This window comes from Pseudomonas sp. AP19, from assembly GCF_001728855.1.
Lineage (GTDB): Bacteria > Pseudomonadota > Gammaproteobacteria > Pseudomonadales > Pseudomonadaceae > Aquipseudomonas > Aquipseudomonas fluorescens.
This window is the reverse complement of the sequence record NZ_LXJP01000002.1, coordinates 169,198-226,441: the sequence shown is the minus strand read 5'-3', so window position 1 is coordinate 226,441 and position 57,244 is coordinate 169,198. Positions and strand designations below refer to the sequence as shown.

52 protein-coding genes and 3 pseudogenes (2 of these 55 running past the window's edge) are annotated in these 57,244 nt (G+C 60.7%); 23 read left to right on the top strand and 32 right to left on the bottom strand.

Annotated features, from left to right (window positions below):
* On the top strand, positions 1–3,153 hold the 3' end of the coding sequence (locus A7D21_RS02990; RefSeq protein ID WP_069551041.1) for a non-ribosomal peptide synthetase. 9,744 nt of this gene lie to the left of the window's left edge; 3,153 of the gene's 12,897 nt are visible here — the last part of the coding sequence; its start codon lies off the left edge, out of view; the stop codon is at positions 3,151–3,153.
* An 81-nt stretch (positions 3,154–3,234) separates the two neighbouring features.
* On the opposite strand, the pseudogene A7D21_RS36110 reads toward A7D21_RS02990, so the two are convergent.
* A pseudogene (locus A7D21_RS36110) lies at positions 3,235–3,387 on the bottom strand (IS5/IS1182 family transposase); the annotation flags it as partial.
* Between the two features lie 520 nt (positions 3,388–3,907).
* Between A7D21_RS36110 and A7D21_RS02985 the strand changes: the two are divergent.
* Positions 3,908–4,543, top strand: coding sequence for a lytic polysaccharide monooxygenase auxiliary activity family 9 protein (locus A7D21_RS02985; RefSeq protein WP_053257263.1), 636 nt, complete (start codon positions 3,908–3,910; stop codon positions 4,541–4,543).
* 40 nt (positions 4,544–4,583) lie between these two features.
* Positions 4,584–5,582, top strand: a pseudogene (locus A7D21_RS02980) (chitinase); the annotation flags it as partial.
* A gap of 266 nt (positions 5,583–5,848) precedes the next feature.
* Here the strand turns inward: A7D21_RS02980 and dsbG are convergent.
* From dsbG to dsbD, 3 genes are read right to left on the bottom strand one after another with little or no spacing between them, the layout of a single operon-like run.
* On the bottom strand, positions 5,849–6,610 hold the full coding sequence (gene dsbG / locus A7D21_RS02975) for a thiol:disulfide interchange protein DsbG (protein WP_053257261.1): 762 nt from the start codon (positions 6,608–6,610) through the stop codon (positions 5,849–5,851).
* Positions 6,586–7,437, bottom strand: a complete 852-nt coding sequence (locus tag A7D21_RS02970; protein ID WP_069551040.1) for a TlpA disulfide reductase family protein — start codon at positions 7,435–7,437, stop codon at positions 6,586–6,588. Before A7D21_RS02970 ends, dsbG begins: the two co-directional genes overlap by 25 nt.
* Positions 7,437–9,176, bottom strand: coding sequence for a protein-disulfide reductase DsbD (dsbD, locus tag A7D21_RS02965; protein ID WP_069551039.1), 1,740 nt, complete (start codon positions 9,174–9,176; stop codon positions 7,437–7,439). The genes A7D21_RS02970 and dsbD overlap by 1 nt, the downstream gene beginning before the upstream one ends.
* Positions 9,177–9,352: 176 nt before the next feature.
* Between dsbD and A7D21_RS02960 the strand changes: the two genes are divergently transcribed.
* The 5 genes from A7D21_RS02960 to A7D21_RS02940 all read left to right on the top strand — a co-directional run bounded on the left by A7D21_RS02960 (position 9,353) and on the right by A7D21_RS02940 (position 14,177).
* On the top strand, positions 9,353–10,048 hold the full coding sequence (locus tag A7D21_RS02960; RefSeq protein ID WP_069551038.1) for a response regulator transcription factor: 696 nt from the start codon (positions 9,353–9,355) through the stop codon (positions 10,046–10,048).
* Complete coding sequence (locus A7D21_RS02955; RefSeq protein WP_053257257.1) at positions 10,048–11,367, top strand: ATP-binding protein; 1,320 nt, start codon at positions 10,048–10,050, stop codon at positions 11,365–11,367. Before A7D21_RS02960 ends, A7D21_RS02955 begins: the two co-directional genes overlap by 1 nt.
* Before the next feature lie 126 nt (positions 11,368–11,493).
* Positions 11,494–12,261 (top strand): N-acetylmuramoyl-L-alanine amidase, encoded by a 768-nt coding sequence (locus A7D21_RS02950; protein WP_069551037.1) that lies wholly within the window; start codon positions 11,494–11,496, stop codon positions 12,259–12,261.
* Between the two features lie 195 nt (positions 12,262–12,456).
* Positions 12,457–13,869, top strand: a complete 1,413-nt coding sequence (locus A7D21_RS02945; protein WP_053257255.1) for an aspartate aminotransferase family protein — start codon at positions 12,457–12,459, stop codon at positions 13,867–13,869.
* Positions 13,870–13,952: 83 nt separating this feature from the next.
* Positions 13,953–14,177, top strand: a complete 225-nt coding sequence (locus A7D21_RS02940) for an MbtH family protein (protein WP_053257254.1) — start codon at positions 13,953–13,955, stop codon at positions 14,175–14,177.
* A 118-nt stretch (positions 14,178–14,295) separates the two neighbouring features.
* Here the strand turns inward: A7D21_RS02940 and A7D21_RS02935 are convergent, their stop codons facing one another.
* From A7D21_RS02935 to minC, 8 genes are all read right to left on the bottom strand, one after another.
* Positions 14,296–15,642, bottom strand: a complete 1,347-nt coding sequence (locus tag A7D21_RS02935; protein ID WP_053257253.1) for an amidohydrolase — start codon at positions 15,640–15,642, stop codon at positions 14,296–14,298.
* Between the two features lie 17 nt (positions 15,643–15,659).
* Positions 15,660–17,825, bottom strand: a complete 2,166-nt coding sequence (locus A7D21_RS02930; protein WP_053257252.1) for a mechanosensitive ion channel family protein — start codon at positions 17,823–17,825, stop codon at positions 15,660–15,662.
* 72 nt (positions 17,826–17,897) lie between these two features.
* A complete protein-coding gene (locus A7D21_RS35735) occupies positions 17,898–18,074 on the bottom strand; it encodes a hypothetical protein (protein WP_167353709.1) in 177 nt (58 codons plus the stop codon).
* Positions 18,075–18,294: 220 nt separating this feature from the next.
* Positions 18,295–19,584, bottom strand: a complete 1,290-nt coding sequence (locus A7D21_RS02925; RefSeq protein WP_053257251.1) for a M18 family aminopeptidase — start codon at positions 19,582–19,584, stop codon at positions 18,295–18,297.
* 170 nt (positions 19,585–19,754) lie between these two features.
* Positions 19,755–20,390 (bottom strand): RluA family pseudouridine synthase, encoded by a 636-nt coding sequence (locus A7D21_RS02920; RefSeq protein ID WP_053257250.1) that lies wholly within the window; start codon positions 20,388–20,390, stop codon positions 19,755–19,757.
* A gap of 96 nt (positions 20,391–20,486) precedes the next feature.
* A complete protein-coding gene (minE, locus tag A7D21_RS02915) occupies positions 20,487–20,741 on the bottom strand; it encodes a cell division topological specificity factor MinE (protein ID WP_003175252.1) in 255 nt (84 codons plus the stop codon).
* A gap of 3 nt (positions 20,742–20,744) precedes the next feature.
* Positions 20,745–21,557, bottom strand: a complete 813-nt coding sequence (minD, locus tag A7D21_RS02910; protein WP_003209098.1) for a septum site-determining protein MinD — start codon at positions 21,555–21,557, stop codon at positions 20,745–20,747.
* 200 nt (positions 21,558–21,757) lie between these two features.
* Positions 21,758–22,495, bottom strand: a complete 738-nt coding sequence (gene minC / locus A7D21_RS02905) for a septum site-determining protein MinC (protein ID WP_053257249.1) — start codon at positions 22,493–22,495, stop codon at positions 21,758–21,760.
* 119 nt (positions 22,496–22,614) lie between these two features.
* On the opposite strand from minC, the gene A7D21_RS02900 reads away from it, so the two are divergent.
* Both A7D21_RS02900 and A7D21_RS02895 read left to right on the top strand, forming a co-directional pair.
* Entirely contained in the window at positions 22,615–23,550 is a 936-nt protein-coding gene (locus A7D21_RS02900) for a lipid A biosynthesis lauroyl acyltransferase (RefSeq protein ID WP_053257248.1), read from the top strand.
* Between the two features lie 30 nt (positions 23,551–23,580).
* A complete protein-coding gene (locus A7D21_RS02895; protein WP_053257247.1) occupies positions 23,581–24,711 on the top strand; it encodes a patatin-like phospholipase family protein in 1,131 nt (376 codons plus the stop codon).
* Between the two features lie 47 nt (positions 24,712–24,758).
* Here the strand turns inward: A7D21_RS02895 and A7D21_RS02890 are convergent, their stop codons facing one another.
* From A7D21_RS02890 to puuE, 8 genes are all read right to left on the bottom strand, one after another.
* Positions 24,759–25,544 carry an outer membrane protein OmpK gene (locus A7D21_RS02890; RefSeq protein ID WP_053257246.1) on the bottom strand — a complete coding sequence of 262 codons (786 nt, stop codon included), beginning with the start codon at positions 25,542–25,544 and terminating at the stop codon, positions 24,759–24,761.
* A gap of 15 nt (positions 25,545–25,559) precedes the next feature.
* Positions 25,560–25,937, bottom strand: a complete 378-nt coding sequence (locus tag A7D21_RS35115) for a hypothetical protein (RefSeq protein WP_141718195.1) — start codon at positions 25,935–25,937, stop codon at positions 25,560–25,562.
* 55 nt (positions 25,938–25,992) lie between these two features.
* A complete protein-coding gene (locus tag A7D21_RS02885) occupies positions 25,993–27,339 on the bottom strand; it encodes a nucleobase:cation symporter-2 family protein (RefSeq protein WP_069551036.1) in 1,347 nt (448 codons plus the stop codon).
* Positions 27,340–27,471: 132 nt separating this feature from the next.
* The gene (locus A7D21_RS02880; RefSeq protein ID WP_069551035.1) at positions 27,472–28,773 is read right to left on the bottom strand and encodes a urate hydroxylase PuuD; all 1,302 of its coding nucleotides are present in this window, start codon (positions 28,771–28,773) and stop codon (positions 27,472–27,474) included.
* Positions 28,774–28,823: 50 nt separating this feature from the next.
* Positions 28,824–29,327, bottom strand: a complete 504-nt coding sequence (locus A7D21_RS02875; RefSeq protein WP_017479983.1) for an ureidoglycolate lyase — start codon at positions 29,325–29,327, stop codon at positions 28,824–28,826.
* Positions 29,328–29,447: 120 nt separating this feature from the next.
* On the bottom strand, positions 29,448–30,443 hold the full coding sequence (alc, locus tag A7D21_RS02870; RefSeq protein WP_053257243.1) for an allantoicase: 996 nt from the start codon (positions 30,441–30,443) through the stop codon (positions 29,448–29,450).
* Positions 30,444–30,521: 78 nt separating this feature from the next.
* The gene (uraD, locus tag A7D21_RS02865; RefSeq protein ID WP_053257242.1) at positions 30,522–31,037 is read right to left on the bottom strand and encodes a 2-oxo-4-hydroxy-4-carboxy-5-ureidoimidazoline decarboxylase; all 516 of its coding nucleotides are present in this window, start codon (positions 31,035–31,037) and stop codon (positions 30,522–30,524) included.
* Complete coding sequence (gene puuE / locus A7D21_RS02860; RefSeq protein WP_053257241.1) at positions 31,034–31,960, bottom strand: allantoinase PuuE; 927 nt, start codon at positions 31,958–31,960, stop codon at positions 31,034–31,036. Before puuE ends, uraD begins: the two co-directional genes overlap by 4 nt.
* A 389-nt stretch (positions 31,961–32,349) precedes the next feature.
* Between puuE and uraH the strand changes: the two genes are divergently transcribed.
* Entirely contained in the window at positions 32,350–32,703 is a 354-nt protein-coding gene (gene uraH / locus A7D21_RS02855) for a hydroxyisourate hydrolase (protein ID WP_069551034.1), read from the top strand.
* Between the two features lie 155 nt (positions 32,704–32,858).
* Positions 32,859–38,141, top strand: coding sequence for a dermonecrotic toxin domain-containing protein (locus A7D21_RS02850; protein WP_069551033.1), 5,283 nt, complete (start codon positions 32,859–32,861; stop codon positions 38,139–38,141).
* Here A7D21_RS02850 and A7D21_RS02845 read toward each other — a convergent pair.
* The 3 genes from A7D21_RS02845 to A7D21_RS02835 form a co-directional block, all read right to left on the bottom strand.
* A complete protein-coding gene (locus A7D21_RS02845; protein ID WP_053257238.1) occupies positions 38,121–38,753 on the bottom strand; it encodes a LysE family translocator in 633 nt (210 codons plus the stop codon). The genes A7D21_RS02850 and A7D21_RS02845 overlap by 21 nt on opposite strands.
* 64 nt (positions 38,754–38,817) lie before the next feature.
* Entirely contained in the window at positions 38,818–40,164 is a 1,347-nt protein-coding gene (locus A7D21_RS02840; RefSeq protein WP_069551032.1) for an NCS2 family permease, read from the bottom strand.
* A gap of 187 nt (positions 40,165–40,351) precedes the next feature.
* The gene (locus tag A7D21_RS02835; protein WP_053257236.1) at positions 40,352–40,786 is read right to left on the bottom strand and encodes a MarR family winged helix-turn-helix transcriptional regulator; all 435 of its coding nucleotides are present in this window, start codon (positions 40,784–40,786) and stop codon (positions 40,352–40,354) included.
* 81 nt (positions 40,787–40,867) lie between these two features.
* Here A7D21_RS02835 and A7D21_RS02830 point away from each other — a divergent pair, with 81 nt between their 5' ends.
* Together A7D21_RS02830 and A7D21_RS02825 are read left to right on the top strand one after the other, a co-directional pair.
* Entirely contained in the window at positions 40,868–42,034 is a 1,167-nt protein-coding gene (locus A7D21_RS02830; RefSeq protein ID WP_069551031.1) for a PLP-dependent aminotransferase family protein, read from the top strand.
* Between the two features lie 10 nt (positions 42,035–42,044).
* Positions 42,045–42,647: a glutathione S-transferase family protein gene (locus tag A7D21_RS02825; RefSeq protein WP_053257234.1), complete on the top strand. Its 603-nt coding sequence runs from the start codon at positions 42,045–42,047 to the stop codon at positions 42,645–42,647.
* A gap of 82 nt (positions 42,648–42,729) precedes the next feature.
* On the opposite strand, the gene A7D21_RS02820 is transcribed toward A7D21_RS02825, so the two are convergent.
* Positions 42,730–43,626, bottom strand: coding sequence for a LysR family transcriptional regulator (locus tag A7D21_RS02820; protein ID WP_069551030.1), 897 nt, complete (start codon positions 43,624–43,626; stop codon positions 42,730–42,732).
* Positions 43,627–43,753: 127 nt separating this feature from the next.
* On the opposite strand from A7D21_RS02820, the gene A7D21_RS02815 reads away from it, so the two are divergent.
* The 3 genes and pseudogenes from A7D21_RS02815 to A7D21_RS02805 form a co-directional block, all read left to right on the top strand.
* The gene (locus A7D21_RS02815) at positions 43,754–45,046 is read left to right on the top strand and encodes a CitMHS family transporter (protein WP_069551029.1); all 1,293 of its coding nucleotides are present in this window, start codon (positions 43,754–43,756) and stop codon (positions 45,044–45,046) included.
* Position 45,047: 1 nt separating this feature from the next.
* Entirely contained in the window at positions 45,048–46,373 is a 1,326-nt protein-coding gene (locus A7D21_RS02810) for an acyclic terpene utilization AtuA family protein (protein ID WP_069551028.1), read from the top strand.
* A pseudogene (locus A7D21_RS02805) lies at positions 46,370–46,678 on the top strand (hypothetical protein); the annotation flags it as partial. The gene A7D21_RS02810 and the pseudogene A7D21_RS02805, both read left to right, overlap by 4 nt.
* Before the next feature lie 120 nt (positions 46,679–46,798).
* Here A7D21_RS02805 and A7D21_RS02800 read toward each other — a convergent pair.
* The 5 genes from A7D21_RS02800 to A7D21_RS02780 form a co-directional block, all read right to left on the bottom strand.
* Positions 46,799–47,170 (bottom strand): glutathione S-transferase N-terminal domain-containing protein, encoded by a 372-nt coding sequence (locus tag A7D21_RS02800; RefSeq protein ID WP_069551027.1) that lies wholly within the window; start codon positions 47,168–47,170, stop codon positions 46,799–46,801.
* A 102-nt stretch (positions 47,171–47,272) separates the two neighbouring features.
* Positions 47,273–47,818: a GTP cyclohydrolase I FolE gene (gene folE / locus A7D21_RS02795; protein WP_003204506.1), complete on the bottom strand. Its 546-nt coding sequence runs from the start codon at positions 47,816–47,818 to the stop codon at positions 47,273–47,275.
* A gap of 78 nt (positions 47,819–47,896) precedes the next feature.
* Complete coding sequence (locus A7D21_RS02790) at positions 47,897–48,454, bottom strand: Smr/MutS family protein (RefSeq protein ID WP_053257228.1); 558 nt, start codon at positions 48,452–48,454, stop codon at positions 47,897–47,899.
* A 75-nt stretch (positions 48,455–48,529) separates the two neighbouring features.
* Entirely contained in the window at positions 48,530–48,850 is a 321-nt protein-coding gene (locus tag A7D21_RS02785; protein WP_053257227.1) for a hypothetical protein, read from the bottom strand.
* A 141-nt stretch (positions 48,851–48,991) separates the two neighbouring features.
* Positions 48,992–49,582 (bottom strand): cysteine hydrolase family protein, encoded by a 591-nt coding sequence (locus A7D21_RS02780; protein ID WP_053257226.1) that lies wholly within the window; start codon positions 49,580–49,582, stop codon positions 48,992–48,994.
* A gap of 239 nt (positions 49,583–49,821) precedes the next feature.
* Between A7D21_RS02780 and prmB the strand changes: the two genes are divergently transcribed.
* The gene (gene prmB / locus A7D21_RS02775) at positions 49,822–50,730 is read left to right on the top strand and encodes a 50S ribosomal protein L3 N(5)-glutamine methyltransferase (RefSeq protein WP_053257225.1); all 909 of its coding nucleotides are present in this window, start codon (positions 49,822–49,824) and stop codon (positions 50,728–50,730) included.
* A gap of 144 nt (positions 50,731–50,874) precedes the next feature.
* Here prmB and A7D21_RS02770 read toward each other — a convergent pair whose 3' ends face one another.
* Together A7D21_RS02770 and A7D21_RS02765 are read right to left on the bottom strand one after the other, a co-directional pair.
* Complete coding sequence (locus A7D21_RS02770; protein WP_069551026.1) at positions 50,875–51,681, bottom strand: hypothetical protein; 807 nt, start codon at positions 51,679–51,681, stop codon at positions 50,875–50,877.
* A 99-nt stretch (positions 51,682–51,780) separates the two neighbouring features.
* Positions 51,781–52,743: an alpha/beta hydrolase gene (locus A7D21_RS02765; protein ID WP_053257223.1), complete on the bottom strand. Its 963-nt coding sequence runs from the start codon at positions 52,741–52,743 to the stop codon at positions 51,781–51,783.
* A 143-nt stretch (positions 52,744–52,886) separates the two neighbouring features.
* On the opposite strand from A7D21_RS02765, the gene aroC reads away from it, so the two are divergent.
* The 4 genes from aroC to A7D21_RS02745 all read left to right on the top strand — a co-directional run bounded on the left by aroC (position 52,887) and on the right by A7D21_RS02745 (position 56,154).
* Positions 52,887–53,978, top strand: coding sequence for a chorismate synthase (gene aroC, locus A7D21_RS02760; protein ID WP_053257222.1), 1,092 nt, complete (start codon positions 52,887–52,889; stop codon positions 53,976–53,978).
* A gap of 10 nt (positions 53,979–53,988) precedes the next feature.
* On the top strand, positions 53,989–55,149 hold the full coding sequence (locus tag A7D21_RS02755) for an MFS transporter (protein ID WP_069551110.1): 1,161 nt from the start codon (positions 53,989–53,991) through the stop codon (positions 55,147–55,149).
* On the top strand, positions 55,146–55,676 hold the full coding sequence (locus A7D21_RS02750; protein WP_069551025.1) for an acireductone dioxygenase: 531 nt from the start codon (positions 55,146–55,148) through the stop codon (positions 55,674–55,676). The genes A7D21_RS02755 and A7D21_RS02750 overlap by 4 nt, the downstream gene beginning before the upstream one ends.
* A 208-nt stretch (positions 55,677–55,884) precedes the next feature.
* A complete protein-coding gene (locus A7D21_RS02745; protein WP_069551024.1) occupies positions 55,885–56,154 on the top strand; it encodes a response regulator transcription factor in 270 nt (89 codons plus the stop codon).
* A 70-nt stretch (positions 56,155–56,224) separates the two neighbouring features.
* On the opposite strand, the gene A7D21_RS02740 is transcribed toward A7D21_RS02745, so the two are convergent.
* The gene (locus A7D21_RS02740; RefSeq protein ID WP_048721059.1) at positions 56,225–56,503 is read right to left on the bottom strand and encodes a DUF3509 domain-containing protein; all 279 of its coding nucleotides are present in this window, start codon (positions 56,501–56,503) and stop codon (positions 56,225–56,227) included.
* Between the two features lie 395 nt (positions 56,504–56,898).
* Here A7D21_RS02740 and A7D21_RS02735 point away from each other — a divergent pair, with 395 nt between their 5' ends.
* On the top strand, positions 56,899–57,244 hold the start of the coding sequence (locus tag A7D21_RS02735) for a long-chain-acyl-CoA synthetase (RefSeq protein WP_069551109.1). 1,481 nt of this gene lie beyond the right edge of the window; only the first 346 of its 1,827 coding nucleotides appear in the window; it begins with the start codon at positions 56,899–56,901; its stop codon lies beyond the right edge, outside the window.

The window sequence follows — 57,244 nt, the reverse complement described above, 5'->3', positions numbered from 1 at the left end:
GGCCTCTATTACATGCAGGACCGCTACCGCATCAACAGCGCGCTGGACCCCGCGCGTTTTGCGCAGGCCTGGCAGGCCGTGATCGCGCGGCATGAAGCCTTGCGTGCGTCGTTCTGCTGGAACGTCAGCGAAGACATGCTGCAAGTGATCCACAAGCCGGGCAGCACGCCGATTGAATACCTGGACTGGAGCGCTGACCCTCAACGCGAACAGGAACCGCGTCTGCAAGCGCTGCTCAAGCAGGAGCGCGAAGCCGGGTTTGATCTGCTCAACCAGGCGCCGTTCCACCTGCGGCTGATCCGCGTCGACGAAGCGCGCTACTGGTTCATGATGAGCAACCACCACATCCTGATCGATGCCTGGTGCCGTTCGCTGCTGATGAATGACTTCTTCGAGATCTACATGGCCCTCGGCGAAGGCCGCGATGCGCAATTGGCCACGCCGCCGCGCTACCGCGACTACATCGCCTGGCTGCAACGCCAGAACCTTGCCGAAGCGCGCCAGTGGTGGCAACGCAACCTGCAAGGCTTCGAGCGCACGACACCGATCCCCAGCGACCGGCCGTTCCTGCGTGAACATGCCGGTCATAGCGGTGGCATGGTGGTGGGCGACTGTTATACGCGCCTCGATGCCCGTGACGGTGCGCAACTGCGTGAATTGGCGCAGGCCCATCAACTGACCGTCAACACCTTCGCCCAGGCGGCATGGGCGCTGGTGCTGCGCCGCGTGAGCGGCGATCGTGACGTGCTGTTCGGTGTCACCGTGGCCGGGCGCCCGGTGGACATGCCGGAAATGCAACGCACTGTCGGCTTGTTTATCAACAGCGTTGCGCTGCGGGTGAAACTGCCCGAGGACGACCAGCCTTGCAGCGTGCGCCAGTGGTTGGGTGGCTTGCTCGACAGCAACATGCAGCTGCGCGAGTACGAATACCTGCCGTTGGTGACTATCCAGGAGCACAGTGAGCTGCCCAAGGGCCAGCCGCTGTTCGACAGCCTGTTTGTGTTTGAAAACGCACCGGTGGACGTCTCGGTACTGGACCGCGCGCAACACTTGAATGCCACCTCGGATTCGGGCCGCACCCACACCAACTTCCCGCTGACCGCCGTGTGCTACCCGGGCGATGACCTCGGTTTACATCTGTCCTACGACCAGCGCTACTTCGACGAAACCACCGTGCAAGGCCTGCTCGCTGAGTTCAAACGCCTGTTGCTGGCGCTGGTGCAGGGCTTCCACGGCGACATGGCCGAGCTGCCGTTGATCGGCGAACCGGAACGTGAATTCCTCGTGCAAGGCTGCAACCAGAGCGAGCATGACTATCCGCTGGAGCGCAGTTACATCGAGTTGTTCGAAGCCCAGGTGGCGCAGCATCCGCAACGCATCGCCGCCAGTTGCCTCGACCAGCAGTGGACCTATGACACGTTGAATCGCCGCAGTAACGGCCTGGGGCACGCGCTGATCGCTGCGGGCGTCGGGCTGGATCAACCGGTGGCGTTGCTGGCCGAACGTAACCTCGACTTGCTGGGCATGCTCGTCGGCAGCTTCAAGGCCGGTGCCGGTTACGTGCCGTTGGACCCGGGCCTGCCACGCTCGCGCCTGCGTCGCATCATTGACCTGAGCCGTACGCCGTTGCTGGTGTGCACCGAGGCTTGCCGCGAGCAGGCGATTGAATTGCTCGAGGGCACCGCCTGCCAGATGCTGGTGTGGGAAGACGTGCCCGGCCGGGGCGAAAACCCGGGCGTCTACAGCGGCCCGGACAACCTTGCCTACGTGATCTATACCTCGGGTTCGACCGGCTTGCCCAAAGGCGTAATGGTCGAGCAGCGCGGCATGCTCAACAACCAGTTGAGCAAGGTGCCGTATCTGCAACTGAGCGAGACCGATGTGATCGCTCAGACGGCCTCGCAAAGCTTCGACATTTCTGTGTGGCAGTTCCTGGCGGCGCCGCTGTTCGGTGCGCGGGTGGATATCGTGCCGAACACCATTGCCCATGATCCGCAAGGTTTGCTGGCGCATGTGCAGGCCCAGGGCATTACCGTGCTGGAAAGCGTGCCGTCACTGATCCAGGGCATGCTGGCCCAGGAGCGCATGCGCCTGGACGGCCTGCGCTGGATGCTGCCGACGGGGGAGGCGATGCCGCCGGAGCTGGCGCACCAATGGTTGCTGCGCTACCCAGCGATTGGTTTGGTGAATGCCTATGGGCCGGCGGAATGTTCGGATGACGTGGCATTCTTCCGCGTCGACCTGGCGTCGACCCGTGGCACCTACCTGCCAATTGGTACACCCACGGATAACAACCGGTTGTACGTGCTTGATGGTGCACTGGCGTTGGTGCCGCAGGGCGCGGTTGGCGAGTTGTGTGTGGCCGGCAGCGGTGTCGGCCGTGGTTATGTCAGTGACCCGCTGCGCACGGCGCAAGCCTTTGTGCCCAACCCGTTTGGCGCGCCGGGCGATCGGCTCTACCGCACCGGCGACCTCGCACGTCGGCGCAGCGATGGCGTGCTGGAGTACGTGGGGCGTATCGACCATCAGGTGAAGATTCGCGGTTATCGCATAGAGCTGGGTGAAATCGAAGCGCGCCTGCATGAACAACCGGAAGTACGCGATGCGGCCGTCGGCGTGCAGGAAGGCGTTAACGGCAAGCACTTGGTCGGCTATCTGGTGGCGGCTGATGAAGCGTTGAACCCAAGTGATCGCCTGGACCGCATCAAGCAACGCTTGCGTACCGAGCTGCCGGAATACATGGTGCCGCTGCATTGGCTATGGCTCGAACGCCTGCCGCTGAACGCCAACGGCAAGCTGGACCGCAAGGCCTTGCCGGAACTGGAGATCGGCCAGTTGCACAGCCAGGCTTACCAGGCACCGCGCAACGCGCTGGAAACCACACTGGCGGCTATTTGGGCCGAAGTGCTCAAGGTTGAGCAAGTGGGGGTACAGGACAACTTCTTCGAGTTGGGCGGGCACTCGTTATTGGCCACGCAGATTGCCTCCCGCGTGCAGAAAACCCTGCAACGCGATGTGCCGCTACGGGCGATGTTCGAGTGCAGCACGGTGGCGGAGCTGGCTGAGTACATTGAGGGGTTGGCGGCGAATGAGATCAGTGCCGAGAAGGTGGATCGGTTGAGTGATTTGATGGCGGAGTTGGAAGGGCTTTAAGGAACCCTGGAACAACTGGCGGTGAGCGCGCTGTTAGTCGAAACGAAAACGACTTTCAGCGTTGCTTAACGCACAACCCACATCGGTGCCGATAGTGGCCTTTATTCCACAGTGGCACGGGTTACCTTTTTGGGGTTGGTGCCTCTCAGGATCACGCTGACCTTCCTCGTTCTTGGTTGAGCTGGGAGCATGAGTAATCGTGGCATCGACGATGGTGCCCTGGCGCGGGGGCAGATCTTGTTCCTGTCAGTAACCGTTCCAAGTCGGAGAAGCTTATCTGGCTCATGCGTGCATAGGTATCTGCACAACTTTGAAAGGCCGCCACATCTCCGCGAAAGCGGTGGGTCAGTCAACGTCAATGTTTGCTGAGCCGACGCCTTCGCGGGCAAGCCCGCTCCCACATTTGATTGAGTTCAGCTTCAGAGATCAGGCCGGCTGTCAGGCCGCCTCAGCTTTGCTTTTGATCTTGATCTGAGGTGCCGAGTGGTGGGGCAAGAGCGTTTTGCTGACTTTTGCGCTGTTCAAAAGTGAGAGTAGCTGTGCTTATTTGCGCCTTGGATCGTAGGAAATTGACCTCTGGTGGTGTACGTGATTTCCAATTCACTGTTTTTATATACAGTGTTTTCGGGGTTGTCGTCTCCTGAAAAGAAAATGAGTGAAAAACGGGCCTGTGGAAAAAAAAAGCAACTCCGTTAGGTTGAGATTCTCTCCTTCAAGAAAGGAGAGTTCTTAATCAATAGCAATGGAGTAACCAATGAATAAACCACAAACCCAGACACCTCTTCGCCATGGTCGTGTCACATCCCCTTCCAGCCGTGGCGCAGTCGCCGTGGATCTCGGTCTGCTGGCAACCTGGCAGGTCAATGAAATGGAAGGCGGCAAGAACTTTCCGGCACTGATTGCCGGTCCGTTCCCGGCGCCTTATCAAACCGACAGTGACAGCGTCATCCCACCAGCCGACGGCTTCATCCTCAGCGGCGGCAAGACCGATGCCCGTGACTGCATCAACTTCACCAACGAGGAAATGGCCAAGAAACTCAACCGCGCCTTCACCTGGCCGCTGCTCAATGTCGACCCGGGTCAGACCTTCAAGGTCACCTGGGAATACACCGCGCCGCACACCACCCGTGGCTATCGTTGGCTGATCACCAAGGATGGCTGGGATCCGAAACAGCGCATCACCCGCGCACAACTGGAAACCCAGCCGTTCGCCGAAGACTTCTATACCCAGGTGCCGTACTTCAGTCATCCAGGTGAACTGAAGGCCAAGGTCAATCACGAAGTGAAACTGCCGGCCAACAAAAAGGGCAAGCATGTGATCGTGTTGATGTGGATCGTCGCCAACACCGGCAACGCCTTCTATCAAGCCTTCGACGTGGACTTCAAATAAGCCCGCGCTGTTAAACCCATACGTTCTGAAGGATTAGAACATGTCAAAGATTGACTTCACCTTACTGAAATCACCGCTGAACGATGTCGCTTCGCTGATGCCGAGCATTGCCGGCAAAAAGATCCTCATGGGCTTCTGGCACAACTGGCCTGCCGGCGCGAGCGACGGCTACCAGCGTGGCCAATTTGCCAACATGAACCTGGCGGACGTGCCGACGGATTACAACGTGGTGGCCGTGGCCTTCATGAAAGGCAACGGTATCCCAACGTTCAAGCCGTACAACCTTTCCGACGCCGAGTTCCGCCGCCAGGTGGGCGTGCTGAACAGCCAGGGCAGGGCGGTGCTGATTTCCCTTGGCGGCGCCGATGCGCACATCGAGTTGCATAAAGGCAACGAACAGCCATTGGCCAACGAGATTATCCGCCTGGTGGAAACCTATGGCTTTGATGGCCTGGACATCGATCTTGAGCAGAGCGCGATTGATTTCGCCGACAACAAGACTGTCCTGCCCGCCGCGTTGAAACTGGTCAAGGACCATTACGCCGGTGAAGGCAAACACTTCATTATCAGCATGGCGCCGGAGTTTCCTTACCTGACCACCGCCGGTAAATACGTCGGTTACATCCAGGCGCTGGAAGGCTATTACGACTTCATTGCCCCGCAGTATTACAACCAGGGGGGCGACGGGATCTGGGTGCAGGAGGTCAACAACGGCAACGGTGCCTGGATTGCCCAGAACAACGACGCAATGAAAGAGGATTTCCTGTTTTACCTGACCGAAAGTCTGGTGAGCGGAACGCGAGGGTTTACTAAAATCCCGGCGGACAAGTTCGTCATTGGCCTACCGGCTAACGTCGATGCAGCCGCCACCGGTTATGTGATCAACCCCGCAGCCGTGACCAATGCATTCAAGCGTTTGTACGACAAAGGGTTGTCGATCAAGGGCCTGATGACATGGTCGGTGAATTGGGACCGCGGGATCAGCAAAGACCACGTGCCCTATAACGGGGAATTCAGCCGCCGTTATGGGCCGTTGATCAAAGGCACTCACCTCTCTGGTCTCGGTGAGGATGAGGCGGATCTCGAAGTCGCCAATCGGCGGTAGCGCAAAGAGACATCTGGCAGACGTGCCTGATCTCAAACAGCTATGTTTATGATCTGATCGTTGGCTTCATGAAATAAAATCCGATGCCTGGTTGGGCATCGGATTTTCTGCGTCAAGCGCAAACCTTCATCCAGGTTTCTATGAATTGTTGTGCTCGCTTTCTGTTAGGCAAGCCTGAAACATGCTCAGGGAAACGCCGATTACTTCGGCCCCAGAATCTTCGCCAGCTTGTCCGGCGATGGCGCGCCTTGCTGTTGCTGCAAGCCGCCCTTGTCATCCAGATAGAAAATCGCTGGCGTTGCTGACAATTCCAGCTCCTCCATCAACTTCATGTTGGCATCGAGCTTGGCCTCGATCGGCGCCGGAATTTTTTCCAGCGCCTGCAATTTGCTGCCTTTGCCCGCGGCTTCATGGGCTTCCAGGGCTTTCTGCGGGTCTTTGGCGGCGAACAGGGCGGCCGACTTGCCTGGGCTGTCTTCGCGGATAATACCGACCATGATGTGGCGCAACTGTACCTTGCCGGCTTTTACCCACGGCCGTGCCTGTTCCCAGAACATGTTGCAGTACGGGCAGTTGGGGTCGCTGAACAGGTAGACGATACGTGGCGCGTTTTTATCGCCGTCCTGAATCCAGCTGCTGTTTTCCATTTTGCCCCAGACTTCCTTGGCCATCGGCGCGTACACCAGTTTTTCCAGGGGCGCGCTGCTCAGGTCTTTACCTTCGGCGTCGTACAGGTTACCGGCGATCACACTTTTGCCGTCGGCAGTCAGGTACAGGGCCATGCCACGGTTCTGGTATTGCGCGGCGTAGCCGGTGAGGCCGCTGGGCGCGTCGAACTTGCCGAGGATCTTGGCGCCCTTGGCTTCGATCTGCTTGATCGGCGCAGGCCAGTCCTCGGCCTGGGCCAGGGTAGCCGCGAGCGTCAGCGGCAGCAGGGTCAGCAGGTGGCGGAGTCGAGGCATGTCGGTGTCCTTGTGATGGCAGGGGCAGTGTCGAAGGGTTCCATGGCGCGGGCCAGGCTGGCTTGGGACAATTCGCCCAAGTGGCTGTTGATCAGGCGCCCATCGGCTTGGTAGAACAGGGTGGTCGGCAACGCCATGCTGCCCACGGCCTGCCCGAGCCGGCCGCTGGCATCAAACAGCACGTTGTCGAGGGTCAGGCCTTGGGTGGCGAGAAAGGTGCTGACGCTTTGCATGCTTTCAGCCTGGTTGACGAACAGGAAGGTCACGTCCGGCCGTTGATGCTGCGCGCGTTCCAGCACCGGCATTTCCCGGCGGCACGGTGGGCACCAGGTGGCCCAGAGGTTGATCACCAGTGGGCCGCCTTTGTAATCGGCCAGTTGCACCACGTCGCCATTGGCATTGCGCAGGGTGATATCCGGCAGTTGCGCGCCCTTGTCGTAAAGGCTCAGGGACACGCTGCTCAGCCCCCAGAACACCAGCCCTGTGATCACGCCGGCGCTTAACGGTTTGCGCAAGGCCGGGCGGCGCCAGCCGTACAACAGGGCACCCAGCACCAGCGCGATCACGCCGGGCCAGGCGAGAAAACCGCCGTCGCGCAGGTCAACCATCTGCAACGGGTCGCGGCTGTAGTCGCTCCAATACATCAGTACAAAACTGACGCGGGCGACCAGCATGCCCAGCAAAAACAGGCTGAACAGCACCGATTCCGGGTTTTCACCGCCACGCTTGGCCACGCGCCAACCCACCAGTGTGGCGAGAATCAGCGCGCTGATCAGCAGGATGTGATTCAGGGCGATGGCGAAGGTGCCGATGGTCAGGGTCAGCATCAGCGTGCGTCTCGGGTGTGCGTCCAGCGTTGCAGGAAGGCGGCGGCATCCACTTCGCCAGTGATGCGTTGGGCGCGGCGTTCTTCACCGTCCGGGCCGATCCACACGAAGCTCGGTGGCCCTGGCACTTTGTAGCGGCCGAGCAGTTCGCGGCTGGCGGCGTTGTCGGCGGTGACGTCCAGGCGCAGCAGGCGCACGTCTTTCAGGGCGGCCATGACTTCGGGTTTGCCGAATACTTGTTTTTCCATGATCTTGCACGACACGCACCAGTCGGCGTAGTAATCCACCAGCACCCACTGGCCCTGGGCTTTGGCGCTGTCGAGTTGGCTCTGCAGCACCGCCGGGTCGTTGAGGGTCATGAAGGCGTCGTGCGCACTCGGCGCAGCAGTCACGGTGGACCCGCCGTAGACCTTCAACGGTTGCCACGGGTCGTCGCTGCCACCGGCCGCACCCACCATCAGCACGGCGCCCCACAGGCCCAGCACCAGGGAGCCGGCGCCGAACACTTTGGCCGCCAGGCCGTACTCGCGGGCCAGTGTCCAGCCGCAGTAAGCCATCACCAGCGCCAAGGCGCCCCACAGGCCAATCCACAGGCTTTCGTCGACCACCGGGCGAATCATCAGCACCGCCGTACCGAGGAACAAGAAACCGAACACGCCTTTGAGCACGTCCATCCAACTGCCCGGTTTAGGCAGGAAGCGGTTGCCCACGGTGACCAGCAACAACAGCGGAACGCCGATGCCGATGCCCATGGCGAACAGGATCAAGCCTCCGTGCAGCGCATTGCCGCTCTGGGCGATATACAGCAGCGCGCCGGCCAGTGGCGCGGTCATGCACGGCCCCACCAGCAGACCGGAGAGTGCGCCAAGTATGCCGGCACCTACCAGGCTGCCACCGCTTTGCTGGCGGCTGACAGTGTCCAGGCGATCACGCACGAAGGCCGGCAGTTGCAGCTCAAAGACACCGAACATGGGCAGGGCGAGGAGCACAAACAGCGCGGCGAAACTGCCGAGAATCCACGGTGTTTGCAGGAGTGCGGCGAGGTTGCCGCCGAGCAACGCGGCCAAAACGCCAAGCGCCGCGTACACCAGGGCCATGCACACCACGTAGCTGCTGGCCAGGGCAAAACCGCGACGCGGGGTCGCGCCACTGCCCACCACCAGCCCTGCGAGGATCGGCAACATCGGCAACGAACAAGGGGCAAATGCCAACAGCAAGCCCAAGCCAAAGAACACCAGCAGGCTCCAACCCAGGCTGCGCTGTTGCAGGCCGCTGGCCAGGCTTTGATCCTGCGCTTGGGCCGGCTCTTGCGGGGTGCCCGCCACGGCCGGCGTGCCGCCCAGGTCCACGGTAATCGACTGTGGCGGGTAGCACAGGCCCGCATCGGCGCAACCCTGCCAGCCCAGCTTGACCTGGCCGGTGGCACCGGCGGGGATCTTCACTTCAAGGCCCTGGCGATACACTTGCTGTTCGCCGAAGAACTCATCGCTATGGGCTTCGCCCTGGGGCAATACCGGCTTTTCAGCCAGGCCGTCGAACTTCATGCGTTGCTGGTACAGGTAGTAACCGTCGGCAATCTGCCAATACAGCTGGGTCTCGCCGGATTCCAGGCGCTCGGAGGTAAAGGTGAAGGCCTTGCCCACCGGGAGGAAATCAGGTTTGGTCTCGAATGGATTGCCCGGCGCGGCCTGGGCGAACCCTGCAAACAACACCAGCAGAAAGGTAAACAGATACCGCATGGTCAAGCCTTAGTTCGATGCAAGTTAGGCACACAATGTGTGGTGTTGATTAACCGATGATTAACCGGGCGCTATTCTAAAGTGAAGGGCGGCGCTGAGCGCGCCTCTTTTCACGGCATAATCGGCACTTAATCCGCTGGATCTTTAATCCCCCCATCATTCATGAAGGGTTAACCATGCACGTACTGGTCTGTGAAGACGACGAACTGATCGCCAGCGGCATCGTGGCCGGGCTCGGCGCCCAGGGCTTTACCGTCGAGCGCGTGGCCACGGCCGCGGCCGCACGCGCGATGCTCAAGGCAGCCACGTTCGACATCATGGTGCTCGACCTCGGCTTGCCCGACGAAGACGGCCTCAAGCTGCTGCAGCAACAGCGCAGCCAGGGCCTGGAAATTCCGGTGCTGATCCTCACGGCGCGCGATTCGGTGACCAACCGTGTCGATGGCTTGCAGGCCGGTGCCGACGATTACCTGCTCAAACCCTTTGACCTGCGCGAACTGGCCGCACGCCTGCAAACCCTGTTGCGGCGGGTTGCCGGGCGCCGGGTCAACCTGATCGAACACGGCCATCTGGCCTACGACCCCAGCAGTCGCGAAACCTTCCTGGCCGGCCAGCCGGTAGACCTTTCCCGTCGGGAGCAAGCCCTGTTGCAGGCCCTGCTGCATAACAAAGGCCGGGTGCTCTCCAGCGAACAGCTCAAGGACAGTGTCTACGGGTTCAACGACGAACTGGAAAGTAACGCCCTCAACGTGCACATCCACCACCTGCGACGCAAATTGGGCAACGGCATCGTCGAGACCGTGCGTGGCCTGGGTTATCGCCTGGGTACGGCTGATGGTGGTGTGGCTGACGAAGGAGACCACGCTTCGTGATGAGCCTGCGCCTGCGCCTGACGTTCAAGCTGGGCGCTGCTTTTGTGCTGATCTGGGTGCTGGCGGCGGCCTGGATGCTCAACGATCTGCGCAACCAGATGATGTTTTCCCTCGACCAGCGTTTGGTGGCGTCGGCGCGCATGGTGGCAGGGTTGACCGAGCAAATGCCCGGCCTGGCCAGTGTGAGCGCGGGCACGCGTTTGCGCACCGAGCAACTGAACGTGCCGGGCGGCATGGCTTGCCAGGTCAGCTCCGTGCGCGGGGAAATCCTCGCACGCAGCCACATGACCCCGGATGAAGGCCTGGAGTCGCGCAGGAGTGGCTTTCGCGATCAGGTGATCGACGGCGTAAGCTGGCGCAGTTTCACCTTGTCTCGGGGCGACTTGCTGATCACCACCGCCGACCGCCAGGTGGAGCGCGAGGCGTTGAACCTGTCGATATTGCTGGCGGCTTCGGTGCCGGTGGGTGTCGCCCTGCTGGGCTGCCTGTGCTTGCTGTGGCTGGGCATCGGCCAGAGCCTGTTGCCGCTCAACCGCATGCGCGATGCATTGATGCGCCGCAGCGCGGACTCCCTCGAACCGCTGCAGATTCATCCGTTGCCCAGCGAGTTGAAACCGCTGCTCGATACCCAGAACCAACTGTTGCAGCGTATCGCCAAGACCATCGAACGTGAGCGCCGCCTCACCGGCGACGCCGCCCACGAACTGCGCAGCCCGCTGACGGCGATCAAGACCCACCTGCAAGTGGCGCGCATGACCGAAGGTGCGGCGCGCGACCAGTCCCTGGCGCATGCCGAAGAAGGCGCCGACCGCTTGCATCGTACATTGGAGCAATTGCTGCTGTTGGCGAGGGTGGAGGGCAGCCTGTCGTTCGACGACGGCCTGCAATCGAGTGCTGAGCAAGTCGCGCGGCTGGCGATCCAGGATGCGAACGCTGGCGACAACCGGCGCATCGATCTGCTCCTCGCGCAGAACCTCACGCAAACGCCGGTGGAAATGCCGGTGGCCCTGGCCGTCGCGGCCCTGCGCAATCTGTTGGATAACGCTTTGCGCCATACCCCGCACGACACCCGTGTGGAGTTGAATGTGTTCGCCACGGCCGACACGGTAGTGTTTCGCGTGCGTGACCATGGCAAGCAAATCTCCAGCGAAGACCTGCAATACCTGACCCAGCGCTTCTGGCGCAATGGCAGCAGCGAGGGCTGTGGCCTGGGGTTGGCGATTGTTCAGGCAATCGTGCAACGCTGCTCTTGCTCCTTGACGTTCGACAGCCAGCCGGATGGTTTGCGGGTCGATCTGGGCATGCCATTGCGGCGCTGATCAGTTCTTTTCAAGTAGCAAAAATAGTTACCGCCCCTGCTGGCATTCATCCCTTCAGGATGGCGGTAATGTTTTTGCGCTTGAACGGGCCGAATGACTCGGCCTGTACTGAAAAGGACGGTTCTTATGTTGGTGATCGACAGCAGTTTCCCAGCCAGGGATTTCAATCAACGCAACGGTGAACCCGTGCGCCAAGTGATCCTGCATTACACGGCGGCGCCCTTTGCCTCGTCCCTGCGTACCCTCACCCAGGATGGCGTCAGTGCTCACTACCTGGTGCCGGACGCGGATGACAGCGGCTACCGGGCGCTCGGCTATGACGAATTACGTGCGTTTCGCCTGGTGCCTGAGGACCAGCGCGCCTGGCATGCCGGAGTGAGCCATTGGGCTGGGCGGGGTAACCTCAATAGCCGCTCCATTGGCATCGAGATAGTCAACGTGGCGCGCGATAATGGCGGCGTATTTACCTTTCCTGCTTACGGTGAGGAGCAGGTTGACGTGTTGGTTGCGTTGATGCGCGACCTACTCGCGCGATACCCGCAGGTTGGGCCGACTGACGTACTTGGGCATTCGGATGTGGCGTATTGGCGCAAGAGTGATCCGGGGCCTCGGTTGCCTTGGCGGTGTTTGTTCGAGGCCGGGATCGGGGCCTGGTTTGATGAGTCGACGCGGGGGCTGTATCAACGGCGGTTTTCGTTGGGGCTGCCGCCGGAAGTAGAGGTGGAGCGGGCGTTTCAGCGGTATGGCTATAAGCCGGCTGAGAATCGCCGGGCCTTTGAGTTGAGAACGCGGGCGTTTCAGATGCACTTTCGAAGCCGCGATTATGGTGGGGTTCTGGATGGCGAAACGTGTGCGATTTTGTATGCGTTGAATGAGCGGTACCGGGCGGCGTGAGCTTGAGTGCTCGGCGCAGCCCATCGACCTGATGCACTGAGATCCAAGGGTGGCAGCGGGCTTGCTCGCGAATCCACTCAAAAACCATAACAAGCCTAAATCCACTCAGCGCTGGTGCGTCTCCAGAACATGAAGTCCGTGCGCATCACGGATCGGCAGTTTGGTCACCCCACCCGCGTATTGAGGGATCGAGAGATGTCAGTCGCTACCAGCCGTATCGAAGACGCCCCGGTGTATGCCAACCCGGCACCCGCGGAAACGCTCTACCAATTCGACGAAACCCCACTGTTGGCCCGCCAACGCCAGCAGGAATCCAACGCCCGCAGCTACCCACGGCGTATCCCCCTGGCCCTCAAGCGTGCCAAGGGGATCTACGTGGAAGACGTGGAAGGCCGCAGTTTCATCGACTGCCTGGCGGGTGCGGGCACCTTGGCGTTGGGCCATAACCACCCGGTGGTGATCGCAGCCATCCAGCAGGTCCTCAGCGACGAGCTCCCGCTGCACACCCTCGACCTGACGACGCCGGTCAAGGACCAGTTCGTGCAGGACCTGTTCGGCCTGTTGCCTGCAGCGCTTGCGCAAGAAGCGAAAATTCAGTTCTGCGGCCCCACCGGCACCGACGCAGTGGAAGCCGCGTTGAAGCTGGTGCGCACGGCCACCGGTCGTAGCACGGTGCTGTCATTCCAGGGCGGTTATCACGGCATGAGCCAGGGCGCACTCAGCCTGATGGGCAGCCTGGGGCCGAAAAAGCCGTTGGGCGCCTTGCTCGGTAATGGCGTGCAGTTTCTGCCTTTCCCCTATGACTACCGCTGCCCCTTCGGCCTGGGTGGCGCGGAAGGCGTGCGGGTCAATCTGCATTACCTGGAAAATCTGCTGAACGACCCGGAAGCCGGGGTGTTGTTGCCGGCGGCGGTGATTGTCGAGGTGGTGCAGGGTGAGGGCGGGGTGATTCCGGCCGATCTTGATTGGCTGCGGGGCTTGCGCCGCATCACCGAGCAGGCGGGCGTGGCGTTGATTGTTGATGAAATCCAGAGCGGTTTCGGCCGTACCGGCAAGATGTTTGCCTTCGAGCATGCCGGCATCATCCCGGATGTGGTGGTGATGTCCAAGGCCATCGGCGGTAGCTTGCCGCTGGCCGTGGTGGTGTATCGCGACTGGCTCGACACCTGGCTACCGGGCGCGCATGCCGGGACCTTCCGTGGCAATCAGATGGCGATGGCGGCGGGCTCGGCGGTGATGCGTTACCTCAAGACCCACGACGTGGCCGGTCATGCGGCCGCCATGGGTGAGCGCCTTGGCGAACACCTGCGCATCCTGCAGCGGGATTTCGCGTATCTGGGGGATATCCGTGGTCGCGGGTTGATGCTGGGCGTGGAACTGGTGGACCCGAACGGCAGCCTGGATATCCAGGGACACCCGCCGGTGCATCGCCAACTGGCCCCGCTGGTGCAGCGTGAATGCCTCAAGCGTGGCTTGATCCTGGAGTTGGGCGGTCGGCATGGCTGTGTGGTGCGCTTCCTGCCACCGCTGGTGATTACCGCCGCCGAGGTCGACCGGGTTGCCGAGATCTTCGGTCGCGCCTTGGCGGCAGCGGTCGCCAGCCTCTAATTTTTCGCAAGCCCGGTACGTTTCTACAGATATCAGTGCTGCGCATGGTGCGCAGCCAGCCTTGTTAGCGATGGAGAACAGCAATGACCTCAGTATTTGACCGCGACGACATCCTGTTTCAGGTAGTGGTCAACCACGAAGAACAGTATTCCATCTGGCCCGACTACAAGGTCGTACCGGAAGGCTGGCGCACCGTGGGCAAGAGCGGCATGAAGCAAGAGTGCCTGGCTTACATCGAAGAAGTCTGGACCGATATGCGCCCCCTGAGCCTGCGCCAGAAGATGGATGGCGCTGCGCTGGCTGGCTGACACACGGTCGGAGCGGGCTTGTGTGGGAGCGGGCTTGCTCGCGAATGCGGTGTATCAGTTAACGCAAGTATTGACTGATCCAACGCCTTCGCGAGCAAGCCCGCTCCCACATAAAGCATTACGGCTGCGTGTTGGTATACAGATAATCCGTGGCCAACGACGCCAGTGTCCGCACTCCCACCACCAACGCCGACTCGTCCACAAAGAACCCCGGATTATGGTTCGGTGGCGCTTTGCTCATGTCCTGGTCCCTCGGCGTCACGCCCAGAAACACAAACAGCCCCGGCGCTTCCTTGGCGTAAAACGAGAAGTCCTCGGCGCCGCCCACCAGCGGCCCTTGCACCACATCATCGTTGGCCGCCCAGCGCAGGCTTGGCAGCATTTTCTCGGTCAGCGCCGGGTTGTTGATGGTGGGGTCGTACTTCTCGATGATGGTGACTTCGGCCTTGGCGCCGCCACTCTCGGCGATTTTTTCCACGGTCTGACGCACATCCGCGTGCAGCTTCTGGCGAATGCCGTAATCGTAGGAGCGAATGGTGCCGCTCATGTCGAGCGACTCGGGGATGATGTTATAGCGCGTGCCGCCGTTGATGGTGCCAATGCTCACCACCGACGGAAATGACGAGATGTCGGTACGCCGGCTGACCACGGTTTGCAGGCCAACAATGGTCTGCGCGCCGACGGTGATCGGGTCGATGCCGTCCCAGGGGCGGCCGGCGTGGGTCTGTTTGCCGAGGATCTTGATGCGCAGGTCATCGGAACTGGCCAGGGTCGGGCCCGGGCGGTAAGCGATTTGTCCGGCCGGTACGCCGGCCCAGACATGCAGGCCGAACACCGCATCCGGCTTGGGTGCCTTCATCACGCCTTCCTGCACCATCATTTTCGCGCCCCAGGTGTTCTTGCCGTCGGGGATAAAGTCACTCGGGCCTTCTTCGGCCGGCTGGAAATAAAACACCACGGTGCCGGGCAGGCGGTCGCGCATGCCGGTCAGGATTTTCGCTGTGCTGAGCAGGATCGCGGTGTGGGCGTCGTGGCCGCAGGCGTGCATCACGTCGACCTCTTTGCCCAAGTAGGTGCCTTTGGCCTTGGAAGCGAAAGGCAGGTCGGCGACTTCCTTGACCGGCAGCGCATCCATGTCGGCGCGCAGGGCGACGGTGGGGCCGGGCAGGCCACCCTTCAAGATGGCGACGACACCGGTGCGGGCCACGCCGGTTTTCACCTCAAGGCCGAGGTCGCGAAGTTGTTTGGCAACCAACTCGGCGGTGCGTGTTTCGGTATTGCCCAATTCGGGGTGAGCGTGGATATCGCGGCGGGTTTCCAGCAGGCTCGGCTCCAGCGCCTTGGCCTGGCTGGCGATTTCCTCGCGGGCGCTGTCCTGGCCACTGGTGGCGGCAATGACCGCGCTGCTGGCGACCCCGCACAGTACGCCGAGAACCCATCGGTGTGTCAGACCATTCAAACGCATAACGACCTCTCCTGAGTTTATTGTTGTTGATCTTTCTCCTGCACGCTGCCGGCGGTCACCACCTGCACACTCAAGCGTGGCGTGGCCAGATCCAGCCCGGCCTCATCCAGATGGCGCTTGAGCGACAGGTTGAACGCCCGCGACACTTCCCACTGCTTGATCGGCGCGGTTTTAAAGCGCGCGCGCAGGATCGCACTGCCGGACTCAAAGCTTTCCACGCCCTGAATCTCCAGCGGCGACCAGATGTTGCGGCGTTGCAGTGGGTCGTTGCGCATTTTCTGGCCGACGTCGCGCATCAACTTGATGGCGTCATCGATTTCCATGTTGTAGGGGATCGCCACCCGGAAGATCGCGTAGCCGAACTCCCGCGAGTAGTTCTTGATGCTCTTGATTTCGCTGAACGGAATGGTGTGCACGATGCCGTCGATGTCCCGCAGGCGCACGGTACGAATGGTCAGGCCCTCGACGGTGCCGAGGTGGCCGCCGACGTCCACGTAGTCATCGATGGCCAGGGAGTCTTCGATGATGATGAACAGGCCGGTAATCAGGTCCGCCACCAGCGATTGCGCACCAAAACCGATGGCCAGGCCGATCACACCGGCACCGGCCAGCAGTGGCGTGACGTTCATGCCCATGTTCGCCAGGGCGACGATCGCGGCGATGATAAAGATGGTCACGAACAGCACGTTGCGGATCAGCGGCATCATGGTCTGCGCGCGCGCGTTGGCCAGGCCTTTGCGCGAACGCGTGAGGGCGTGGTGGATCGCGGTGTCGCTGAGGATCCAGATCAACCAGGCAAACAGCAGCGTGCCGCCGAGGCCGAACAGCTTGACGCTGATTTCATGGCCGTCACCTTCGGTAAAACGAATCAGCGACAGGCCCCAGACGCGCAAGCCCAGCTCGATAAACGCCAGCCACACGACCAAATGAGCCAGGGTGTACACGAAGCTTTTCAGGCGCTCGGAGTACAGCGCGTGACGCTTGTGCCCGCGTAGCGGCTTGAGCGCATGACGGCGCACCAGGCCGTTGATCACCATGCACAACACCAGCAACACCGTGCATAGCAACGATTGACGCAGGGCGGTGCTGGTGTCGCCAGCGGACAGGAAGGTGGCAAACAGCGAGATGCCCACCAGCAACAGCGCCGGTAAATACCAGAAGCTGCCGATAATCGAGAGCGTATCGGTGAGGGCGCGACGTGTGAGGCGCCGGGACAGCGGTTGGTTGCGGATCAGGTGGGCGATCGGCCGGCGGAAGCGCAGGATAAACACGCCGGTGGACAATGCCGCCATCACATTGGCGACGGTCGCGGCCGTGTGGGCCAGGTGCTGACCCAGGGCCTGCATCATTCGCGGGTCGCTCAGCGCTTCACCGAAGGCGGCGAAACTGCCGATCAGCCACAGCGGGCGGAAGGCCTGGCGACGCAGGATGTAGAGCGCACGGTGGCGGTGCGGGCCGTCGAGTACGGAGAAGGCAATCACGCAGATCGCCGAGAAACAGGTGCCGACCACCAACGCATAGGCCAATACCATCGCCAGGGATTTGCCCAGGGACGAGGGCAGCACATAGCTCAGGTAAACCGTGATGACCAGGGCGATCAGCCACGGCCCCAATTTGCGCAGGGCGAAGCGCAGCATGTCCCAGGTGCGTGGGTGTTGCGGCAGTTCCTCGGGCAGGCCGAAACGCTCGCGTACGCGATGGCTGAGCCAGATCAGGGCGGCGGCCAGCAGGCTCCAGACCGCCAGGATGACGGCAAAGCCGAAAATGATCGGCAGCCATTCACTGGCCGGCATCATCAGCGCGCTGAGTTCATCCTTGGCCAGTTCAACTTCGTCGGACCAGCGCCCCAGCGGGCTGTCGGCACCGGAAAACTGTGCCTCAAGGCCGGCCAGGGTGCCGCCGATCAAGCCGAGAACGCCTTGTTCGGCGGCGGGTTGGGCCTTTTGCGTGGCTTCGCGCAGCTTTTTTAAATCGCTCAGCAACTGAGTGCGTTGCCGGTCGTTTTCCAGGGTTTTGATGACCTCGTCCAACGACTGCCCCAGCGGCACGTCGGCCTGGGGCTGGGTCTTGTTGGTGCTGCCCAGCAAACCGGGCAAGCCCACGGCTTGGGCAGGCGTGAGCGGCAGCAGCATCAGCAGGGCGATCAGGAAACAGCAGGGCAGGGCACGAAGACGGGAAAACACGAGGCGGTCAACCTTGGAAACGACGAATTGACCGAGTGTACGAGGCCGTTATGCCCAATGCGAGTGCATTTGTCATTCCGCCAGTTTGGCGAGGATTTTGTAAACCACGGTTCCCAGGATCAGCAGCATACCGACCCACATGCCAAACACGCCGACGGGCTTGTCGCGAAAGTTGAAGCCGGTCGCGAGCAGGATCATGCCGATCAGGATGGGGATAAGCATGGCGTGGAAAGAGGACATGGAGATCATGGGGCGACGGCCTTGTCAGAGTGGGAATACTGACAAGTCTAGGCCGGATTATCAGAAGTGCAGATGATGCAGGTCAGTTTGCAGGCGAGCTGTACACAAAACCCAATGTGGGAGGGGGCTTGCTCCCGATGACAGTCTATCAGCCACTAAAATGTTGACTGACCCACTGCTATCAGGGGCAAGCCCCCTCCCACATTTTTGACCGAGTTGCCCTGCAAATTCAGGGCAGGTCGCGGCTCGCGTAGAACGCACCCAGTACCTTGACCAAATGCGCCAGGTCATGGCTGCCGCACAGTTCACGGATGGAGTGCATGGCAAACGTCGGCAGGCCGATGTCCACGGTGCGCACGCCCAAATGGCTGGCGGTGATCGGGCCGATGGTCGAGCCGCAGCCCATGTCGCTGCGTACCACGAAACTCTGCACCGGGACTTCCTGAGCCATGCACAGATGGCGGAAGAAACCGGCGGTTTCGCTGTTGGTGGCGTAGCGCTGGTTGCTGTTGACCTTGATTACCGGGCCCGCATTCAGTTTCGGGCCATGGTTGGCGTCGTGTTTCTCGGCGTAGTTCGGGTGGACGCCGTGGGCATTGTCCGCCGACACCAACAGTGATTTCTGAATGGTGCGTACGAACTCATCACCTTCCGGCAACAGGCGGCGCAGGGTCTGTTCCAGCATCGGGCCGTCGGCACCGCAGGCCGAGCAGGAGCCGACTTCTTCGTGGTCATTGCACACCAGCACACAGGTTTCATCGGTTTCGCTGGTGAGCAAGGCTTGCAGGCCGGCGTAGCACGACAGCAGGTTGTCCAGGCGGGCGCCGGCGATGAAGTCGCCATTCAGGCCAATCACCGCTGCACTTTGGGTGTCGTAGAAGCTCAACTCGTAGTCGAGTACCACGTCGGCGTTCAGGCCGTGTTCGCGCGCCAATTGCTCGGTGAGCACGGCGCGGAAGTCCACGCGCTCGTCACCGGCGAATTGCGCCAGGATCGGCGGCAGTTCGGTTTGGGCATTGATCGCCCAACCCTGGTTGGCTTCACGGTTCAGGTGAATAGCCAGGTTGGGGATGATGGCGATGGGCAGCTTGAAGTCGATCAGTTGGCTCTCGACCTTGCCGTCGCGGCGGAAGGTCACGCGGCCGGCCAGTGACAGGTCGCGGTCGAACCACGGGGCCAGCAGCGCACCGCCGTAGACTTCCACACCCAACTGCCAGAAACCCTGGCGCTGCAGCTCCGGCTGGGGCTTGACCCGCAGGCACGGGCTGTCAGTGTGGGCGCCGACCAGGCGAATCCCGCCCTGCAGCGGCGAGTGGCGACCAAGCTTGAACGCGATGATCGAGGAATCGTTACGGGTCACGTAATAGCGACCGTTGGCCTCGGTGGCCCAGGTTTCGCGCTCGTCGAGACGCTGGTAACCGGCCGCTTCCAGGCGCTGGGCGAGGGCGGCGGTGGCATGAAAAGGAGTAGGGGAGGCCTTGAGGAAGTCGATCAGGCCTTGATTCAACGCTTCGCGCATAAATAGCTCCAGACAGCAATGCGCGGAGTTTACCGTTCGATGGCCAGAAGTGCACATTACAAATGTGGGAGGGGGCTTGCTCCCGATAGCGGGGTATCAGCGAACTATTCAGTGGCTGATACACCTTAATCGGGAGCAAGCCCCTCCCACATTTTTAATGCAGTGCCAACTTAGAAAGGGGCCGGGCACTCAAAGCGCAGCCGCTCGCCGCTTTGCGGGTGCGTAAAGCTCAACATGCTCGCATGCAGGCACAGGCGCGGCCAGGCGGCCAGGGCTTGTTCATGGGCGTACAAGCCATCACCCAACAACGGGTGGCCGATCGACAGCATATGCACGCGCAACTGGTGTGAACGGCCGGTAATCGGCGTCAGCTCGACGCGGCACCAATCGCCGCAACGCTCCAGCACTTTCCAGAAGGTCAGCGCGTGCTTGCCGAACTCATGGTCGACTACATGGCGTGGCTTGGTCGGCGGGTCGTAGCGCAGGGGCAGGTCGATGCTGCCGCTGTCCAGTGTCGGCTGGCCCCAGGCCAAGGCGGTGTAGGCCTTTTCGGTTTCGCGGTCGTGAAACTGGCGGGACAGTTCGCGGTGGGTGTCGGCGTCCCGTGCGAGCAGGATGATTCCTGAGGTTTCCCAGTCCAGTCGATGGACTATGCGGGCCTCGGGGTAACCGTTTTCCTGCAGGCGGGTGATCAGGCAGTCCTTGTTGTCATCGGCGCGGCCGGGCACCGAGAGCAGCAAGGTCGGCTTGTTCACCACCAGGACGGCGTCGTCCTGATGCAGGATATGGATATTGGACAGCGGCATTAAACAGCCTCGTAACAAACGCCAACGGCGGCTCGCTCACCCGGTTCCCGCCAGGGGATCAAGGTGACCGAGCCGCCGTGGCGGGCGCCTTTTCGATTAACGATCAGGCAGGGTGATATTGAGTTCCAGAATCGAGCAGCTGCCGTCGTTTTCCAGGGCGACGTGCACGTCATCGTTGCCGATATTGACGTACTTGCGAATCACCTCGACCAGTTCCTTCTGCAAGGCTGGCAGGTAGTCCGGTGTACTGCGTTGGCCGCGTTCGTGCGCCACGATGATCTGTAGACGCTCTTTCGCTACCGACGCGGTACTTGGCTTTTTGTTGGCGCGAAAGAAGTCGAGAAATTTCATTGTTTAGTTGCCTCCAAAGATACGCTCGAAGAATCCCTTCTTCTTTACATCGAGGAAGCGATGTTCCACGGTCTTGCCCAGCAAGCGATCTACGGCATCGCTGTACGCCTGGCCGGCGTCGCTCTGGTCGTCAAGAATCACCGGCACGCCCTGGTTGGAGGCTTTCAGCACGGCTTGGGATTCCGGGATCACGCCCAGCAGGGTGACGGCGAGGATTTCCTTCACGTCTTCAACACCGAGCATTTCGCCGTTGCTGACGCGCTCCGGGTTGTAACGGGTGAGGAGCAGGTGTTCCTTGATCGGGTCTTCGCCTTTCTCGGCGCGCTGGGACTTGCTGGCCAGCAGGCCGAGCATGCGGTCCGAGTCACGTACCGAGGAGACTTCCGGGTTGGTGACCACGATGGCTTCATCGGCGAAGTACATCGCCAGGTGAGCACCGGTTTCGATACCGGCCGGGGAGTCGCACACCACGTATTCGAAGGTTTCTTTCAGTTCGGCGAGGACTTTGCCTACGCCTTCTTTGGTCAGCGCGTCTTTGTCGCGGGTCTGGCTGGCAGCCAGCACGTACAGGTTCTCAAGGCGCTTGTCCTTGATCAGGGCCTGTTGCAGGTTGGCTTCGCCGTTCACTACGTTGACGAAGTCATACACCACGCGGCGTTCACAGCCCATGATCAGGTCGAGGTTACGCAAACCGACGTCGAAGTCGACGATGACTGTCTTGTGGCCGCGCAGAGCGAGGCCGGTACCGATAGCGGCGCTGGTGGTGGTCTTACCCACACCACCCTTGCCGGATGTAACCACGAGAATCTTGGCCAAGGTGTTTCACCCCTAAGGAAAAAGGACTTTTCGGTCCCTGAAAAACATCTCTTGAAACTCGCTGCAGGCGGACAGCCTTTGTAGGAAAAATATGTTGTTCGCCAAAAGGAAAGCCAACTTCTAATTATTCCTACACAAGTCTTGCCGGTTTCGCTGTGCTATCAGAGTCTAGAGATGCTTGGAAAATGCGGCAGTATCCGTTAAAGACGGATGATGTTCAACACATCGCCCGACAGGCTGACTTGTACCCCGGCTCCCCACAGCGGATCACGGCGCAAATCTTCTGAAACCTTGTACTGGCCTGCGATCGACACTAGCTCAGCGGTCAACTGCTGGCAAAAAATCCGCGCTTTGGTATCGCCCTTGATGCCGGCGAGGGCACGTCCGCGCATCGGGCCGTATACATGGATGTTGCCATCGGCCAGAAGTTCCGCACCCGGACTCACCGGCGCAATCACCACGAGGTCGCCGCCCTGGGCGTAAATTTGCTGCCCGCCGCGTACGGGGGAGGTGATGATCTTTGTCGGCTTGACCGTGGGCTCCGGCGGTTTTTCCGGTTTTTTCTTCACTTCACCTTCCGTCGGGTCGAGCGGACGCTCGCGGGCACCGGAGGGTGGCAGTACTGGCAGTTCAATGGCGATTGCTGCGGCAATGTCTTCGATACGGCTGGCGCGAATCGCCAGGGTGCGCAAGCCATGGGAGCGGCACACGCGCATCAGGCCGGGCAAATCAATCGCGCCTTGGCCTGCCGGGAGTTTGTCCAGGGCCAGCACCAGTGGGGCATTGTTGAAAAAATTCGGTGCCAGGGCGACCTTGGCGGCCAGTTGGCGGTCGAGGGCGTCGAGGTCATTGCGGGCCAGCTCCAGCACGGTGATGGCGAGCATGCTGCCTTTCAGCTGGAACACGGGATCTTGGTCTAGCGGTTCGGTTTGGCTCATGGTCGGCAAAAGCGGCTTGTCACGAAAAGTGTCGAGACTTATAACGAGAACATCCACGGGCCGCAAGCCGAGTCGAACCGTTGTAGAATGCGCGGCCCTTGTCTTTACCGGAATCTGTAATGGATCGCCCGCGTTTTCGAGCTGTATTTCTTCACCCGCGTTTTTGGCTGTTATGGCTGGGACTCGGCCTGTTGTGGCTGATCACTCAGTTGCCCTACCGGGTGCTGTTGACCATTGGTCGTTTACTGGGCGCCGGCATGTACCACGTCGCCGGCGATCGCCGCCGCATCGCCGCGCGCAACCTTGAGTTGTGCTTCCCGGAAAAGTCCGCCAAGGCGCGCAAGCAGTTGCTCAAGGCAAACTTTGCGTCCACCGGCATCGCGTTTTTTGAGATGGCCATGAGCTGGTGGTGGCCCAAGTCGCGTCTGGCACGCCTGGCCCATGTCGAAGGGCTTGAGCATCTGAAGCAGGCGCATCTGGACGGCAAGGGTGTGATCCTGATGGCCCTGCATTTCACCACCCTGGAAATCGGCGCAGCCCTGCTCGGGCAGAAGCACACCATCGATGGCATGTACCGCGAGCATGGCAACCCGCTGTTCGACTTTATCCAGCGCCGTGGCCGTGAACGGCATAACCTCGATTCCCTGGCGGTCGAGCGTGACGACGTGCGTGGCATGCTCAAGTTGCTGCGCTCGGGCCGGGCCATCTGGTACGCGCCGGACCAGGACTACGGTGCCAAGCAAAGTATCTTCGTGCCGTTGTTCGGGATCCAGGCCGCTACCGTGACCGCCACCAGCAAGTTTGCGCGCCTGGGCAAGGCGCTGGTGATGCCGTTTACCCAGGAGCGCCTGGCCGATGGCAGTGGTTACCGCCTGGTGATCCACCCGCCGTTGAGCGACTTCCCTGGCGAGACCGATGAGATCGACTGCCTGCGTATCAACCAGTGGGTCGAAGCGTCGGTACGCGAGTGCCCCGAGCAATACCTGTGGACCCACCGGCGCTTCAAAAGCCGGCCACCGGGTGAGGCTAAGCTGTACGAAAAGCGCCGTCGATAACGCTACCTTTTTCCCACATGGAGTGACGCAATGCGCCCAGCCGAACCGGTCACAGGGTTGATTCTTTCCGGCGGTGGGGCGCGAGCGGCGTATCAGGTAGGGGTACTGGCGGCAATCGCCGAACTGTTGCCACCGGGGGCAGCGAATCCGTTCCCGGTGATTGTCGGCACCTCGGCCGGTGCGATCAATGCGGTGAGCCTGGCCAGCGGGGCCATGGATTTCACCGCCGCTGTCCAGCGCCTCACCGCCTTCTGGCAGGGCTTTCGCAGCCACTTGGTGTTGCGCAGCGACTGGCCAGGCGTCATCCACCAAGCCAGTCGCTTCCTCATCCACAGCCTGCTGGGCCTGGGCGCCCCAGTCCCGGTCGCACTGCTCAACAGTGCGCCGTTGCGGCATTTGCTCAACGACCGGTTGAACCTGCAGGGCATTGACGAAGCCATCCGCCAAAAACAACTGCATGCGGTGGCGGTCACGGCGTTTGGTTACGAATCCGGGCAAGCGGTGACCTTTTACCAAGGTGGCGGCACCATCAATGCCTGGCTGCGGCATCGGCGTATCGGTTTGCCAACCCAGCTGACAATCGAGCACCTGCTGGCCAGCTCGGCGATACCCTTGCTGTTTGCGCCGGTCAAACTCGACCAGGAGTTTTTCGGCGATGGCGCCGTGCGGCAGCCGGCGCCCATCAGTCCAGCGCTGCATTTGGGCGCAAACCGCGTGCTGGTGGTGGGGGTGAGTGGCAACCCAAGGGGTAATGAACCGTCGACCCAGCGCACTTACACCGGCCAGCAACCCACCCTGGCGCAGATCGGTGGGCACATGCTCAACAGCACGTTCATTGACAGCCTGGAAGGTGATATCGAACTGCTTGAGCGTCTGAATCAGTTCAGCCATGCCGCGCCTGAGTTGGCCGCGGTGGAGGTGTTGGTCATTGCGCCGAGCCAGCCGATCGATGAAATTGCGGCGCGGCATCGGCAAGAGCTGCCGGCGGCGTTGCGCCTGTTCTTGCGCGGGCCTGGGGCGACCAAGACCAGTGGGGCAGGGGTGTTGAGTTACTTGCTGTTCGAGGCCGGGTATTGCAGCGAGTTGATTGAGTTGGGGCGCAAAGATGCGTTGGCCAAGCGCGAGGACCTGTCGAAGTTCCTTGGCTTGACGCTGAACTGAAGGTGGGAGCGCGCAAGCCCGCTCCCACCGTTTGGCTACGATGTTGTTTAGAAGTGGTACTTGACCAGAAAGCTCGCGGTGTCCTGGTTCGTCTTGAACGCGCCGCTGTCTTCAATCCCGTACTTGTTCTTCCAGTAGTCGTATTCGAAACCGACATACAGTTGCTTCTCGCCCCAATGCAATGCCTTGCCCAGGTCGTATTTGACCTGTGGGTTGAAGTGCAGGTTGGCGTGGTAAGTGCCACGGGCGTTTTTGTCGTTATCCACGACCCAGTCCATGAAGCCGTCGATCAGCACGTCGGAGTTGCCGACCGGGAGGGTGTACGACCAGACGGGTGTGATCTGCCATACGCCGTCACCCGGGCGATTGCCTTCGGTCTGGCGTTGGTAGAAGTTCAACTGGAAGTAGTCGAAACCGGGAATGTTCAAGTCAAAAGCCGGGCCTAGCAGGTACGACTCGTTATCGCCTTCGCCGAACTCGTAAGTGAAGGCCAGCAACACATCTTTGATCGGGCCGAATGACAGGTCCTTGTCGAAAATCTTGCCGAATGACAAGCGCGGGCTGAACTCACCGTAGTAAGTGCTAGGGCCGACGTTGCCATCTTCCTTGCCGTTGTAAAAGATGCGGTCGACAAACAGGAAGTTGTCGCCGTACTTCCAGGCATCGGCATGTTCGAAGGTAACGGTTTGCTGGATCTGCGGGTTGACGGTGAAGTTCTTGCCCCACAGGTAAGTCAGGCTGTTGTTCTGCCACTGCAACAAATCACCGGCCACTGCCTGGCTGCCGGCCAGCAGGGATCCCGCCAGCATCAGGCCTTTGAACATAGGTTTCATTCGGTTGCTCCCGAGTTAAAGTTTTATGGTTTTTTCTTCTACGCAGACGCTCTGGTGTGGCGCCTTTTGGTTCGCTGCAAAAATCGTCTGTTCGGTCAGCTTTAATGCTTTTAGCAAGAGCTGCGCCAAGGTGTTTAAAAAGCCAAAAAATCCCCGTCGGCTGCATCGGGTGCAGTCGAATTCAGAGGGTTTTTGCACACATTGGCAGCTGCTGCGGGGCCGGGATAAGTTGGCCTTTAAGTCAGCTTTTACATTGGCTGTTTTTTTTTGAGTCGATTTGAGCGGGCGCGGAGAATACTGGCTCACAAGCCTTGGCTCAAGTGCGCTGTAAAAGAGCGCGTGGGGCAAGAATGGGGCGCGGCGTGTGGCCGGCCCCTGGTGCAGGGTGTGCATGCGGTGTTCCCTGTGCGTGATGGTTTTTGTTGTTCTTATTAAGAGCAGGCAGGAATCAATGCGTAGCGGCGACCACAGGTCGTTCAGCGCCGCCGAGAATGTTGAACAGTACATTCAGCGACAACGCGCTGAGGGTGGCCATGGCAATCCCGCTGTGGGTTATCGGGTTCATCCACAGCGGCAGTTGCGCTAAGAAATCCGGGCGCACCACCGGGATCAGGCCCATGCCGATACTCACCGCCACCAGCAACTGGTTGCGGCGGTCGGCGATGTCGGCTTCCTGCAGGATCTTGATGCCGGTCGCTGCGACCATGCCGAACATGGCAATCGCCGCACCCCCCAATACCGCCGGTGGAATCGACGCCACCAGAAACGCGGCTTTGGGCAGCAGGCTGAGCACAATCAGAAAGGCCCCGGCCATGATCGTCACTGAGCGGCAGCGCACGCCGGTCATTTGCACCAGGCCGATATTCTGGGCGAACGAGGAGTGGGTAAAGGTGTTGAAGAACCCGGCGAAGAACGACGCGCCGGCATCACACAACAAGCCACGGCGCAGCATCTTCGGCGTGACGTCCTGGCCGGTAATCTTGCCCAGGGCGAGGAACATGCCGGTGGATTCGACAAAGATGATCACTACCACCAGACACATCGACAGGATCGGCGCCAACTCGAATTTAGGCAGGCCGAAATGCAGCGGCGTCACCACTTGCACCCACGGTGCCTGGGCCAGGCCGCTGAGGTCGACCATGCCGATCATGCCGCACAGGCCGTAGCCGAGGGCCATGCCGATCAGCACCGAAATATTCACCCAGAAGCCGCGCATGAAGCGGTTGATCAGCAGGATGGTCGCCAGCACCAGCGCGGCAATCGCCAGATAAATCGGCGAGCCATAGGAGGCGGCAGCGCTGCCGCCGCCGGCCCAGTTCACCGCCACTGGAAACAGCGACAGACCGATCGCCGTGATGACGGTGCCGGTGACCAACGGTGGAAAAAAGCGCACAACCTTCGACATGAACGGCGCGATGACAAGGCCGAAGAACCCGGCGGCGATGGTCGCGCCGAAGATGCCCTGCAAGCCGATCCCCGGCATGCCGGCCATGGCGACCATGCTGCCGACGGCGGCGAAACTGGCGCCCATCATCACCGGCATGCGAATGCCTACAGGGCCGATGCCGAACGACTGCACCAGGGTGGCGATACCGGCGACGAGCAGGTCGGCGTTGATCAGAAAGGCGATTTCTTCACGGCTCAGGCCGGCGGCCTGGCCAATGATCAGGGGGACGGCGACGGCGCCGCCGTACATCAGCAAGACGTGTTGCAGGCCTACCAGAATCAGTTGCAAGAGGGGCAGCCGCACCATGGCGGGTGCGGCGGGAATCTGCGGTTCGACTAACTCGGTCATGCAACACCTCGAATCTTTTTATTGTTGTGTTGTTCGGCATTCAATTGCCGGGTGGAACGCAATCTTCAAAGCACCACAAATCCCCTGTGGGAGGGGGCAAGCCCCTTCCCACATTGGAGCGCTGTGCATCAGTTAATTGGTGCGCGCCCCCTGGTTGATCCAGGTGCCGATCAAATCCCGTTCCTGCTGGGTCATCTGGGTGATGTTGCCCAGCGGCATGATCTGGCTGGCCACGGCCTGCGCTTGAATACGCGCCGCCTGCTGCTGGATCTGCGCCGGGGTGTCGAACATCACCCCAGCCGGTGCGGTGCTGAACAACGGGCTGGTGGGCTTGGCCGAATGGCACACCGCGCAGCGTTCCTGAATCACCCCATGCACCTTGTCGAAATCAACCGATGCCTGCGCGGGCGCAGGTGCAGCGGCAGGCGCTGCGGGGGCTGCCGGCGCGGCAGGTTTCAAGCCGCCACCCAAGGCGGTTTCCGGCAATGGCTGGTATTCGATCGCAGCAGGCACCTTGGCCACATCCGGTGCAGTCGCCACGGGTTTCGGGCCGGTCACGTACGCCAGGCAAATCATCGCCAACGCGCCAACCGGCAAGGTCCAGGCATATTTCTGGCTGTTGTGGCGGGTGTTGAAGTAGTGACGCACCAACACGGCCGCCACGGCGATACCGGCGAGGATCAGCCAGTTGTATTGGCTGCCATAGGTGCTCGGGAAGTGGTTGCTGATCATGATGAACAGCACCGGCAAGGTGAAGTAGTTGTTGTGACGCGAACGCAACAGGCCCTTGGCCGGCAGCGCCGGATCGGGTGTGCGGTTCTCCGCGATCGCCGCCACCAGTGCGCGCTGCGCGGGCATGATGATGCGGAACACGTTACCGACCATGATGGTGCCGATCACGGCGCCCACATGCAGGTACGCACCACGGCCGCTGAACACCTTGCTGAAGCCGTATGCGGCGGCAATCAACAGCACGAACAGGATCAGGCCGAGCAGGGCGGGGCGCTTGCCCAGTGCCGAATCGCAGAGAAAGGAGTAGATGAACCAACCGGCCAGCAGCGAGCCGAGGCCCAGCAATACACCTTCCGGACCGCTGAGGCTGCTGCCCGGGGCCAGCAGGTACAAGGTCGGGTTGGCGTAAAACACCACGCACAGCAGCGCGATGCCGGACATCCAGGTGAAATAGGCTTCCCATTTGAACCAGTGCAGGTTGTCCGGCATGGTCGGCGGGGCCAGTTTGTATTTCTCCAGGTGGTAGATACCGCCACCGTGGATCGCCCACAAGTCGCCGGCCAGGCCGTCCTTGGGGTTGACGCGATTGAGGTTGTTTTCCAGCCAGACGAAGTAGAAAGAAGCGCCGATCCACGCGACGCCGGTGATCATGTGAACCCAGCGCACGCTCAGGTTCAGCCATTCCATCAAATGTGCTTCCACAGTCTTTACCTCTCGCCTGTCACTCTGTTGTCGAGTGATCAGACCTTCTCTTATTGGTGGGGGGCGAGGATCAAACGCTCATCCTCTTTGAAAAAATGCTCATCGCAGTTATTGCCTGTGCCACTGCGATCAACCACCAGGAAGTCATCCCGCTTTTCGATCGTCAGCACCGGGTGGTGCCAGACGCCGCGATGGTAATTAATGCCCTGCCTGCCGTTGGTAACGAAGGCGCGGACCAAGCCCGATACAGGTTCATCGCCAAGTGGCGCGACCACGATCAGAAAGGGGTTGCCGAGCAGCGGTATAAAAGCCTGGCTGCCCAGCGGGTGTCTCTCCAGCATGCACACGGTCAATGGCATGTCCTGCGCGTCGGCGCGGAAGATGCTGATGATGGCGTTATCTTCCGGCGTCGCGGTTTGCACCGTCGCCAGTTTATGAAAGCGCATGGTCGACCCGTTGTTGATCATGAAGTGATCGCTGCCATCGGTTTCGATAACGTCTCCGAAAGGGGCGAAGGCTTCTTTGGTCAGGGGTTCGATCATCAGTGTGCGCATGGCTGTCTTCTTATCCGGATTCTGTGTTGTTTGTTCTGGCGCCTTTGCGAGCAGGCCCGCCCCCACATTTGGAATGCATTCCCCTGTGGGAGCGGGCTTGCTCGCGAATGGCATCACCGCTTACTTCGAAACCTTGCCCAAAACCCGCAGGCGGCTCACACCCCCATCCGGGAACACATTCAAACGAATGTGAGTGATCGGGCCCAATGCCTTGATCTGCTCGGCGAAGGTGTGTTCAGCGTGCATCTCCAGTTTCTGCGCCGGCAGCAGTTCGCGCCAGAACAGCGATTGGGTTTCGATCTGGCTGTCGGTGCCGCCCTTCACGAATGCGCCCTGGATCGAGCAGGTGTCGGGGTAGTTGCCCTTGAAATGCAGGGTGTCGACGATGATCTTCTCGATTTCACCCGGATGGCCCAGGGCGACGATCACCCAGTCATTGCCCGGTGTACGCCGACGCGCGGTTTCCCAGCCGTCGCCCATGTTGATGCCGCGGCCCGGGTTGAGGATGTTGCTCATGCGCCCGAAGTGTTCGTCGGAACAGGCCAGCGCACGACCGCCGTTCAAGGCGGCGGCCAGGTCGACTTGCTCGTTGTCACCCACCGACGACCAGTCGCGGAACGGCACACCGTACACACGCAGGCGGGCCACGCCGCCATCCGGGTAGATGTTGAAGCGCAGGTGGCTGAAGGCCTGGTCGTTGTTGATCTCGTGGTAGTGGTGGCTGTTGCCTTGCAGCTCGACGGCCGAGAGCACTTCCACCCACTGGGTGTTTTCGTCAGGATCGCCCGAGGCCAGGAAGCAGGCTTCCAGGGAGGCCGATGGCGGGAAGTTGCCGGTGAAGAATGAAGTGTCGATGTCCACGCCTTTGATCGAGCCCGCAACGCCCAGGCGGATCACCGCGCTGTCGTAGCCTTCAAAGCGCTTGCGGCGCGACTCCCAGCCGTCCATCCACTTGCCGTTGTCATCGAAAACGCCCTCCTTCCACACGGCCGGAGTCGGCTGGAACAGGCGGTTGGCGTCAGCGAACCAGTCATCGGTCACCGACAGAATCTTGGTGCCCAGACGGGCGTCGGCCAGGTTGACGAACTTCTCGAAAGGTACGGCGTAAGCTTTCATTCTTCTTGTCTGCCTTGAGTTAAGTGGCTTGGGATGCTCGCCAGGCCCTGGGCGTCATGAGCGCTCGGGCCAGGTCTGCTAAAGGGTCAGTAATCGGAACAACGCGATTTTATTGATCTCGGCCAGCGCGCATTGGAACTCGGTGTCTGCCGTGTTGTGAATGCGCGTTTCGAACGCAGCCAGGATCTGATGCCGGTTGCTGCCTTTTACCGCCATGATGAAGGGAAACTTGAACTTGGCTTTGTAAGCCTCGTTCAGCTCGGTGAAGCGCGAAAACTCGTCGCTCGAGCATTGGTGAATACCGGCGCCAGCTTGTTCATTCGTGCTGGCTTCGGTCAACTCGCCCTGGACGGCGGCTTTGCCGGCCAGGTCCGGGTGAGCGTTGATCAGCGCCAGTTGGCGGGCATGATCGGCACTCAACAGGATGTCGCTCATGCGCTGGTGCAGGGTTTCGATCTCATTGATCGAGGCGTCCTGGCCCAGGTCGAAAGCCTTCTCGGCTACCCATGGCGAATGTTCGTAGATGTCGGCGAAGGCGTTGATGAATTCATCGCGGCTCAGGGTCGCCGGCTTCAAGGTTTGGAACGCAGTCATTTCGCCGCTCCCGTATACGGATGGGTGGCGTGCCAGTGACGGGCAATGTCGACTCGGCGAGTGAACCACACCTGTTCGTGACTTTTGGCGTACTCGATAAACCGCTGCAGAGCGGCCAGGCGGGCAGGGCGGCCGATCAGGCGGCAATGCAGGCCGATGGAAAGCATTTTCGGCGCTTCGGCGCCTTCGGCATAGAGCACGTCGAAGGCGTCTTTGAGGTACTCGAAAAAGTCGTCGCCCTTGTTGAAACCCTGGACCTGGGTGAAGCGCATGTCATTGGTGTCCAGGGTGTAGGGAATCACCAGGTGCGGCTTGCCGGTGGGGTTGTTCGGTTCCCAGTAGGGCAGGTCGTCGTCATAGGTGTCGCAGTCATAGAGGAAACCGCCTTCCTCCATCACCAGCCGCCGTGTGTTCGGGCCGGTGCGGCCGGTGTACCAGCCCAGTGGGCGTTCGCCGGTCAGTTCGGTGAGGATGCGGATGGCTTCGAGCATGTGCTCGCGCTCCTGGGCCTCGTCCATGTATTGGTAGTCGATCCAGCGATAGCCGTGGCTGCAGATCTCGTGACCGGCAGCGACCATCGCGCGGATCACATCCGGGTGGCGCTGGGCGGCCATGGCCACGGCGAAGATGGTCAGCGGGATATCGAAGGCTTTGAACAACTTGAGGATGCGCCACACACCGGCACGGCTGCCGTACTCGTACAGCGACTCCATGCTCATGTTGCGCTCGCCTTGCAGCGGTTGGGCCGAGACCATTTCCGAGAGGAAGGCTTCGGACTCTTTGTCACCGTGCAAAATATTGCGCTCGCCGCCTTCTTCGTAGTTCAGTACAAAAGACAACGCGATGCGCGCCTTGCCCGGCCAGTGTGGGTGAGGAGGGTTACTGCCGTAACCGATCAGGTCGCGTGGGTAGTCAGCGCTCACTGCAGTCTTCCTTCTTGTGCGTGGTAGCGGTGTGTGTGGCGGCCGGGCAGTGAAAAGACTGGGTGGCGTCACAGCGATGAGTGATTGTATACAACTTATCGCGAACTTTGTAAGCCCGCATTTCTGCATTTTTTCTGCAGCGTGCGGTGAATAGGGCTTAGCAAGAAACTTGCCTAACTGGTCAGCTAATGGACAAAAGGTCGTTTGAAAGCAAGGATTACCCATCAATTGCCTTGCCGATTAAGCCAGCCGGGAGGATCGCAGGGTTTGTGATTTTTATTGTGTACAATTTTTTTAAAAAGTGTCTTAATCAGCCATCGCCGGCTTTTTCGATGCCCTGAAAAAGTGCAGGTTTCTCTTCAACTGACTTCAGGAGGCACGTAGACGCCATGGGACGTTTGACCACACACGTTTTGGACGCCGCACACGGCTGCCCCGGCAATCACATCAAGGTCGAGCTGTACCGCGTCCAAGGCGCGCAGCTGGAACTGGTCGCCACCGCCACGACTAACAGCGACGGCCGTTGTGATGCACCGTTGCTGCAAGGCGACAATTACGTCAGCTGTGTCTACCAGCTGCAATTCAACGCCGGCGATTACTACCGCGCCCGTGGCGTGCAATTGCCTGACCCCGCGTTCCTCGACGTGGTGGTGCTGCGCTTCGGCATCAGTGCCGAACAGGACCACTACCACGTGCCACTGCTGATTTCGCCTTACAGCTACTCCACCTATCGCGGTAGTTGAGCGTCACCTCGCTTCACACCCCCAAAGCTCTTCGTTGGTTTTTCGCCCGCCCACACTGCGGGCTTTTTTTTGCGCGTTGCGCGTTCAATTATCTAGTGCCTTTTGAATGCCGGTGATCCCTAGGCTGGGTCTTTTCCTCTTAGAGAAGAAAACCCATGACCTCGTCCCCCGACCACCTGGGCGTAATCCCCACTCCTGACCTTGCCGATACTGCCGACACTGCTGAAACGGCGTGGCAGGTTATTCGCGAGCAGTTGAGACGGCGGATTAATGCTGATGCCCATCCCAGCCGGCTGATCAATCAAATCGCTCTTGCCGATTGGCGTTGCCGTGCGTCGACACGGGCACTTACACGCCTGCTGGGGCACTCGCCAAAAATCTTGACGGTAATCCGCACCGAGCTGCGCAACGCCTTCGAGATTGACCCAGATAGCCTGCTGTTTACCGTGCCCAAGTTGCCAGCGTCACCGAGTGTGCCCGAGCATGTCGACAGCTTGACTGATCGGGCATTGTTGTTGCTGGTGCTGCCTTCGGTGCCGATCAACGTCAATCAATTCACCGGCCTGAGCGTCAAAGGCGAGCCGAATCGTCGGTTGCCCTATACACCGCTGGACGTACTGGAGCGCGTTATCGCGTTGCGCCTGTTTGATCGGCTGGCCCGTGCGCACACTGACTACTGGGCCACCCTGGTGCAGGGTGGGTGGCTCACGCGCCGTGAGCGTTGGGTTGAGTTGCACGCTCAGCTCTTTGCTGACCGGGCCTTTATCGCGCGGCAACTGGATGAGTTATCGAGTCGCGGCATGGCCATGGTCCAGGCTGTGATCGATGCCCCGACCGCTGAGGCGCGCCAACGTGCAGGTGGCAGCTGGGCCTGCGTGCGCGTGGGCCAGATGATGTGGCCTGGCACGCCTGCGGTTGCGATCCCCGGCGCATTACATTTTTTTCGCGAGGGCAACCCCGACGATGCACCGCACGTGATTTACCTGCCGGGTGTCGCGCGCAACTTCTATGAATACCCCTCGTTCGTCGCGCTTCAATGTGGCGTACTGGAGCTGAACCGGTCGCTGTTCCATGACCTCTGGCTTTGCTTGCCGTTAAGTCGCCGCAATGCCTTGTGCCAGCCTGCCGACTTGTCCCCGGCGTCCAGTGTTTTGCGTGGCCTGACGGTCACCGGCGATGCGTTGGCACTCAGCGCGCAGGCGCTGCTCAGTGAGCAATGGGGAAACGAATTGGCCTGCGCCGTAATGATCAATCACGACCATGTGTTTTCGACACAACGGCCTCGGCCACCACCGCTCACGGCGGGCCCTTTTCTCGCGCACGTAGAGAGCACCAGGAAGCGGTTGGTCGGCAGCGCTCGGCTCGGTGTGCTGGGTAATCAAATGCTCACGTGGGACCAGCAGCGACGGCGCGCAGAAATTATCTTTGCCAGTACCGCGTCCGGCTTGCCGCTGCGGACTGCAGAGCAGCAGATCAAACGGTACGAAAAAGCGCTGGTTGCACTGCTCGATCCGCAGGACCCCAGCGCCGAAACGCCCGCGTATCAGCAACTCATGGCGCTGCTAAGCCACCTCAAGGTGCAGGCCCAGGCGTTGAAGACGTTGACGCAGGGTGCACAGCAGCGACTGCTGGAGGTGGCGTTCTGGACGGAGCGCCCCGGTGGGGCCGGGACACCCAGGCGTGGCACCCTGTTCATGACGGCGCAGACCGAGGCACTGCGTTGTGAGGTCCAGTTGCAGCATCGGCTCAAGTTGCTCAGCACCGCTCATCGCGACCTGATAATCGAAGTGCTGGAGCAGCCGTTAGCGGCGAAACGCCTGGGCACCCAAACCCAGGTGTTGTCGATCGCGGTGGGCAGCGATCCCGACGCCTTCTACCCACTCCATAACGTGTGGGTGGTGACCACCGCCGCAGCAGTGCGGGTTCCGACCCGCCAGCATCCGGTGGTGTTGTATGCGTTCGGGGCAGAGGGCGGGGTGCTGGGGTTTTCCGGATTGGAGGCCTTGACCCGTAGCGTCAAGGCGAGCCTGAGCAGTCGTGACGACTCGGTGCTGTGGGGCGGTGTCGAGCGCGATAAGCGTAACGACTTACGCGCCCATGCGCTGCGGGACAGCTTGTCGGTGCGCTACGTCCCCATCAATGGCAAGCCTGCGCTGGCAGCGCTGCAGAAAATGCTGGGGTCCTTTGATCGCTTGTACAAAAGCACCGAGGACATCACGCGGCTTTTCAGTGAGGTGAAGGATGCCGAACTGAGTCGCGCGCTGCTGTTGGTCGAGCTGAAAGAACAGCTGAAGGTGCCTGCCAATAGCGCTTTGGCACACGCCCTCGCCAATATTGAGCTGCTGCTCAAGACCGCCTCTGAAGCGAAAAAGCTGCCGACATGGCTGGCGGGCGCAACGCGCACCCAACGTAGGCACTTCAAACGTTCGCAGCGCCGTTACCTGAGCGGCGCCTTCGCCTATCAAGCCCGGCTTGAACAGCATCTGCCTGGCCTGGAAACGTTTGCACGCTGCGCCTTGAACGCCCGGTTGAGCGAGGACGCCATCTCCCCGCCGCTGGATATCGACCAGCCCTTTATTGATATGCCCGATGATGTTCACGGCAGCTATTGTGGGGGCACAAGCGCCTGCCCCGTGGGCGATCGCAACATAATATTGACCCCAAGCGCGACGCGTACAACCTTTAGTCTGCTGCAACTGGTGCTGCACAACCTGGACCCACTGGCGCCCTGGACACGGTGGCGATTGAGTCGCGCGCGTTTTCTGCAACCTGAGCGCAAACCACCGCTGGGTGCCGATTACCTGATCCGCATGGTGTCCTCGCTGGATATCGGTGGCCAATACGACGCCTTGATCAAGCAGACGTTTTACCCGCGGCTTGGCATCGACGACACGCTCAGTCAGGGGCGCATTCCCGCGTTATTGAATCGCGCATTGCACGCGGGCTTTGCGCACCATCTGCGTTGCGCAACACACGCGGGGCTCACGGCACCGGCACAACGGGTGTTCAGCACGGCGATGGCGGCTCGAACAGCGCAGGACCTGCTGAAAAACCAGCATGAGTTGCAACTGTACGTGGTTCATCTGGTGGGGCACACGATGCAGCACGATCGCTACATCGCCGGGATAGTGCTGGTGCACGACAAGCGCTCCGGGCGGTGCGTTAGCTATTGGCCCCAGGCCACCACGCCAGCGTTGATCCTCACTGAATACAGCAGCCTGCAACAGGCCCATGATGCGTTGAACCGTATCGGCGCATTGCCCGACAACGCCAAGGCACTGGCGCGGCAGGTCGCCCCTGGCTGGGCGTTTGAGGCCATCACCCACCATCCGGGGCGCGTCGACAGGCTCGATCAGGCCCTTAACAGCCTGGAGCTGTCACCCACTGCTTTCATGCTCAAAGGGGTTTGGCACGGGCGCGAGTTTATTCGTTCATTCAGCGTCAAGCATCTGGAGCCGACGGCGTTGGCTGATGAGATCGAAAAGCAAACCCTTGAGCAGCTTGCCAGTGATCCGCAGCACGGCTTGGCACTGGTTGCCACCTCGCACTTCAACGCCCAGGCATTGCTGTACCACGCCAGCGTGCTTGAACTGCAACGTCGGACCCAGGCTGCGAGTCATTCCGGTAAAGCCCTTGACGCCTATCGAGCCCGTCGTCTTGGCGAGCAAAGCGATGCAACCCAGCGCAGGTTGGTGGCTTTTTTCAACCCATTAGTCGGGATGTTCAATGACTTCTATGAGTTGCTGTTGGCCGCGCGGCGTTATCACCGTTTCGGCGACCCGCACGATGCCATCGATGTGGGCTTTATGAGTGCCTTTCTGGCGATCGACGTGTTAGCGAACTTTATACCCGGCCCCAAGCCTGCGGGCGGTAGTGCGACGCGCATGACGCGGCCGGCACTGCGCCCGGCCCTGGGGCGGATACACCGATTGCGTATGACCACACACGAGATTTCGCGCTCTGCGCCGTCAACGGTGCCTCAACTCCAAGCCATCGCGCCATTTAGAACCAAGGGTATCCCGCAGGGCGCCGTAGCGTTGAAAGGGGTGGGGGAGAACGCAGTCCAGGTGAAAAATGGCGAGACCTTTGTCGCGGATGACACCCACCATTACCCGCTCTACCGGCGTGGCGACGAACAGGTGTTTCGTCTGAAAAACACGCAGGCGCCGGGTCAGGACGAACTGATCTTGAACATCCACCAGCCGCGGGAATGGCTGCTCGGTGCCGATAGGCCACAGCCGGTCGCGGGAACCCGTTCAGCGCTGCTCAACCCGTGGCATGCGCCGGTGTCGGCGGCGCCGGACTGGCGCCCCCCGATTGTGCGTTCGGCGACGGAAAGCAGGATTCTTCACTCATCCGCGACCGCGACCCATTGGGTCAGTTGGCGGATGGACATTGAGGTCAATCCGCAATTGAGCTCCCCGGCGCCAGGCGTGTTTCATATCCCCAGGGATGCTCGGGAGTTTGCCTACAATGTGCTGCGCGTTGCCCCGCCGAATACCCAACTGACCGATCCGCTCAGTGTTTATTACAGGTTGCTCCCCGAGGGCGGGCAGGCGCCGTTGAACCGTATCGTGTTTATTCACCGCAATGAGCAACTGGTTTCACTGGCCCGCGTCGATATTGAGCGTTGGACCAGCACGGCACTGGCTGAGCAGCCCCTGCCTGTGTCACGTACCTCAGCGGGGCGCTGGCAGGTGCATGCCCCCCTGTTCGACAGGCCGTTGCCAATGTATGTGGCGCAGGCGTTCCCAACCATGACCAGCAAAAGCCGAGAATTTACCGTTGCGAGGATACTTGAGTTATCAGGCCCGGAGCGCCCTGCAACGGCCAGTCACCTGCTTAACATGCGCGCGACGCTGGACGATTGGCTACCCGCGGCGCCCGCACGAGCGGGCCAGACGGATGATCTGCTCAGGATGCTACGGTCCAGTGAGACACGGACCGATTACCTGCATGTCGGTTACGAGGGCGCAGCGCCAGGCTTCACGCGTGTCGACTTCACTCCGCCCGTCCCTTTGGAATCAAGGCTGCAGCGCGGGGGCAGATCCGTTGCGCGAGACCGCCAGGCCGTGCAGCGAGCGGCCGTCAAAAGCGTGCTGGAACAGCAGGGCTTCACGCTCCGGGTACTTGAAGGCGTACGTTACGCAAGAGCCACAGAGGAGTTGGTCGCCATTCATCCCACTGCGCCAAACCGGCTCTATTACGTGGCTTACCAGTGGGTTGAGAAAGGGGGGATTTATATGGGCACCCGCTTTAAACACCGTTGGTTCAACGCACTCAGGCCCGGCGCGACCAGCGTGAGGTTGTCAGCCGAGGTCAGCAGTGCGCTGCGTGAGCAGCGCCTGGTTCGGATCATGGCGGGTATTCAGTGGCCGGACTGGAAGGACAAGGCGCCCTCCGTTTACTTCATTAAATTAAACCCTCGCGTTGAGTAACGACACCGCGCCGGCGCAACTGAACAAGGCGGCGCTGACCCGGTTGAACGCACTCTGGCCCGAGCCGCTGCGCAAATACCGCGCAGCACCATGGGCGCCCAGGCCGTAGGTCAGCTTGCAGAGCAGGTCGAGCACGGCCCAAGTGGCGATCATGACCAGCAACTGGGGCAAAAACGCCTGCTGGCTGTTGAGAAATTGCGGCAGGAAGGCCGCAAAAAACAGGATGTCCTTGGGGTTGCTGGCGCCCAGCACAAAGGCACGGCCAAACAGTGCGCTGAAACGTGGCACTGCCGGTGCTTGCGGGACGTCGGCAGCGCGGGCCGGTTGCCGTGATTGCTGCCAGCTTTGCCAGGCGAGATAAAACAGGTAAAGCGCACCGACGATCTTCAAGGCACTGAACAACTGCTCCGAGGCCAGTAACAAAGCGCCCAAGCCGAGCGCCGAAGCACTCAACAAGCAAATCGAGGCAAACACCCCACCCAGAAACGCCGGGTACGAGCGGCGCAGGCCGTAGTTGAGGCTGTTGCTGATCATCAGCAGCGACAGCGGGCCGGGAATCAGGATCACGATCAAAGCAGCGCCGCTGAACAGCAGCCAGGTTTCCAGGGTCATTTACAGTCCTCCACTCGTGCAAAAGCCCCACCCGAAGGTGAGGCGGTTTTCAGCCATTCCCGAACTACAGGAAGATAAATTTCGCGATAAAAATCGCGCACAACACCCACAGGCTGATGGAAATCTCGCGGTACTTGCCGGTGCCGGCCTTGAGCGCTACGTAAGTGATAAAGCCCAGGGCGATACCGTCGGCGACCGAGAAGGTCAGCGGCATCATGATTGCCGTGACAATCGCCGGAATGCTGTCGGTGGCTTCATCCCAATTGATATGGGCCATGCTCGCCATCATCAGCATTGCCACATAAATCAGCGCGCCCGCCGTGGCATACGCAGGGATCATGCCGGCCAACGGCGCAAAGAACATCGCCGCCACAAACAGCACGCCGACGGTTACGGCAGTCAGCCCGGTGCGACCGTCGGCGGCTACACCGGCAGCACTTTCCACATAGCTGGTCACAGGCGGCACGCCGACCATTGCACCGAACACGCTGGAAGCACTGTCGGCCTTCAACGCGCGGGACAGGTTTTGAATCTTGCCATCCGCACCGACCAGGCCGGCGCGTTGTGCAACGCCCATCAAGGTCCCAGCGGTATCAAACATGTGCACAAACAAAAAGGCAAATACCACGCTGATCATGCTGACATTGAATACACCTTTCACGTCCATGGCCATCCAGGTCGGTGCCAGGCTTGGTGGGGGGGAGAGAATGCCGTTGTAGTGCACCAGGCCCAGGCCCCATCCGGCCAGGGTCACGGCGATAATGCTGATCAGGATGGCGCCGAATACCCGGTGGTAGCTGAGGATCGCAATCAGCAAAAAGCACACCGCCGCCAGCAGTGGGGCGGGCTCGTGCAGTGAGCCGAGCTTGATCAACGTGGCCGGGCTGTCGACGATGATGCCGGCGGTTTTCAGGCCAATCACGCCTAGAAACAACCCGACACCCGCGCCCATGGCGTGGCGCAGGCTGACTGGAATGCTGTTGAGCAGCCATTCACGCACCCGGGACAGGGTCAGGCCCATGAACAGCACGCCCGAGATAAACACCGCACCCAGCGCTGTTTCCCAGTGGTAGCCCATGGTGCCGACCACGGTGTAGGTGAAGAACGCGTTCAGGCCCATGCCCGGCGCCAGGCCGACCGGCCAGTTGGCGTACAGGCCCATCAACAGGCAACCGAGGGCGGCGGCGATACAGGTGGCGACAAACGCTGCGCCGTGATCGATACCGGCGTCGGCCATGATGTTGGGGTTGACGAAGATGATGTAGGCCATGGTGATGAAGGTAGTGAGGCCGGCAATCAGCTCGGTCTTCACTGTGGTGCCATGCACGCTCAGTTTGAACAGGCGTTCCAGCCAGCCGCCTTGCGGTGCGGCGAGGTCCAGCGTTGGGGCTTCGGATTTGCGGCTTTCCACAGCGAGTACTCCTCAAGAGTTTTATTGTTATTTCCAGCGCCGGTCACATGAGTGGGCAACGGCGCTTTGAGGTACTGGCGGGTTTTGTTGACTATAAGGTCAGGAACTCGCACGAAGCGAATTATGCTTTTGTATACAAATAAAGCAAATAATGTTTTCTGTTATGTGCGCAAAAGGGGATGAAAGGCTAATTTGCGCCACTCAGCGCCTGGTTGACCGCCAGCCATCCCGCCACCGCTTCTTCGCCGGCTTCGCTGAAGGCGCGTTGCAACAATTTGACTTGTTCGCGGCGCAATGACTGCTCGAAACGCAGGCCTTCTTCGCTCAATTCCAGCAGGCGTTTGCGCTTGTCGGTCTCGGACGCGACGCTGCTGACCAAGTGCATTTCCTGCAATTGGCGCAATGGCATGTTCAGCGCCTGTTTACTCACGCCGAGCAATTCCAGCAGTTGTGTCACGCTCAACGCGGGATAACGCGCGATGAAAAACACGATGCGCTGATGCACACGGCTCAGGCCACGGCGCTCCAGCATTTCATCGGCCTTGGCGGTGAACGCCTGATAGCCGAAGAAGAAGGCTTCCATGGCTTGCTGCTGGCTGCTCTGATTTTTAAGGTCAAGCATATTGACGTATCTACCCGGGTCGTCGTAATTTCGGTCAAGCAGTTTGACGTATTTCCTACGCGCTTTGCCACCGGTGACCTTATGGCCTTCTCTGAACGTGTTACGCGCCTCAAAAGCTCCTTGATTCGTGAAATCCTCGCCGCGGCCCAGCGCCCGGAAGTGATGTCGTTCGCCGGCGGCTTGCCGGCCGAAGCCATGTTGCCCGCGTTGAACTGGGACGGCATGCCCGTCAATATTGGCCAATACGGCATGAGCGAAGGCGAGCCGCACTTGCGCGAATTGCTCGCCGCCGAGGCGCGCGCACTGGGCGTGCCCTGCCAGGCCAGCCAGGTGCTGGTGGTCAGCGGTTCCCAGCAAACCCTGGACCTGGCCGCCAAGTTGTACATCGACAAAGGCACGCCGATCCTGCTGGAAGGCCCGACCTACCTGGCCGCGTTACAGATTTTCCAGCTGTTCGGCGCCGATTGCCTCACCGTGCAACTGGAGGCCGACGGTCCGGACCTGGCGGCGTTGCGTACCACGCTTGAACGCCAGCGCCCGGCGTTCATCTACCTGATTCCGACGTTCCAGAACCCGTCGGCCGTGCGCTACAGCGAGGCCAAGCGCGAGGCTGTCGCCGCGTTGCTTGATGAGTTCGGCGTGACCCTGATCGAAGACGAGCCCTACCGCGAGCTGACCTTCGATGGCGGCAGTGCGCAGCCGATTGCCGGCCGCCTGCAGAAAGCCAGCTGGATCTACACCGGCACGGTCTCCAAGACGTTGTTGCCGGGCTTGCGCGTCGGTTACCTGATCGCCAGCCCTGACCTGTTCCCGCACCTGCTCAAACTCAAGCAATCGGCGGACCTGCACACCAACCGCGTCGGCCAGTGGCAGGCGATGCAGTGGATCGGCACCGAGCGTTACCAGCAGCATCTGCTGGAACTGCGCAGCTTTTACCGCGAACGCCGCGATGCATTCCAGGCCGCACTCGAGCGCCATTTCGGTGATTTGGCGGACTGGCAAACGCCCCAGGGCGGATTATTCTTCTGGCTGACCTTGAAACAACCGCTCGACACCCGCACCTTGTTGGCGCAAGCATTAGATCAGAACGTCGCGTTCATGCCCGGTGAACCGTTCTTTTCCGAGCCCGATCAGCACCCTGGCTCGTTGCGCCTCAATTTCAGCCATATCGACCCGGCCCGTTTGGACGAAGGTCTCAAGCGCCTGGCCGCGGTGGTCCGTCAAGCACAGCACGCGCAAGCGGCATAAGGGGAGCCCCATGTACAAGGTTTATGGCGATTACAGGTCGGGCAACTGCTACAAGGTCAAACTGATGCTCAATCTATTGGGCATTGCGTACCAGTGGATCGATGTCGACATCCTTAACGGCGACACCCAGACCGCTGAATTCCTGGCCAAGAACCCTAACGGCAAGATCCCGGTGCTGGAACTGGAAGATGGCACCTGCCTGTGGGAATCCAACGCGATCCTCAACTTCCTGGCCGATGGCAGCGAATTTTTGCCAACCGAGCCGCGCCTGCGCACTCAGGTGTTGCAGTGGCAGTTCTTCGAGCAATACAGCCACGAACCGTATATCGCCGTGGCGCGGTTTATCCAGTTCTACCTGAACATGCCGGAAGATCGTCTTGAAGAATACAAAACCACGCATAAGGGCGGTTACAAGGCGTTGAAGGTGATGGAGCGTCAGTTACAAGCCACGCCGTACCTGGTGGGCGAGCAATATTCGATTGCCGATATTGCACTGTATGCCTACACCCACGTGGCGCATGAGGGTGGCTTTGACCTCACGCCTTATCCGGCCGTGCAGGCATGGTTGAAGCGCGTGGCCAGCCATCCCGGGCATGTGGCGATGCTGGACTGATTCGTACCGATCAGAGATGGACGCCGGCTTGCCGGCGACAGCATCACCGCGCAACACCTGGGCACACGGGCAGTGTCAGGCTTCAGCTGGGTGGCCTGCTTGGTAGTTCTGTGTTCAGTAACTCGAAACACTGCTGCGCCGCCGGGCTCAAGCCCATCCCGCTGCGACGGATCAACCCGATCTCCCGGTTCACGCCGGGATGGTCGATGTTGATGCGCTTCAAGCCTTCCAGGCTGTCCGCCGCCGACTCCGGCAATACACTGATCCCCAAGCCCTGGCGCACCAACGCCAAGACGGTCGACATATAGTTGGCTTCCATGCCCGCATTCATCGTCAGCCGCGTCTGATCAAACAGTGCGTCCACGTGCTCTCGCACACTGCTGTCGCGCCCGGTGAGGATGATCGGCTGCGCCGCCAATTGCTCAAGGGTCAGTTGCCGATGGCGGGCGAGGGGATGCTCCAGGGGGACAAACGCGCACAGCCGATCATTCAACACCGGCACGAAATCCAGGCCATGGCTCAGCCGCGCCCGCACCCCGAGGCCGAAGTCCACCTCGCCGGACCGCACCTGCGCGTGAATGCGGTGGGCCACCACGTCATGCAGGCGGACTTCGATCCCGGCATAACGCTCGCGAAACAGGCGCAGGGCCGGGGGCAGGGCGCCGGCGCACACCGAGGGCAGTGCGGCGATGGTGACCACGCCTCGGCGCAGCGCGGCCAGGTCGCGTGAGCCGGTGACGATGTTGTCCAGGTCCAGCAGCAGTTTTTCCATGGGCGCGCGGGCGGCTTCGCCGGCAGCCGTGATGCTCACATGACGCGGGCTGCGATCAAGCAGGGCGACGCCCAGCCAGTCTTCGAGTTGCTGGACTTGTACGGTGAGTGCCGACGGCGACAGGTGCAGTTCGTTGGCCGCCTTGGTAAAGCTGCCAGTGCGGGCAACCGCCAGGAACGCTTGAATATGCTGGATCGAGTTTTTCATGGTGTGTTCCGATCATTTTGTTTTTGCGAACGTGAGCGGCCGAATATTCCAATTTACAAAGACTAACCCGCTTCCAATACTCCAGGGAAAACAATAACCGGCCAAAAAGGCCGCTCTGGAGTAACCCATGCTCGCTACCCTGGGTGTCATTACCATCCTGTGCCTGCTCGCTGCCGTCATGAGCAAGCGCCTCTCGCCACTGGTGGCCCTGATCGCCTTGCCGATCATCGCCGCGTTGCTCGGCGGGTTTGGCCTGCAAACCAGCGCCTTCATCATTACCGGGATCAAAAACGTCGCCCCTGTGGTGGGCATGTTTGTGTTCGCGATTCTGTTCTTCGGGATCATGACGGACGCTGGCATGCTTGACCCCATCATTGATCGCATCCTGCGTACGGTAGGGACGCGTCCTACACGGATTGTCGTGGGTACTGCGACCCTGGCGTTGCTGGTGCACCTGGACGGCTCGGGCGCGGTGACCTTTCTGGTGACGGTGCCGGCGATGCTGCCGTTGTACACGCGGCTGGGCATCGACAAACGCATTCTGGCCTGCGTTTGTGCGATGGCTGCCGGGGTCAACTTCCTGCCGTGGACCGGCCCGGTGCTGCGTTCGTCGGCGGCGTTGCATGTGCCGGTGGCCGAGCTGTTCCAACCGCTGATTCCGGTGCAAATCGTCGGTTTGGTCTTCGTGTTCGCCTGTGCCTGGTGGCTGGGCCATCGCGAAGAAAAACGCCTGGGCCTGGGCGCCGTCTCCACGGTCGATGCGGTGCCGCAACGGGTGCTCAGCGCCGACGACATCAAGCTGCGTCGCCCACGCTTGTTCTGGGTCAACCTGCTGCTGACCGTCCTGGTGATGGTGGTGATGATTGCCGGCTGGGTCGACCCGGTGGTGATGTTCATGCTCGGCACCGTGGTCGCACTGTGCATCAACTACCCCAATGTGGACGCACAGCGCGCACGTATCGATGCCCATGCCAAGACGGCGCTGACCATGGCCAGCATCCTCCTCGCCGCCGGGGTATTCACCGGCATCATGCAAGGCACCGGCATGCTCAAGGCCATGGCCGAAGTGGCGGTGGCGCAGATTCCGGCCGGCCATGGCCAGTTGATCCCGGCGGTGGTCGGGTTCATCTCCATGCCGCTGAGCCTGCTGTTCGACCCTGACTCTTACTATTTTGGCGTGATGCCGGTGATTGCCGAAGTCGGCAAGGCCCTGGGTGTCGACCCGCTGCAAGTGGCCCAGGCCTCACTGCTGGGGGTGCACACCACCGGGTTTCCGGTCAGCCCGCTGACCCCCGCGACCTTCCTGCTGGTGGGTTTGTGCAAGATCGAACTGGCCGATCATCAGCGCTTCACGATTCCTTTTCTGTTTGCCGCGTCGGTGTTGATGACCCTGACCGCGTTGCTCCTGGGAGTGATTTGAGATGAAAACCCTACGCATCGGTTCCGGCGCCGGCTACTCCGGCGACCGTATCGAACCTGCTGTGGAACTGGCCGAGCAGGGCGACCTGGATTACCTGGTGTTTGAATGCCTGGCCGAACGCACCATTGCCTTGGCGCAACAGGCGCGTATCAGTGATCCACAGGGCGGTTACGACCCACTGCTGAGTGAGCGCATGCGCCGGGTGTTGCCCTTTGTCGGGCGGCCTGATGGTCGACGTCGCTTGCGCGTCATCACCAACATGGGCGCGGCCAACCCGGTGTCGGCGGCCATTGAAACGCGGCGGATTGCCCGTGAGTTGGGCCTGAACCTCAAGGTGGTGGCCGTGGTGGGTGATGACGTGTTGGCCAGCTTGCAGCCCGAGCAGTTGCTGGATAACGGTCAGACCCTGGGTTCCCTGGGCGAGCGGCTGATTTCTGCGAACGCCTACCTGGGTGTCGACGGCATTCTTGAGGCCCTGCGCGCCGAAGCCGATGTGGTTATCACCGGGCGGGTGGCCGACCCCTCGTTGTTTCTGGCGCCGCAGATGTTTGAGTTCGGCTGGGCGGCAGATGATTGGCAGCGCCTGGGCCGGGGGACGTTGGTCGGGCATTTGCTTGAGTGCGCAGGTCAGGTCAGCGGTGGCTATTTTGCAGACCCTGGTTTCAAGGATGTGGACGATTTGGCGCGGCTGGGCTTTCCCTTGGCTGAGGTGAATGCCGACGGCGCAGCCTTGATCACCAAGGTGGCCGGTTCGGGCGGGCGCGTCAGCCGCGCGACCTGTACTGAGCAACTGATCTATGAAGTTCACGATCCTGCGGCGTACCTGACGCCAGACGTCACCGCCGATTTTTCCCAAGTGGCGTTTGTCGAGGCCGGCGTTGATCGCGTGCGCGCCCAAGGTGCGGGCGGTCGTGCGCGGCCCGAACAGTTGAAAGTCAGTGTCGGTTATCTGGACGGTTGGATCGGCGAAGGGCAGATGTCTTACGGCGGACCGGGTGCTGTCGCACGGGCGCAACTGGCGCGGGACATCGTACTCAAGCGCCTGGCGTTGATGGGCGTAGAGATGCAGGACGTACGCGCCGAGTTGATCGGCATGGATTCGCTCCACGGCCCACGCAGTCACGTCGAACCCTGGGAAGTACGCCTGCGCGTGGCCGCGCGCTGTGAAGCACGCAGCGAGGCGGTGCGGGTCGGCAATGAAGTGGAAACCCTCTACACCAACGGCCCGTCGAGCGGCGGTGGCGCCAGTAAAAGCGTGCGGCAGGTGGTGGCGGTGGCGTCGTTATTGCTGGCGCGAACTGCGGTCAACCCGAGGATCCAAGCATGAAGCTGCACACACTGGCCCATTCGCGTACCGGCGATAAGGGCGACACCTCGAACATCTCGATCATTGCCTACCGCGCCGAAGACTACCCGTTGCTGTATGAACAGCTGACGGCCGAGCGCGTCGCCGAGTTTTTTGCCGGCTTGCGTGAACCCGGCGCGGCGCCAGTGCGGCGCTACGAGTTGCCCAACGTGCAGGCGCTGAACTTCGTGCTACCGGGGATCTTGCGTGGCGGAGTGACTCGCTCGTTGGCGCTGGACGCCCACGGCAAGTGCCTGGGCTCGGCTTTACTGGATCTCGACCTGGCAATACATCACTCATGTGGGAGCGGGCTTGCTCGCGAAGGCGTAGTGTCAGTCGATAGATTAATTGACTGATCCACCGCGTTCGCGAGCAAGCCCGCTCCCACCTTGGATTTCCTGCGGCGGTCAGATTGCAGCGAACCGCTTGTCCAGGTAGTCGATGATCACCTTGGAGTCATACATCCAGGTGGTCTGGCCATTTTCTTCAATGCGCAGGCACGGCACTTTGATCTTGCCGCCTTGGTCCAGCAGGGTCTGGCGGTCCTGCGCGTTGTTCTTCGCGTCCTTCAACGCCACCGGCACATTCAGGCGGTGCAGCGCACGGCGGGTCTTCACGCAGAACGGGCAGGCGTGGAACTGATACAGGGTCAGGTCCTTGGCGGCTGCGTTGACGTGCGCCTGTTGTTCGGCCGGGCGCTGTTTTTTGCGTGGACGGGTAAGGAAGTCGCCCGCGATGATGACGTGGCCGAGGCCCACTCGAAGTGCTTTGACGAACATGGCTGAAACCTCTTGCCCATGACAGAAGGGGCCGCAGCTTACCTTAATTCTGCAGGCGAAAAAAAACCGGCGATGAACGCCGGCTTTTTCCTGCGCAGCCTGTTACTTGATCAGGCTGAGGAATTCGCTGCGGGTTGCCGCGTTTTCGCGGAACTCACCCAGCATCACCGAGGTGATCATCGACGAATTCTGTTTTTCCACACCGCGCATCATCATGCACATGTGCTTGGCCTCAATCACCACGGCAACGCCCAAGGCGCCGGTGACCTGCTGGACGGCGTCGGCAATCTGGCGGCTGAGGTTTTCCTGGATCTGCAGACGGCGGGCGTACATGTCGACGATACGTGCAACCTTCGACAGGCCCAGCACTTTGCCGCTCGGAATATACGCGACGTGAGCCTTGCCGATAAACGGCAGCAGGTGATGTTCGCACAGCGAGTACAGCTCGATGTCCTTTACCAGCACCATTTCGCTGTTGTCGGAGCTGAACAAGGCACCGTTGGTGACTTCTTCCAGTGTCTGTTCATAGCCGCGGCAAAGGTACTGCATCGCCTTGGCGGCACGCTTTGGCGTGTCGAGCAGGCCCTCGCGGGAAACGTCCTCGCCGAGCTGGCCGAGGATCGCGGTGTAATTCTGTTCCAGGGACATGAAACTACCTGTGGGATTTTCGCAAAGCGCAAGGTTACGGTGGCGGACACATCGCTGCAAGCCTGACGATGGCACTTGTTACTCGTCACGCCCTTCCATCATGGTGCGCTTGAGCATCACGTACACCGCACCGGCACCGCCGTGGCGGGCCTGGCATGAGGTAAAACCCAGCACTTGGGCGTGTTGACGCAGCCAGGTGTTGACGTGGCTCTTGATCATCGGCCGCTTGCCATCCAGCCGCACGGCTTTGCCGTGGGTGACGCGTACACAGCGGATTTCGAATTTGGTCGCTTCGGCGAGGAAGGCCCAGAGGGTTTCCCGGGCTTTTTCCACGGTCATACCGTGCAGGTCGAGGCTGCCTTCGAACGGGATCTGACCGATCTTGAGCTTGCGCATCTGGCTTTCCTGCACGCCGTCGCGGGCCCACATCAGTTCATCTTCGGGGCCTACGTCGATCACGAACTGGTCTGACAGGCCGTCCACGGTAGTGGCGTCGGTGCGCACGGTCGCAGCCTGGCGCAGCTTGGCGATCTGCGCCCGGTCAGTCTTGGGTTTGCCGGTGTCGGCGCGGTCGTGCTTGATCGGCTTGACGCCGCGCAGCTCGTTTTTGAACAGGGAAAAATCGTCGTCTTGCATGTCAGCCTCCGCGAAGGGCGGGCAGTTTACCTAAATCGCGGCGGCCAGGGCGCAGGAAACGCTATCCAAGCGCCATCAGTCGTGCTTTTTCATCAGGTGCGAAGCGATGTTCAGCGACAACGGCTGGCGCATGCGCCGACGGCTGCGACGCCACAGCCAGACGCCCAACCACAGCACCAGCAACCCGATGACCAACAAAATAGCCGAGCCACCCGGGCTGGCATTCAGCTCGCCGAGGGCCGGCGAATGACCAAACAAACCGGCACCACCGGCACCCGCCAGCAGCAGACCTACAATTGCCAGCAGCGCGGCAAAGCCGGCTACCAGGCGCAGACGCCAGTTGCTCGGCCCCTTTGGGCGCAAGCGACGAGCGTCAAAACCATCGGATATCTTCATTCCGACCTTTCCTCCAGGGTATCGGCCCTTCGACCGGAAGATACACAGGTTGTTCCTGTACCTGAGGCAATTGCAGCAAATGACAGGCATTTGCAGATGAGCGGGGCAATAAACACGCCGCGCCGCTCATCCGAGGGACGATCAGATCAGATCTTTGGTTGACGCGAGGGTAGCGAAGTTGTCAGCCATGATGGCCATTTCAGTCTGCTGTACGTGCTCGGCACTCAGGATGCCGCCTTTGTAGGGCAGGTCGCGGGTGGCGCAGGCGTCTTCGACCAGGGTGCAGCGAAAGCCCAGGTTCTTGGCGGCGCGCACGGTGGTGCTGACGCTGGAGTGGCTCATGAAGCCGCAAACGATCAAGTCCAGCGAGCCCAAGTCTTGCAAGTGCTTTTCCAGGCCGGTGCCGTGGAAAGCGCTCGGCAGCAGCTTGCCGATAATGGTTTCGTCACCGAGTGGCTCCAGGCCGCGAATGAATTCGCCACGCTCGCCCTGCGGGTCAAACAGGCCACCAACGGTGCCCAGGTGACGTACGTGCACAATCGGGCGCCCGGCGTTGCGCGCTGCGGCGACCAGTTGCTGGATATTGGCGACCGCTGCGTCCATGCCCGAGAGGGCGAGTGGGCCGCTGAGGTACTCCTTCTGGGCGTCGATGATCACGAGGGTCGCATGGTTCAGGTTGGCTGCTGCATAACCGCGACCGCTGAGTTGAAACATCGTCTTTGGAACGGACATTCTGGGGCTCCTGTGAGGGGGGCTTTTGTGACATTGTCCACTGGCTGAGCGGTTCTGTGAATCGCTACCATCGTAAGGTACGCCGTTGTTGGCTCGCAGCCATGTCAAGTGGGCGGCTTGTTGCGTGCGATGATGGCAAATTGGATGAATTCCGACCGGTGGCGAAGGGTTTTCATCCATCGTCGGTGCAGGCGAAGGCTGTTAGAATCGCCAGTCGTTTTTTCCAGGAGCTTGCCCCCGTGATCACATCCCGCCTGCGCACGTTGCGCGACCACATCCGTTGGGCTGTCAGCCGTTTCCATGGGGAAGACCTGTTTTTCGGGCATGGCACCGACAACGCCTGGGACGAAGCCCGGCAATTGGTGCTCGGCGCCTTGCACCTGCCTTGGGAAATCGCCGATAGCTACCTGGACTGCAACCTTGAGGAAGAAGAAATCTCCCACGTGCAGCGTTTGCTGCATCGCCGCATCCATGAGCGCGTGCCGACGGCTTACCTGTTGAAAGAAGCCTGGTTCTGCGGCATGTCGTTTATTGTCGATGAGCGTGTGTTGATCCCGCGCTCGCCGATTGGCGAACTGATCGAAAATCGCTTCGAGCCGTGGTTGGCCCAGCCGCCGGCGCGCATCCTCGACTTGTGCACCGGCTCCGGTTGCATCGGCATCGCGTGTGCCTATGAGTTCCAGGACGCTGAAGTGGTACTGGGCGACTTGTCCTTCGAAGCGCTGGAAGTGGCGAACCAGAACATCGAGCGCCATGGCGTTGATGAGCGGGTGTACACCGTGCAAGGCGATGGCTTTGAGGGGCTGCCGGGTCAGCGTTTTGATCTGATCGTGTCCAACCCGCCGTATGTGGATGCCGAAGACTTCGCCGACATGCCGGATGAATACCAGCACGAGCCGGAACTGGGCCTGGCTTGCGGCGATGATGGCTTGAACCTGGTGCGCCGCATGTTGGCCGAGGCCGCGGACCACCTGACCGAGAAAGGCTTGCTGATTGTCGAAGTCGGCAACAGCCAGGTACACGTCGAGGCGCTGTACCCGGAGGTCGACTTTGCCTGGCTGGACTTCCAGCGCGGTGGGCACGGCGTGTTCATGCTGACGGCAGAACAGTGCCGGGAACATCAGGCAGTGTTTGCTGCACGGGTTTAACCCGATTCAGCTGAGGAAACTGGATCTAAATGTGGGAGCGGGCTTGCTCGCGAAAACGGTGTGTCAGTAGCAGGTGGCATGCCTGACTCTGCACCTTCGCGCGCAAGCCCGCTCGCACATGCTTGAATGCCTTTCACCCTGCTGTCAGCGGTGTGTCGCGATCCAGATCAACAACCCGGCCTGAAACACCGTAAACGCCACCAGGCAGGTGATGGTAAAGCGCAACCCGCTGTCCTCACGCTTGAACTTGGTGACTTTTTCCTCTTCCTTGCGCAGCTTCACTTCCTGTTCGGCCAGGTTTTGCTCGGCCTGTTGCAGCATCTGCGCGGCTTCGAGGATTTCCACAAACTGCACCTTCTCGGTGTTCCAGCTGTCCAGCACGCCGCTGACCTTACCCGGCTGCACATTGCCTTTGAGGTGTTGCACGTCGGCGTAAGCCACATCAAAGCCCTGGATACGCAGGAAATGATCGCGGCGTAGGCGCGTGGCTTCGTTGAGTGCATCCTTGTTAGCCAGGTCCACACCGTCGACGCGGTAATGTGACCACTTCTTTTTGGCCCAGGCGGCGCCTTGTGCGACGAGGAAGCGACCGATACCCCGGTTGGCCGGTTCGATTTCCAGGCTGTTGCCCGGGCCGAAGTGCACGCGGTGCGTATCGTGATCGACCCAGATATCCAGGTGGTTTTGCTCGCGACGCACGCGCTGGCCCGGCAGTTGGATGACCATGCGCAACAGGCTGTGGTGTTGATCATTGCGCTCGGCGTAACCGAATTGCACAAACCGCAACGGCCGTACGCCGGTGGCGCGATCCGTGGCCAGGGGCGCCAGGCGCAGCATTTTGAAATGTTCCGCCTGAACGTCTGCCCACGGCAGTGGCGCCGCCTCGACGGCCTCGGTTTTTTCAGCCGGGGTGTCGGCGTTAGATTCGGGTGTTGCTTCGGTGGTTGTCATGCGGCGCGATCCTGTCCAAGCCCTGCGAGTCGACAGTCTTTTTACTGTCGACCCTGGGCTTATCGGCCGTTTTCTTCAGGACTGGAGGCAAATAGCCGCTTAACGGGGTTGAAGTCCGTCGATAAAGCGCACGATGCGTTGCCCCAGCTCAGCGGCGAGGGGCAGTTTCGGATCGTTGTAGGACTCCAGTTGCTCCTTCACATCCTTGGGCACGATGCGCATGACGTGGTTCATGCCTTCGATTACCGTCAGTTGTGCGTCCGGCTTGGCATTTTTCAGTTGTCGGGCATCCGCCACGCCGACCTGAATATCGTTGGTACCCTGGATAATCAGGGCCGGCATGCTCAGTTTGGCGAAGGCAGCCGACGGGTCGGCGCGAAACAGGCTGATCAGATAAGGCTGCACGCTGGGGCGGAAAATACCTTCCAGCGGGCGCGGTACATCGGCATCCACCTGGCCGGCCTTGAGGTGGTCGAGAATTTCATTGCTGCGCAGCAACAGGGCAGGGGGCAGGTGATCGGCCAGTTGCTGGCGAATCACCTGGTCCACCGGCCGGGCGCTGCCGGACAGGGAAATAACGCCGGCCGGGTCGAGTTGCGGTGCGGCGAGCGCCGCTACCAATGCGCCCTCGCTATGGCCCAGCACGATCAGCGGGCCCATGCGGGTATCCGCCTTGAGCAGTTTGCCCCAGGCGACGGCGTCGGCCACGTAGGCCTCCAGGGTCAGGTTGCGCTCATCGGGGGTGGCGGCAAGGCTGGCGGCCACGCCGCGTTTGTCATAGCGCACGCTGGCGATGTTATTGCGCGCCAGTACCCAGGCCAGGCGCTTGAGGCTGTCGTTACGCGCGCCGTCTGCACTGTTGCCGTTACGGTCGGTCGGGCCGGAGCCGGCAATGATCAACACCACGGGCACGGGTTTGTCGGATTTGGGCAACAGGAGCGAGCCAAACAGCTCGCCGCTGCCGGTGTCCAGGCTGATAGGCCGTTGCAGCACGACAGGGGAGGCGGCGAAGCCAAGACTGGAAAACAGGGTAAGGGTCAAAAGCAAAACTCGCAGCATCATCGCGCCATCATTGGGGAGGTGCCGGTTGGACCAACGTCTACCGGTAAGGTTTCGAGGATGAACTAGTCGGTTAGCCTGCGTATACTGGCGGCCTTAAGTTATTACGGTTGACTTGATTCAACTGATTTCACGGAGCGCCCTGCATGTCCGGCAATACCTTCGGCAAGCTGTTCACTGTCACCACCGCGGGCGAAAGCCATGGCCCGGCGTTGGTCGCCATTGTCGACGGCTGCCCGCCCGGCCTCGAGCTGTCTCTGGAAGACCTGCAGCGCGACCTCGATCGCCGCAAGCCCGGCACCAGCCGCCACACGACCCAGCGCCAGGAGCCCGACGAAGTCGAGATTCTCTCCGGCGTGTTCGAAGGCCGCACCACCGGCTGCGCCATTGGCTTGCTGATCCGCAATACCGACCAGAAGTCCAAGGACTACTCGGCAATCAAGGATCTGTTCCGCCCGGCCCACGCCGACTACACCTACCACCACAAATACGGCGAACGCGACTACCGTGGCGGTGGCCGCAGCTCGGCCCGCGAAACCGCCATGCGAGTGGCCGCCGGTGCGATCGCCAAGAAGTACCTGGCCACCCAGGGCATTGTCGTGCGTGGCTACATGAGCCAATTGGGCCCGATCGAGATCCCGTTCAAGACCTGGGACAGTGTCGATGACAACGCATTCTTCAGCCCTGACCCGGACAAGGTACCGGAGCTGGAAGCCTACATGGACCAGTTGCGGCGCGATCAGGACTCCGTTGGCGCCAGGATCACCGTGGTCGCCGAAGGCGTGAAGCCAGGCCTGGGCGAGCCGATCTTCGACCGCCTGGATGCCGAACTGGCCCACGCGTTGATGAGCATCAACGCGGTCAAGGGTGTGGAAATCGGCGCCGGTTTTGCCTGTGTCGCCCAGCGTGGCACCGAGCATCGCGATGAGCTGACACCGCAAGGTTTTCTCAGCAACAACGCGGGTGGCATCCTCGGCGGTATTTCCTCCGGCCAGCCGATTGTGGCGCACCTGGCCCTCAAGGCGACGTCGAGCATCACCACGCCGGGCCGTTCGATTGATGTCAACGGCAACCCGGTCGACGTCATCACCAAGGGCCGCCACGACCCGTGCGTCGGCATCCGTGCCACGCCGATTGCCGAGGCGATGATGGCTATCGTGTTGATGGACCACCTGCTGCGCAACCGTGGGCAAAATGCCGAGGTGCGCGTGAGTACGCCGATACTGGGCCAGCTGTGACGGCTTGACCGTGACAGCCCTCCCGTACTGGCGACTCTCCAGCTTCTACCTGTTCTACTTCGCCCTGCTGGGGGCGACGGCACCTTTCCTGGCGCTGTACTTTGATCACCTGGGGTTCTCCAGCGCGCGTATCGGCGAGCTGGTGGCCATCCCCATGCTGATGCGCTGCGTGGCGCCGAACCTGTGGGGTTGGTTGGGCGACTACACCGGCCGACGGCTGGCCATCTTGCGATTTGGCGCGGTGTGCACCCTGGCAAGCTTTGCGCTGATATTTGTGAGCAAAACCTACGCCTGGCTGGCGTTGGTCATGGCGTTGCACGCATTTTTTTGGCATGCGGTGTTGCCGCAGTTTGAAGTCATTACCCTGGCGCACCTGCAAAAGCAGACATCGCGCTACAGTCAGATCCGCCTGTGGGGCTCGATCGGCTTCATCCTCACCGTGGTGATTATGGGCCGCTTGTTCGACTGGCTGAGCCTGGACATTTACCCGGTGGTGGTCGTGGTGATCATGGCCGGCATCATCGGCGCCAGCCTGTGGGTGCCGAATGCGCAGCCCGCCAGCCAGGGCAATCGTTCGGCCGGCGATGGTTTTCTCAAGCAGTTGCGCAGCCCCGGCGTCCTGGCGTTTTATGCCTGCGTGGCGTTGATGCAAATGAGCCACGGCCCGTATTACACCTTCCTTACCCTGCACCTGGAGCATTTGGGCTACAGCCGTGGCCTGATTGGTATGCTGTGGGCTGTCGGCGTTGTTGCGGAAGTGCTGATGTTCCTGGCCATGAGCCGTATCCTCACACGCTTTTCGGTGCGACGGGTGCTGCTGGCCAGCTTCCTGTTGGCGTCGGTACGCTGGTTGCTGCTGGGCTCGTTTGCTGAGTTCTTGTGGGTGCTGCTGCTGGCGCAGGTGATGCATGCCGCCACCTTCGGCAGCTTTCATGCGGCCGCCATTGCTTTTGTGCAACGCAGTTTCGGCGCTAAACAACAAGGCCAGGGCCAGGCGCTCTATGCTGCTTTGGCCGGAACCGGGGGCGCCCTGGGGGCGCTGTATTCCGGGTATAGCTGGAACCTGATGGGGCCGACCCTGACGTTCAGCATCGCCAGCGTCGCGGCCCTGGCCGCCGCCGTTATCATTGGCCTTCGATTGCAAGAGCCGAACCGAGGAACCGTGCAATGAGTTATGTAGCTGTTTATCACGTGGCCACACCGGACACCCCAAACAAAGTCCTGACCCATTTTGACGATATCGCTGCAGCCTTGGCCGAGCAGGGCGTGCGTTTCGAACGCTGGCAGCCCAGCCCTGTCGAGAAGGGGGCCAGCGACGCTGAAATGATCGCGGCCTACCAAGGGCAGATCGATGCGCTGGGTTATGGTGCTGTGCAAGTGCTCAGCGTGACGAACGACCACCCGCAGAAAGCCGAGCTGCGTGCCCAGTACCTTGACGAGCGTCGTTACAGCGACGACGAAGTGCGCTTCTTCATCGCCGGCGTTGGCCTGTTTGCCGTGCATGTGGGCGAGTACATCTACGCCGTACGCTGTGAGAAAAATGACCTGCTGGTGATTCCGGCTGGAACGCCGCATTGGTTCGACATGGGTGAGAACCCCCACTGTGTGACACTGCGCCTGTTCAACAGCGCTGACGGCGCAGTGCCTGAATTCACCGGCAGCGATATTGCCGCTCGTATTCCAGGATTGGACGACTAATTACACGTATTTGAATATGCAACCCCGACAATTTGGAAGTTGCTGTGGGAATAAACCTAATTATTTGTAAGGCATCGCTGTTTATGCGGCGACTTATGCCTTGATTCCATTCGTTATGTAACTCTCTCCTGACTCGATGTTTATATCACCTGTCAATAGCAGGAATACGAAAGGTGGTGGGGCATTCACTACTACAGGAGAGCGTTCAATGAGTGGCCGAGAGGAGTCGTGTCGTACGCCGGTGACCGAGCCTGTGGGCGTTAGAAGGCGTCTGAGCCAAGGCGGCAAACCCCTCACGCCGACCGAGCTGGAAATCTTGCGGTGGGCCGCTGAAGGCAAGACGGTGTGGGAGATCAGCCAGATTCGCGCCACCTCTGAAGCCGCAGTGAAATTCCATCTGCGTAACATCTACGCCAAGCTGGACGTCACCAATCGCGTGCAGGCGATGAATGAAGCGGCACGCCAGGGCCTGTGCTGACGCGATAAAAAAGGGCCGCGACGCTTAACGGCGTCGCGGCCCTTTTTTTATCGGCTGTTATCGGTGTTGCTTAGGCCGAATGGTAAGTCGGCAGGGCAAAGCGGTTCTGGCTTTGCAGCATCGAAATCTGTGGCAAATCGCTGGCCTGTTCGGCCAAGTCGCGGCGAATGGCGCTGATCACCCAAGTCAGTTGGTCAGCAGTATGCAACTGCTGGTACGAGATCGAGCGCTTGACCTGTTTGCCTTCACTGTTGCGCAAGGTCAGCAGGATACCGCCGTCAGGACGTGGCTGAGTGGTGACGTCGTATTGGGAGAATACAGAAGCGAATTTATCTTGGATCAGGCTCATGTCTATCAGCTCCGTTGGCTCAAGTTGGCAAGCATGGAGAGATAGGTGCAGTGATTGTGCCAGTATTGCGATTTGTAAAAAATCGTTATAAATCAACAGGTTGAAAATTTATAGGATTTTCAGTTTCGTGCAAAATGCATGAATGGCCATCGTGCATCCTGCATTTTGCGTTGTTCGGGCCACCCGTTTCAGCCCGCCACTGCTGATAATGACTGTGATGGCTGCGTAAAATTCCCTGGGTGTGGCCGTCGGCACGGGATACAAAACTTTTCAAATCCTGCATGTACAGCCAAAGAATGGCGGGCGTATTTTCCTGCAAGGTATTCGGCGTGCCGCCTACTGGGTTACCGCTGTTCCTGGATCATACGAAGAACAACAACAAAGGACGTTCCGCCATGAGCCATCCGCAAGACGACATGATCACTTGGCGCAAAATGCTGCGAAAGGTGCCGGCAATTGTTCGCGCCCTGCCGCGCGTGGTACGCGGGATGCGTGCCGCGAATGTCACTGACCCAGGGCAACCTTGCGGCCTCGGGTGGCAGTTCGAGCAGGCGGTGCTGCGTAATCCCGACGGTGCGGCGTTGTTGTACGGCGACAGCGTGCTCAGCTACAGCGAAGCCAACCAGCGCGCCAATCGTATCGCTCATCATCTGCACGAGCAGGGCATCGGCAAGGGTGATGTGGTCGCGCTGTTCATCGAGAATCGGCCGGAATTACTGCTCACTGTGCTGGCCGTGGCGA

Coding starts and splice junctions, on each gene's coding strand:
- A7D21_RS02985 (WP_053257263.1), top strand. CDS start 3,908: ATGAATAAACCACAAACCCAGACACCTCTTCGCCATGGTCGTGTCACA.
- dsbG (WP_053257261.1), bottom strand. CDS start 6,610: ATGCCTCGACTCCGCCACCTGCTGACCCTGCTGCCGCTGACGCTCGCG.
- A7D21_RS02970 (WP_069551040.1), bottom strand. CDS start 7,437: ATGCTGACCCTGACCATCGGCACCTTCGCCATCGCCCTGAATCACATC.
- dsbD (WP_069551039.1), bottom strand. CDS start 9,176: ATGCGGTATCTGTTTACCTTTCTGCTGGTGTTGTTTGCAGGGTTCGCC.
- A7D21_RS02960 (WP_069551038.1), top strand. CDS start 9,353: ATGCACGTACTGGTCTGTGAAGACGACGAACTGATCGCCAGCGGCATC.
- A7D21_RS02955 (WP_053257257.1), top strand. CDS start 10,048: ATGAGCCTGCGCCTGCGCCTGACGTTCAAGCTGGGCGCTGCTTTTGTG.
- A7D21_RS02950 (WP_069551037.1), top strand. CDS start 11,494: ATGTTGGTGATCGACAGCAGTTTCCCAGCCAGGGATTTCAATCAACGC.
- A7D21_RS02945 (WP_053257255.1), top strand. CDS start 12,457: ATGTCAGTCGCTACCAGCCGTATCGAAGACGCCCCGGTGTATGCCAAC.
- A7D21_RS02940 (WP_053257254.1), top strand. CDS start 13,953: ATGACCTCAGTATTTGACCGCGACGACATCCTGTTTCAGGTAGTGGTC.
- A7D21_RS02935 (WP_053257253.1), bottom strand. CDS start 15,642: ATGCGTTTGAATGGTCTGACACACCGATGGGTTCTCGGCGTACTGTGC.
- A7D21_RS35735 (WP_167353709.1), bottom strand. CDS start 18,074: ATGATCTCCATGTCCTCTTTCCACGCCATGCTTATCCCCATCCTGATC.
- A7D21_RS02925 (WP_053257251.1), bottom strand. CDS start 19,584: ATGCGCGAAGCGTTGAATCAAGGCCTGATCGACTTCCTCAAGGCCTCC.
- A7D21_RS02920 (WP_053257250.1), bottom strand. CDS start 20,390: ATGCCGCTGTCCAATATCCATATCCTGCATCAGGACGACGCCGTCCTG.
- minE (WP_003175252.1), bottom strand. CDS start 20,741: ATGAAATTTCTCGACTTCTTTCGCGCCAACAAAAAGCCAAGTACCGCG.
- minC (WP_053257249.1), bottom strand. CDS start 22,495: ATGAGCCAAACCGAACCGCTAGACCAAGATCCCGTGTTCCAGCTGAAA.
- A7D21_RS02900 (WP_053257248.1), top strand. CDS start 22,615: ATGGATCGCCCGCGTTTTCGAGCTGTATTTCTTCACCCGCGTTTTTGG.
- A7D21_RS02895 (WP_053257247.1), top strand. CDS start 23,581: ATGCGCCCAGCCGAACCGGTCACAGGGTTGATTCTTTCCGGCGGTGGG.
- A7D21_RS02890 (WP_053257246.1), bottom strand. CDS start 25,544: ATGAAACCTATGTTCAAAGGCCTGATGCTGGCGGGATCCCTGCTGGCC.
- A7D21_RS35115 (WP_141718195.1), bottom strand. CDS start 25,937: ATGCACACCCTGCACCAGGGGCCGGCCACACGCCGCGCCCCATTCTTG.
- A7D21_RS02885 (WP_069551036.1), bottom strand. CDS start 27,339: ATGACCGAGTTAGTCGAACCGCAGATTCCCGCCGCACCCGCCATGGTG.
- A7D21_RS02875 (WP_017479983.1), bottom strand. CDS start 29,327: ATGCGCACACTGATGATCGAACCCCTGACCAAAGAAGCCTTCGCCCCT.
- alc (WP_053257243.1), bottom strand. CDS start 30,443: ATGAAAGCTTACGCCGTACCTTTCGAGAAGTTCGTCAACCTGGCCGAC.
- uraD (WP_053257242.1), bottom strand. CDS start 31,037: ATGACTGCGTTCCAAACCTTGAAGCCGGCGACCCTGAGCCGCGATGAA.
- uraH (WP_069551034.1), top strand. CDS start 32,350: ATGGGACGTTTGACCACACACGTTTTGGACGCCGCACACGGCTGCCCC.
- A7D21_RS02850 (WP_069551033.1), top strand. CDS start 32,859: ATGACCTCGTCCCCCGACCACCTGGGCGTAATCCCCACTCCTGACCTT.
- A7D21_RS02845 (WP_053257238.1), bottom strand. CDS start 38,753: ATGACCCTGGAAACCTGGCTGCTGTTCAGCGGCGCTGCTTTGATCGTG.
- A7D21_RS02835 (WP_053257236.1), bottom strand. CDS start 40,786: ATGCTTGACCTTAAAAATCAGAGCAGCCAGCAGCAAGCCATGGAAGCC.
- A7D21_RS02830 (WP_069551031.1), top strand. CDS start 40,868: ATGGCCTTCTCTGAACGTGTTACGCGCCTCAAAAGCTCCTTGATTCGT.
- A7D21_RS02825 (WP_053257234.1), top strand. CDS start 42,045: ATGTACAAGGTTTATGGCGATTACAGGTCGGGCAACTGCTACAAGGTC.
- A7D21_RS02820 (WP_069551030.1), bottom strand. CDS start 43,626: ATGAAAAACTCGATCCAGCATATTCAAGCGTTCCTGGCGGTTGCCCGC.
- A7D21_RS02815 (WP_069551029.1), top strand. CDS start 43,754: ATGCTCGCTACCCTGGGTGTCATTACCATCCTGTGCCTGCTCGCTGCC.
- A7D21_RS02810 (WP_069551028.1), top strand. CDS start 45,048: ATGAAAACCCTACGCATCGGTTCCGGCGCCGGCTACTCCGGCGACCGT.
- A7D21_RS02800 (WP_069551027.1), bottom strand. CDS start 47,170: ATGTTCGTCAAAGCACTTCGAGTGGGCCTCGGCCACGTCATCATCGCG.
- folE (WP_003204506.1), bottom strand. CDS start 47,818: ATGTCCCTGGAACAGAATTACACCGCGATCCTCGGCCAGCTCGGCGAG.
- A7D21_RS02790 (WP_053257228.1), bottom strand. CDS start 48,454: ATGCAAGACGACGATTTTTCCCTGTTCAAAAACGAGCTGCGCGGCGTC.
- A7D21_RS02785 (WP_053257227.1), bottom strand. CDS start 48,850: ATGAAGATATCCGATGGTTTTGACGCTCGTCGCTTGCGCCCAAAGGGG.
- A7D21_RS02780 (WP_053257226.1), bottom strand. CDS start 49,582: ATGTCCGTTCCAAAGACGATGTTTCAACTCAGCGGTCGCGGTTATGCA.
- A7D21_RS02770 (WP_069551026.1), bottom strand. CDS start 51,681: ATGACAACCACCGAAGCAACACCCGAATCTAACGCCGACACCCCGGCT.
- A7D21_RS02765 (WP_053257223.1), bottom strand. CDS start 52,743: ATGATGCTGCGAGTTTTGCTTTTGACCCTTACCCTGTTTTCCAGTCTT.
- aroC (WP_053257222.1), top strand. CDS start 52,887: ATGTCCGGCAATACCTTCGGCAAGCTGTTCACTGTCACCACCGCGGGC.
- A7D21_RS02750 (WP_069551025.1), top strand. CDS start 55,146: ATGAGTTATGTAGCTGTTTATCACGTGGCCACACCGGACACCCCAAAC.
- A7D21_RS02745 (WP_069551024.1), top strand. CDS start 55,885: ATGAGTGGCCGAGAGGAGTCGTGTCGTACGCCGGTGACCGAGCCTGTG.
- A7D21_RS02740 (WP_048721059.1), bottom strand. CDS start 56,503: ATGAGCCTGATCCAAGATAAATTCGCTTCTGTATTCTCCCAATACGAC.